The organism is Gardnerella vaginalis (genome assembly GCF_001546455.1).
Taxonomy (GTDB): domain Bacteria; phylum Actinomycetota; class Actinomycetes; order Actinomycetales; family Bifidobacteriaceae; genus Bifidobacterium; species Bifidobacterium vaginale_B.
In genome coordinates this window covers 1-57,671 of the sequence record NZ_KQ956805.1, presented here as the reverse complement: position 1 = coordinate 57,671, position 57,671 = coordinate 1, and the positions used below count along the sequence as shown (strand labels likewise).

Below are 57,671 nucleotides of genomic sequence, written 5' to 3'. Positions count from 1 at the left end.
GATTTTTTTATTTTATTTCCCTTAAAATATTCTTCTATAATATAATTCAGTTCCTTTTTTGTTCCTCTATATTCTAATCCAAGAGACTTACAAACTTTTGATAACTCCTCTCGATACCAATAATATTTGTTGAATTCTTCAAATGATTTTATATCTTTAAATTCAGGTCTACTTTCTAACATACACTTTCCCTCAATTCTCTTTTTTTCTATTCGTTTGTCATCAATACTAGAGCCTCCGCCGCAGCTTTCACATTAAACGAGTAAACACTAGGTATGTCTTATCGACATGTTCGTATGCAGAAACATATCCATGAACCTTTTAACAATTATCTCTGCCTATCGTTAAAAGGTTTCAAGCAAATAAACTTAGAGTTCTCACACTCCTAGATATTTAATATATATTTGACACGGATTCCACTCATCCCATAAAGTTGGAAAACATTCCAATTCTTTATATCCCATCGCGATATAAAAATGATTTGTAATATCATATTCTTTGTAGTGTCCCATCTGAACAGTTTTTACCTGTGAGTATGTGTAACCCATCTTCCTTGCCATAGCTTCGTATGCTTTGTTAAGTACCGAGCCAACTCCCATTCTATGGAATTTCTTTTTTATACCCATCACAAAAATCTCTGCACAATCCTTGCTGGTTGCGTTTAACACAATAAACCCAACAAGTTTATCATTAATATAACAAGCAAGAAAAAGCTTTTCCTGTGAATCTTGAATATATTCTTCTGTACTTTCTGGCATTCCAAACCATTCTTGAAGATCATACAATACTTCTCTAGATACAGATTCCTTTTCTAGTTTATTCTCAATTTCTTTTACTTTTATATTCAATCCAGTCCTCCACAAACTCTAATTTATTCTTGTCATCAATACTAGAGCCTCCGCCGTCGAATCTTTCCAATCGAAGCTTCCTATTCGGTCGCTTCTCTTGGAGATTCTTGACATGAGACCTACCTCTGCTTCGCATCGATTAGCTTTGCTAATCGCGCGATAGCAGGGTTAGAGTTTCAACGTTGATTGACATTCCCCACTTCACAGGGTGGGTGCAAAAGGAGTGTTCAGTAAGGGATTAAAAGAAAACCAACTGAAAGCCTTTAAGCGGGAACATAAGAAATAAAACGACCATACAAGAGTAGAGATACTCTGTGTGGCCGTTTTCTTATACTCAGATACCGAAATAGTATTTGAGATTTTTAGAACAAACCTTGTATTTGAGCTTGTATTAACACTGCAGTAACGCTGGCACCTGTATTAATTAAAAAGTCTTTTAGTCCAACCAATGCTGATTTTAAAATATGCGGTTTCTTCTCTTCTTCAATTTTTAATTTGATGTCAGCTAATAATTCTGTTGCGGTTTCTATATCCTCTTTTGATAAATCAGATTCACTAATACTTTTTTCAACGGCATCAACTACATCCTTAACTTTATCATAGGAAAATGTAACTGTATTCTCACTTCCAGACACTATCTGTACATTATCGGATGGCGAATTGATCACACTTGTATTCCCGTAATAATTATTCACGGTTTGCGGCATGTTCACTGCGGATTCTTTTTCAGTCTCAGAGAAAACCATATTTTCCCCTACAATACCTTCCGATTCTAATTTCAATGTCCATTCTAAAATAGTATTTTTGACTTTTTCTTCAATGTCTTTAACTGCAGTTGTAGGTACATGTAATGCATAATCCATTGGAAGTAGCGAATCAGCCATTTTATCAAACAATGCAAGTTGTTCGCCTGAAAAATCTAAAGTTAATACATTTCCTGAGGACTGACATAAAGAAATGATTTCAGAAATTGAATTTACTAACTTTCTTTCACAAATCTTTTTTTCGTATTCATTATCCTGTATTGAGGTTGGAATCCAACCGCGATAAGGATTGAAAGTTTTTAAACTTCCACGAACCTTTCTATACTCAGGGCAAGATTCTGGGTCAGGATAACCATTTAATTCGTGTTGAATCCATTGATCAAAATCAGCAAGCTTTAATTTTGATGCAATCAAATGTGCTTTGCGTAATATATTAACAACATCGCAATTTGATGACACAATTTCATTCTGTAATTCTAAAACAATACTTCCCATGTTATTCACCATCCTTCTTTCTACCATATAGGGCACTATTCTCAGCAAACATCATAGTTCTTCACATAGAAGCAATAAGGAAAAGGAATAATCTAACTTTCTGAAGTTGTTTCAGAATGCTCCTCAAAATTTTCTACCTGCTCCATCACCTTTGTGAACACTTCAGGACTATACTGTGGCGGATAGCCGTTCTTAACCAAACAAATCTTTATCTTCAATTTTAACTGATTACGCACATTCTGATTGTTGAGCCAGTCCACAAATGAAGACTCGGTATCTATTATTTCCTTAACTTTTTTAGCAAGTGTCTTGCATTTATCGTTTATCACAACACCGTTAACTTCTTTGTCAATGCCATATTCAAACTTATACTGGTCACGAAGAGCAATCAAAATATCATAGAATGCCTTTTCTTCAAAGGTTAATCCTATTTTACGGAAACTCTCACGATTTTCGTTCATCTGACGAAGTATCACTAAAGCTTGTTCAGTTGCAGCCTTAATAATATCTTCTGAGGCAGCTTCCTGTGTTGCCCCGGCTTCTTCAGCAGTAAGGTGCTTACGTCTTTCATGGTACTCATCAATAGTCTTTTCAATCATTTCTTGGAAAGATTTCGCTGCTAATTGGTTAACCCTGCCATATTCCTTTATTTGCTTACGGAGCATTTTGATAAGTAATTCTAACTTTGTAGCAGGCATTTCTACATCTGATAATTTTTCAAAGTATTCAGGAGAGAAGATATCTTCTTCCTCGCCACTTTCAAGAACACTTTCTACCTTATTGTATTTTAATGCCTCTTCAACCATCTTTGATACCACAAGATTCATAGTTTCAGCATCAACATCGCTGGTTCCACTCATTTTACGAACGAAGCCTGCTATAGCCATAAAGCACTGTGCAAGCGCAGATTCTTCTTCGCCCAGATTTCCAGAAGGTTGGCAAATATCAAAAGCACTTCTCATTCTCTTAACAGACTTTAAGAAATATGTCTTAAATGAGACCTGATTAGTTTTTCCGTTTCCTTCTGTCTGCAAGACCTGTGCTGATGTAAAGACATACTCAGCCGCTTTGGAAAGTAATTTATATCTTTCAACAGGGTCACATTTCGTATTAAGGAATGGAGCTAAGTCATAATCTGTAAACAGTGCTTTAAGTATTTCAATCTCCTCCCTGAATGCAGAGGTAGCCTGCTCAACGTCATCCGATGTGGGAGCAACTGATGTATCACCACCGTAAACCTTCATGGCCTCACGCATATTATCGCGAATGCCAATATAGTCGATAACCATACCATATTCTTTGCCGGGATATTTTCTGTTTACACGACTGATAGTTTGAATCAGCAAGTGCTTCTTCAAAGGCTTATCGTTATATAAATATGTAAGTGACGGAACATCAAATCCCGTAATCCACATATCAACTACGATAACAATATGGAAATTAGACTTTTCCTGTTTAAAGGCTGCATCCAGTTCTTCGCAACGTTTATCATTTTTAACTCCACCAAGATAGTTATACATCTCAGCTTCATCATTACTTCCAACACTCGATACCATAGCCATAAATGGCATAGGCTTTAATTCTTTAAGTTCTTCATCTGTTGCAGTAACTCCGTCAGGAGTTTTCTTTTCTTCAAACCATTCCGGATATTTATCCTTGAATTTCAAAAGAAGTGAATATGCAATTTTTCTGCTAGAGCAGACAATCATTGCTTTCTGAATTCTATCTGGGTCACTATCACAAGATGAAATATAATGGTCATGAATATCTATAGCAAGCCTCTCCAAGCGAGAAGGCTCGCCAAGGATAACTTCCATAGAACTCATTGCACGTTTACTGGCTTCAATATCATCATACGTTGCACCATCATCGGCACACTTTTTATAGTAATTTTCAATTTCTTTAGCTTTGGTCTTATCAAGTAACACCTTGGCAATACGAGGATGATACTTAATAGAAACAGTTAGTCCATCTGCGACCGCCTGATCCATAGTGTATCTATCAATTTCCTGACCAAAGGCCTGATATGTTTCGGCAATAGGAGTTCCTGTGAAACCTACAAACGTAGCATGTTGAGGCGGTAAGTTTGCTAGTCAAGGAGTAAAACGACGAAGATTAGCATTTACTTCCGCCCATGCGATAGCTGTCCGTGATTGACAAGTGCTAGCACGCAGACAGAACGGAGATAGCGAACCGCTGAGTGTGTCGCTCTGCTCGTAAAAGCTTAGAAACCTTTGAACGAAAGGGATAATGAAAGCCTTGATTGCAAGGCTTTTTGCTTTATGGTGGGTAAGTATCAGAGTGAGAAAATTTTTGGAATGAGTAGAAGTGATAGCTAGAAATTATCAGTTTCTATTTCCATTTACCCTGTGGGTACGTGTTTGTTTCCATTGACAAGGAGTTTGTGGGAATAGAAATGTACCCACCTTGTTTGAATCAAGTGAAGTGTAGTTGAAGGAAATCTGTTGAAAGCAATACTTCATTTTACCGAATAAGTAATAATTTAGGCAACTTCAAATCGATTAAAAAAAAACTATTTTAAAGGTTAAGAGTAGACAAAAATTGTCCACTCTTTTTTGCAAACTCAATTTATCAATAAATGAAATGAGGGAATGTAAAATGAAATATTTTGAGGTTGAGTTAGAAAATCCTGATGAATTTTTAAAACTACAAACAGAAGATTTTGTGAAAGCTAATCGCTTGCTACTAAGGAAGATAATCCAGAGCGTTACAGTCTATGAAGAAAACTTCGTCATATCCTTTAAATCTGGCATCGAATTGGAAGTATGAGTCTCATTCCATAACTTTTATATTGAACATATCATCTTGTTGTGTTATACTATAAATTGATATAAACAAAGATGTAGGAGGAACCGAAACTATGACAGCCTCAATGCGTTTAAGATAAGCTGGCAATAAAAAAAGCAGAATCTATACCCGATGATAGGCTTTTTTGTTGTGCTTATTTATACGATATTGAGCATTCATTAGTTACGGTGAGGATATTGGTTATTTAACTATACCTTTATTTAACTATGTCTTTAATATGAATGTTTCCAAATTGTATGTATGCAGACCAAAAGCCACATTGTGGGGTTTGGCCTGCATTTTTTATTGCCTAGAATGCTATTCAAAATAGAAATTCAAGCAAAATAATATGCAGGAGATAATATAAATGGAAAAATACAACAATTGGAAACGAAAATTTTATGCAATATGGGCAGGGCAAGCAGTATCATTAATCACTAGTGCCATCCTGCAAATGGCGATTATTTTTTACCTTACAGAAAAAACAGGATCTGCGATGGTCTTGTCTATGGCTTCATTAGTAGGTTTTTTACCCTATGCGATTTTGGGACCTGCCATTGGTGTGCTAGTGGATCGTCATGATAGGAAGAAGATAATGATTGGTGCCGATTTAATTATCGCAGCAGCTGGTGCAGTGCTTGCTATTGTTGCATTCTGTATGGAGCTACCTGTCTGGATGATTATGATAGTATTGTTTATCCGTAGCATTGGAACAGCTTTTCATACCCCAGCACTCAATGCGGTTACACCACTTTTAGTACCAGAAGAACAGCTAACGAAATGCGCAGGCTATAGTCAGTCTTTGCAGTCTATAAGCTATATTGTTAGTCCGGCAGTTGCAGCACTCTTATACTCCGTTTGGGATTTAAATGCTATTATTGCCATCGACGTATTGGGTGCTGTGATTGCATCTATTACGGTAGCAATTGTACGTATACCTAAGCTGGGTAATCAAGTGCAAAGTTTAGAACCAAATTTCATAAGGGAGATGAAAGAAGGAGTTGTGGTTCTGAGACAAAACAAAGGATTGTTTGCCTTATTACTCTTAGGAACACTATATACTTTTGTTTATATGCCAATCAATGCACTATTTCCTTTAATAAGCATGGAACACTTTAATGGAACGCCTGTGCATATTTCTATTACGGAAATTTCCTTTGCATTTGGGATGCTAGCAGGAGGCTTATTATTAGGAAGATTAGGGGGCTTCGAAAAGCATGTATTACTAATAACAAGTTCATTTTTTATAATGGGGACCAGTTTAGCCGTTTCGGGAATACTTCCTCCAAATGGATTTGTAATATTCGTAGTTTGCTGTGCAATAATGGGGCTTTCGGTGCCATTTTATAGCGGTGTGCAAACAGCTCTTTTTCAGGAGAAAATTAAGCCTGAATATTTAGGACGTGTATTTTCTTTGATCGGAAGTATCATGTCACTTGCTATGCCAATTGGGTTAATTCTTTCTGGATTCTTTGCTGATAAAATCGGTGTAAATCATTGGTTTTTACTATCAGGTATTTTAATTATTGGCATTGCTATAGTTTGCCAAATGATAACTGAGGTTAGAAAATTAGATTTAAAATAAACAATATTGGAGGAATATTTATGTATCTTATTTTCATGTAACTCTTCCTGCTAAAATCGCAGGGTTTTCCCTGCATACAAGCAAATGAAAGCATGCGATTATAGACAGGAGGAAATGTTATGGAATTAATATTAAAAGCAAAAGACATTCGTGTGGAATTCAAAGGACGCGATGTTTTAGATATAAATGAATTAGAAGTATATGATTATGACCGTATTGGTTTAGTAGGAGCAAATGGTGCTGGAAAAAGCACTTTACTCAGGGTACTTTTAGGAGAATTAACTCCCCCAGGATGTAAAATGAATCGTCTGGGTGAACTTGCCTATATTCCCCAGTTGGACGAAGTAACTCTGCAGGAGGAAAAAGATTTTGCACTTGTAGGCAAGCTAGGTGTTGAGCAATTAAATATACAGACTATGAGCGGTGGTGAAGAAACAAGGCTTAAAATAGCACAGGCCTTATCGGCACAGGTTCATGGTATTTTAGCGGATGAACCTACGAGCCATTTAGACCGTGAAGGAATTGATTTTCTAATAGGACAGCTAAAATATTTTACAGGTGCACTGTTAGTTATTAGCCATGACCGCTATTTTCTTGATGAAATAGTAGATAAAATATGGGAACTGAAAGATGGCAAAATCACTGAGTATTGGGGAAACTATTCTGATTATCTTCGTCAGAAAGAGGAAGAACGTAAGAGCCAAGCTGCAGAATACGAACAATTTATTGCGGAACGTGCCCGATTGGAAAGGGCTGCGGAGGAAAAGCGAAAACAGGCTCGTAAAATAGAACAGAAGGCAAAAGGTTCTTCAAAGAAAAAAAGTACTGAAGACGGAGGGCGTTTAGCTCATCAAAAATCAATAGGAAGTAAGGAAAAAAAGATGTATAATGCTGCTAAAACCCTAGAGCACAGGATTGCGGCCTTAGGAAAAGTAGAAGCTCCGGAAGGCATTCGCAGAATTCGTTTCAGGCAAAGTAAAGCATTGGAGCTCCATAATCCATACCCTATAGTCGGTGCAGAAATTAATAAAGTATTTGGGGATAAGGCTCTGTTTGAAAATGCATCTTTTCAAATTCCGTTAGGAGCAAAAGTGGCGTTAACTGGTGGTAATGGAATCGGAAAAACAACTTTAATCCAAATGATCTTAAACCATGAAGAAGGAATTTCTATTTCGCCTAAGGCAAAAATAGGTTACTTTGCACAGAATGGTTACAAGTACAACAGTAATCAGAATGTTATGGAGTTTATGCAGAAGGATTGTGACTACAATATATCAGAAATTCGTTCAGTGCTAGCATCTATGGGGTTCAAACAGAACGATATTGGAAAAAGTTTATCTGTTTTAAGCGGTGGAGAAATTATAAAATTGTTGCTTGCTAAAATGCTCATGGGTAGATATAACATCCTAATAATGGATGAACCCAGTAACTTCCTTGACATACCAAGTTTAGAGGCTTTGGAAATACTAATGAAGGAGTACACCGGAACTATCGTGTTTATCACCCACGATAAACGATTACTCGAAAATGTAGCAGATGTAGTTTATGAAATTAGAGATAAGAAAATAAATCTGAAACATTAAATTTAAGGTAGTCGCTGGTCAGTATAGTCTGTTCTGGTTGGCGACTCCATTGTTAAAGAGTATAAAGACTTTAGATTTTATGAATATTAAAAATAGGAACAGTCAATTGAACTGCTCCTATTTTTCTGCTAAATATATTGTAGTTTTCTTATATGTATAATGATAGATTAGCGGATTCTCATCTACGGTACTTACTTCAAATATGAAGAAGTGATCGCGGTTACCTGCATATTTGTTTTCTAACGCTTTTAGTGCGAGTAGGTTATCTCCATGTATGAGCATGTTTTCTGTATTAGGATCATTTTTGCAGTTTGATTTTTCTTTATCCTCAACTAGAATCCTAGGCTCTATTTTGATTTCTTTATCCTTACCAAGCCACGTAAGTTCCAGTTTTTGATTATTAGCCATTACTTTTCATCCTCCGCTATAAATTCCAAAATATCGTTGGGCGTGCAGTGTAAAGCTGTGCAGATACCTTCCACTTTTTCCAGTGATATATATTGCCCAGTGCGTAGTTTCGTAATAATGTTGGCGGAAATATTGCTCATTCTCATTAAGTCCTGATTGGAAATATCTTCTTCAATCATGCGATGTAATAGTTTTTTATAACTAACAGCCATAATTCCCTCCTTATTTTAATAGTTAAATATTATCACGATTCTGTGAGTATATCAACGATATAAAGAGCTAGCCACTCCGGAATATAGCAGATTAAAAAAGTCTCCTTTGCTATTCATTCAAGGCAAATGCCTAATGAATGCTTAGGAGATTTTTATTGTCAAAAATTTTTTCTAAAACCGTCAGATTACACCCTCTTTCATGGCTACCAAGTAGAAGACCAAAAAAACTTTTTAAGACAGGTTAAAAAGTCGGCTTTTTCTTTTGCCTGTGATGTAGAAGGGATAAGCCTTCTAGAAAAGGAGGATCAAATATGGATCTAGAGAAACTGCCAAAAGCACTAAAGAACAAGAATATCTTTTGTTCATGGAAGTACGAGCAGCAAGAAAACGGTAGGCTCACTAAGCCGCCTTATAACCCCATAACGGGAAAGAAAGCAGCTACAGACAACTTAAGCGATTTCACCTCGCTTGATGATGCCATGAAAGTAAAAGACCAATACGACGGAATTGGTATAAAGCTTGTTGATAACCTCTTAGGCATCGATTTAGACCACTGCATCGATAATGGCATCATTAAAGACTGGGCAAAAGAGATTATTGCCCATTTCAAGCACGCTTATATCGAATACAGCCCAAGTAAGCATGGCTTTCATATCTTGCTTCTGTTTAACGGCGCATACGATAAAAAGTCTTATTACATCAAGCATGGGGATATTGAGGTTTACAGCGCTCTAGCTACGAATCGCTATCTAACAGTTACGGGCGACGTGTATCAGGAAGGCGAGCTTTTAGAAGACGATGAAGCCATCATGTGGCTTTTAGACACGTACATGAAGCGAAACATAAACACTCATGAAAAAGAAAATAACGCGTGTACAAGGTCATATTTAAGCGATACATCTGTTATTGAAAAAGCTGGCAACGCCATAAATGGAGCTAAATTTACAGCACTTTGGCATGGTGACATTTCGGCTTACCCTTCTCATAGCGAAGCAGATGCCGCGCTTGTGTCTATTCTTGCCTTTTACTGTGGCGGTAACAAGGAGCAAATAGACCGACTTTTTCGTAAGTCTGCTTTATTCCGTCCTAAGTGGGATGAACACCGTGGCGCGGATACTTATGGCAACACAACCATTCAGAAAGCTGTTTCTAAATGTCATACCTTCTATGAGCCTTTCCATAATGCAAGTGCTGAGGAAGACTTTGATGATCTCTTATCTAAATTACAGGAACTAAAGCCTGATGAAAATATACGATATCGCAACGGTGATTTAGGTAATGGCAGATTGTTTGCTGATATTTTCCAAAACATTCTGCACTATGTACCGGAGCGCAAAATGTGGTTCATCTTCGATGGTGTACGTTGGACTTGCGATATTGGAACGCTTAAAACGATGGAACTATGCAAGGATTTAGCTCTTTCTCTTATACGTTATGCTGGTGTCATTAAAGACGAGAGAACCCGTTCCATGCTTGTTGAGTATTGGAACAAATGGAGCAGCCGTCGTAACCGTGAGATTTATATCAAGGAAGCTCAAAGCGTTTACCCCATTTCGATGGAAGCGTTCGATAAGAACATTTATCTATTTAACTGCCAAAACGGAACTTTAGACCTTCAGCACGGTGTATTTCGCAAGCACTTAGCAACAGATCTTATTACCAAAGTATCACCTGTGTTTTATGACCCGAAGGCAAGAAGTGAACGTTTTCGCCAGTTTGTCGATGAAATTATGAGCGGAGATTGTGAGAAAGCCTTGTATCTTCAAAAGTCATTAGGCTATGCGTTAAGCGGTGATACACGCTATGAGTGCATGTTCTTTCTTTTTGGAGAAAGCACAAGAAACGGTAAAGGCACACTCATGGAAAGCGTTCTGTCTGTGATGGGCGATTACGGAAAAGCGGTACGCGCGGAAACCATTGCTCTAAAGAAGAACCCTAATAGCTCACAGCCGACCGAGGATGTAGCACGCCTTGCCGGTGTTCGCTTTGCCAATATATCTGAGCCGAGCCGAGGACTATTCCTTAATTCAGCCCAAGTTAAATACATGACGGGAAGTGATACCTTAAACGCTCGATTCCTGCATGAGAACAGTTTTGACTTTAAACCACAGTTCAAACTGTACGTGAACACCAATTATCTGCCCGTCATCAGCGATATGACAGTGTTTAGTAGCGACCGCATGCAGATTATTCCCTTTAACAGGCATTTTGAAGCGTGGGAACAGGATAAAACCTTAAAGGCGGAGTTTTCTAAAAAAGAGGTGCAAAGTGCCATTTTAAACTGGCTTCTTGAAGGCTTTACCCACCTCCGAGATGAAGGCTTTAAGCCGCCTAATAGCGTTCTTGATGCCATTTTTAGTTATGCCAACGACAGTGACAAGATGGCACAGTTTGCTGAAGATGTACTCGTTAAAGACCAGAGCTCTGAGATTCGAACGGCAGTTGTATACGACCACTACAAGAAGTGGTGCATTGATAACGGCTGTTTTTCTGAGAACAGCAGAAACTTCAATCAGGAATTAAGAAAATTTGCCGAGGTTGTAAGAAAGCGTCCCAAGACAGGCGGAGAAAAAACCACGCTTCTTAAAGGCTACAGGCTTAAAAGTGAGTTTAGCGATTTTTTAAGTGGCAACTAGTGGCAGTTAATAACCTATATCCCCATATAACCCTATAAGGCAATAACGAAATTTAACTGCCACATCATGCCACGTTTAAGGAGGTGGTGCCTATGATTGCGTAATTCGTATCGCAAACCTGTGTTGAACATGAAGAAGAAATACTATCATGCACAAATCAAAATACTGAAATGATTTCAGCTTTTTGACAACATTGAAGAAAGAAAACCTGCCTAGGTACTGTGCTGTTAGAAATTTATTCGCATACTACTTTCTGAACCTAACCCCCTAGGGGGGTCAAATCTCTAAAGAGTACCCCTTCGGGAACGGGCGCAGGGTCTTGCGTGCAAAAACAGCGAATTCAAAAGGGTAAATGGGCAAAATCAAGCAAATTACTGCAGCAATTGCAGAAAACAGTAATGAAAGGAACTAACGATTATGATTAACAGAGATATTGAAAAAGAAATGAAACTAGCAAGTCAGGACTACCACAGCACGTTTTGGAACGTATTGCGCAATGCAAATGGTAATGCGAATAATATTGAAAGAAAACTGCGCCACCATTATACGGATGCCTATGATTTGCCGACTTCTTCTCTAGCAAAACTCGAAGCAAAGCTTGCAAACAAAAGTAATCTTAGAAAACTGTGTACAGTGGTAAAAGCACACTCGCAAGCAAGTAAATTGTTCATCTATGAAGCCTCACCGTTCACCAAATGGATGAAAGATTATGACACAAGCATCATGACGTATATGCCTATTAAAGATGGCTTTAAGCGTATTGATGTAACGGAGTATACCCTAGTTAACCTCATTCGTTTGGGTACGGATTTTGCAGCTGACCTTGACTTTGATATCGAAGAGTTCATAACAAGCGAACTGACGAAGCAGTTCACATTGAATGAGTCGGAAGCTTTTATAAATGGTGATGGGATAACTAAGCCGACAGGAATTTTATCAGATACATCAGGTGCTGAGGTTGCTGTGCAAGCAAAAGAGATTTCCGCAGATGTCATCAAACGTTTATTCTTCTCGCTAGATAGTAAGTATCGAGAAAATGGCACGTGGCTTATGAATGATGAAACTGCTCTTTATCTTCAAACCTTAAAGGACACTACCGGATCATACATCCTACCTGATTTTGATGGCAACTTAATGGGCAGACCTGTGGTCATTGACAATGCCATGCCTTCTTCTCAAAAGGGAGCGAAAGTTATCGCTTTTGGTGATTTTTCCAACTATTGGATTATCGAACGCCATAACCCAACCATCAAGGTTCTAAACGAAATATTTTCTCTTATGGACCAGATAGGTTACCTCTCTTTTGAGTATTTGGATGGAAAACTGGTACATCCTGAAGCAATTAAAGTATTGCAACTTTCTTAAACAAAGAGGTCAAAATGCATGGATGAACAAATTAGGGATACACCGGTAAAAACCGAAGTGTTAAGAATCGGAAATACTGAATTTACGGTTCACTCTCTTGAAAGCAAGAGTGCTCAGAAAGGTGTCAAAGACCTAATCAAGCACCTTATTTTAAGCAATTTAAACCATGTAATAGAAGCTAAATAACTTGATAAATTCTGAGTTATACGGGAATATATACTGACCGCTTGAAGGCTGTCGGAAAGGAGGAAAACAGATGAATAAACTAAATAGACAGCCTTCTTATACTCTAGATAATGTAGGCAAGATAACGGCACTTTACTGCCGTTTATCCAAAGACGATGAATTACAAGGTGACAGCAATTCCATCATCAATCAAAAGAGCATGCTGAAAAAGTATGCCGAGGACAATCATTTCAACAATCTTATGTTCTTTGTAGACGATGGCTACTCGGGTACTAATTTCCAGCGACCTGATTGGCTTAAATTAACTGCTCTCATTGACGAAGGAAAGATTGGAACCATTATCGTCAAGGACATGTCACGCTTGGGTAGAGATTATCTGCAAGTTGGTATGTATACAGAGATGGTATTCCCTAACGCTGATATTCGCTTTATTGCAATAAATAACGGCGTAGATAGCAATAATCAGTCAGACAACGACATGACACCTTTCATCAACATCTTCAATGAGTTTTATGCTAAAGACACAAGCAGAAAAATAAAAGCTGTGTTTAAAGCAAAAGGACAAAGTGGGAAGCCGCTCTGCATCAATCCTCCTTACGGATATCTTAAGGATCCTGAAGATAAAAATCATTGGATTGTAGATGAAGAAGCTGCCAGTGTAGTGCGTGAAATCTTTAGACTCTGCGTTAATGGGTATGGGCCTAGCCAGATTGCCAATGAGCTAATCAAAAGGAATATTCCAACACCTTCTGAGCATTTTTTCTCTCTTGGTATTAAAATTCCTTCCGCGAAATCGGAGATTAAGGGAGTCTGGAATCAAAAAACTATCTCTAATATGCTTGAAAAGCAAGAATATCTTGGGCATACGGTCAATTTCAAAACAAGAAAGAAATCGTACAAGTGCAAGAAAACATTATTGAATCCCAAAGAAGACTGGCTAATTTTCAAAAACACACACGAAGCAATTATTGACCAGGAAACTTTTGACATAGTTCAACGTATAAGAGATGGTAGACGAGTGCGTGCCAATCTTGGAGAAATGCCAGTGTTATCAGGAATGCTATTTTGTGCGGATTGTGGTAACAAGCTTTATCAGGTTCGAGGAAAAGATTGGAGCCATGATAAAGAATACTTTGTCTGTGCTACCTATCGTAAGCAAAAAGGCAAATGCTCATCACATCAAATTAGAAATATTCAGATCGAAGCAATACTGCTTCACGAGCTTAGAACTATTACTTCATTTGCCAAACAGCACGAAGAAGAGTTCGTGGGACTTGTGATGAAGAAAAGCGAGAAAGAACTAACCCAAAAGTTAAAGTCCTCTAATAGGGAACTCGAGCAAGCAAAAGCAAGAATTAGCAAACTTGACACAATTGTTCAGCATCTCTATGAAGACAACTTAGACGGTAAAATTTCTGATGAACGATTTAAGAGCATGTCTGAGTCCTACGACAAGGAACAAGCTGAACTGAAAAGCAAGATTGAATCCCTTGAAGCCTTTATTTCTAAAGCGCAAGAGGAATGTCTCAACGTAGATTCTTTCTTGAAATTAGTACGACAATACACAGATATACAAGAACTTAATGCAGAGATCATTCGAACCTTTGTAGATAAGATTTATGTTGAAAAATCTGAAAAGGTAGCAGGTACAAGAACCAAGAAACAAACCATATGGATACAGTGGAATTACATAGGTGCAGTTGATATTCCACTCCATAAGTAAAATCGGCGTAGCCGGTAGTAATACCGATTACGCCGATAATTTTTTTAGGAATTAAATCCCTAAGTGAACGCCCCTAAGTGTGTGCACTTTTTAACGTTAACATCCTGTGCACTCGACCCTAAAGCGTCGATATCTTCCCTCATACAGCAAAATCACACTCAAAAACCACAAGAACCCAGCTTAAAGCCGCCACGCATTAAACCTTTTAACGATAGACCTCGCTAAGCCTTGCTACACAAAGGCAAATTTGCACCCACCTAATCAGCCTTTGACATCAATACGACAGTCTCGACGTGATGAGTGTTGGGATATATATCGAACGCGCGCAAAGACTGAACGCTGTAACCAAGCTCCTTAAACGTGCCAACATCGCGAGCAAGACTAGTCGGATCGCAAGCAACATACACAACGCTTCTAGCACCAGACTTCGCAATCTGCTTACAAACTTGAGCTTTAGCACCAGCGCGCGGAGGATCTAACACAACAACATCAGGATGCGCAAATCGACGAACAATCTTAGATGACTTACTCGCCTTAAACACCTGCGATTCAAGCGTTTGCGCAACATCGCCTTGCAAAGCTTCAACAACATCCCTGCTAAGACCTGCGCGCCCAATGTTTCGCCTTGCATTCTTTACAGCAATTGGCGCACCCTCAATGCTAAGCACTCGAGCTGGTTCAGCAGAACCAATTGAATCTGCAGCACCATTAGAATCCCCGCCAACATTAGCCAAAGTCGCAAGCGGAATCGTAAACAAACCCGAACCAGAATACAAATCCCACAAAACCGTATTCTTGCTACGCCCACCAAGCGCAGAACGAACTAATCCCAAAACGTAGTTCACCAAATGCTCTGGAGCTGCGCGGTGAATCTGCCAAAAACCGCGCGCGTCAACATCGTAGTCAAAAGTACGCATACGCGATGAATCGCCAGCAGCCGCAACACGCACGCGCTCGCGCAATAAATCCGAGCCTGCAACCAACTCATCATTTACTATAAGCGCATAATTTTCGCCAATCGCACTAAGAAGCGCAGCCTTGTCATTAAAATCTAAACCATCAACTCGAGGCTCTGGAACAGCAAGACGAATTTGCGCATTTGGCGAGAAAGAACGATTCCACAAGTCCAAAGAATCCGCAACAGCCAAAACCGCGCGCGACGCAAGCGGCATAGTATCAATCGCAATGCGGTCATGCGACTCGCGCTTACGCATAGACAATCGCCCTTCATCATCCGCAACCAACTCCATGCGCGTACGCCAATTAAATCCGTTAAGCTCCTCGTCCCCTGGAATGCGCTCAACACTAACATCGCTTTCCGCAATATCCATGTGTGCTAAACGTTGGAATTGATTGGCAATCACGGAAGCCTTCCAACGAATCTGACCAGGCAAAGAAACGTGAATTAAATCCGCTCCTCCAACTCCGCCGCCCTGAGACAAGGGACCCGCGAGCTTCCAGCGAGGCTCCACACGATCCGCGCTAGGCTCCAAAACTTCTACAACTTCGCCAGTAAAAAAGTGCGCTTTTGCACGCATCGGCTCATCCATACGCACAACAACCAGCTCACCAGGGAGCGCAAATCGCACGAACACAACGCGTCCTTCGAGATGACCTACGCATCTTCCTTGATCCGCATATCGCTCGATTCGCATCGTCACTTGCATAGACTACCCCTTAGTTTTGCGTTTTGTTAAGCTGATTTTCTTCGCGATTTTTATGATGAAGACGCATAAACGGCGTTGCAATAATCAAATAAGAAACCCAAATTGCCAGCGCCCAGAACGGCAATCCCATAAGCAATCGAACAGTGCCAAGCCACACAACGTGATTCGTCAAATATAATGGCACTTGCAAAACGAGCCTCAGCGCAAAAACGCCAATCCACAATCCAGTAACATACATATACGCACGCTTAAGTGGCTTATAATCAAGCCATTCGTGAAGCCACGCGCCAAAATTTTCCGTAGGCATTTTGCGAATCGACTCAATCACAAGCCCGAGCGCTGGCACGCGAGCAATCAGCGAAATCGCAAGAAGCACACCATACACAGCGTTTGTAATAAAGCCCATCATATAGTAGTCGCGCGCTTGATGACTCGTCCACACCCAAATAAGGCAGATTCCAACGGAAACAAGCCCACTAATTGCTCCCATAATTGACTGGCGCTGAATAAGGCGCACTACAACTTGCAAAACTGCAAGAACAGCCGACGCAATAACCGTTGTTTGCACATTTCGTGTTACAACAAAGCAAATAACAAACAGCAAGCCTGGCAGCATGGATTCGATTACTCCTCGAACTCCGCCAAGGGAGTCAATCACGGAAAACGCTTTTTCTTCGGATCCAATTGAAGCCAAAGAAGCTAATCCCGAGCGTTTTTTGCCGCGCACATTTTTTTCCAAGACAATATCCTTTGCTGCCTGACTTTACCGTCGAACTTTACTATATGACTTTTGCTAACGACTTTTGCTATTTGATTTTACTAACGAACTTCGGAGAACATTGGGCCGCGAGTTAGTGTAGTCTTTACTTCCACCTGCTGATCGGCACCAAGCGGACCCTTTGGACGGCCTGGAATTTCGCCAGAATCGCCATCGCCATTGCCATTGCCATCGCCAGAATCTCTAGGAACCGAAACGTCATGCATTGGAATCATATCTCGAGGAGCTAATGGTTCGCCCCCGCGATCTACAACAATGTCGCTAAACCACTTGTTAAGCAAAACGGTTTCATCGCTAGCCTTTTTTGCATCTGCAGCAGCGTTTCCAGCAGCAGCGTTTCCAGCAGAATCTGCAGCAGCTACACCAGAAAATACTCCGCGAAGCATCCAACGCGTACCGTCTACTCCAACAATTCGCGTATCCACAGTTTTATCTTCAACTTTAACTGGCAGTATAAGCTCTTTGCCAAAAACGCCATTCACTTCCCTGGCATTAGAATTTCCCTTAAGCAAATCCGCGCGAACTTCGCTCCAGATTCCTTCTGTTTTAGGAGCTGCAAACGCCTCAACTTCAACGCTAGAAGACTTATACGTAACAGTTACGCCAAGAACTTGCCCGGATTCACGCTGCTTTTTTACACGCAGCTCCATTCCCTGCAAATACGGAATGCGAATAGCACCAAAATCAATATACGCACTTAAATCAGGAACTTTTTCGTCTGCAATATCCCACGGGCCTCTAAGGTTTCCTCGGCCTAAATAAGTATCTGCGTTATATCCACCTTCAACAAGCTCGTTTAAGGCTGAATTTTGGGATTGCAAATCCGCAAGATTTTCAGCATTTTTATCTGCATCTTTAGACTTGCGCTTTGACTTAAACCATCCCATGATTCCTCTTTTCTAATGGCCAACGCCACTTTTACTCAACTTCACCAGACTACCACAAGCAAAGCAAAATCACACATTGTATCTTATGCTTAGCGCAGCGTGATCAGACCAACGCGAATCGTAGCTTGGCGCGCGGTCAATCACAAATCCGCAAGCAGTTTCTGCAAGCTCTGGAGTTGCAAATTGGTAGTCTAAACGCCATCCAACATTGTTATCAAAAGCCTTGCCGCGCTGACTCCACCACGTGTATGGCCCTTGAATATTGCCAGCAAGCATTCGCATAACGTCTACAAACTCGTATTCGTTAATCCAGCGATCTATATACGCGCGCTCTTCTGGCAAAAATCCAGCACTTTTTTCATTCGCCTTAGCGTTTTTAATGTCAAGAAGCGTGTGCGCAATATTAAAATCGCCACACAAAATCGCCTGATTTCCGCCACTTGCAGCAATATCTCTAAGCTCGCCCAATCGCGTAAGCATAGTATCTAGAAAGCGGAATTTTTGATGCATTTTCTGCGGATCGTCAACATTTCCAGCGTGAACATACACGCACGCAACCGTAATATCATACCCCAAAGGCGTATGAACATCGGTTTCTACCCAGCGCCCAGAATCCACGTCTTCGGTTAAACCAGGCAAACCATAACGCTGATTTATAACTGGCAAAGACGTTACAAGCGCCACTCCAGCACGACCTTTAACCTTGCAAATTTGGTTTGTAACGCAAAATGGCCCATTATTCTGCTGCGATTCGCCACTTTTAGATGCATATAAATCCTCAATTTTACTCATAATCGGATCAATCGCATCTTGCGGAGCACGAACCTCTTGCATACACCACACATCTGGCGCGTGATTTTGCACCCAATCAAGCATTCCCTTGCGTTCGGCGGCGCGAATACCGTTTAAGTTTGAAGTTGTAATCGTAATCATAAAATTCACCCTAATCGAATATGCGTATTACAAAATGGCAGATATTAAATTGCAGATATCAAATGGCAGATATTTTAAGCTTTGCACGCCATTTTGCTGCAGATTTTCCACTACCTTGACGCAACAGAAAGCATCCAATTTGCACGATTTTCCGCTTCTTCGTTAGAAACACAAACCATAAGCACGGTATCATCGCCAGCAACCGAACCTAAAATTCCCTTTAATGGCTGCCTATCAATAACACTCGCAACATATTGAGCAGCGCCCGAAGGAGTGTGAATCACAACAATATTATTAGCAAATCCAACTTCTGTAATAAGACCAGAAAGAGTTCTTGCAACTTGCTGATCAATCCTAACTGTGTCCATTGCGTGACGGTTGCCAGTGCCATCTCCCAAGACGTACGCAATTCTGCCATCTGTAAGACGAATTTTAACAGCATTTATCTCGTCTAAATCGCGACTTAGAGTTGCTTGAGTAACATCAAAACCATTACGAGCCAAAACAGAAGCAAGCTGCGATTGAGAAGTAATAACCTCGCTTAAAAGCGCCTGCTCAATCGCGTTTAATCGCGCAGCCTTAGTTGCAGGACGCTGTTTGCCAGCAGAGTCATTATCATCAAAATTCCCAAAATTCTTCTTTGCATGAACCATAGCTGACAAACCTTTCTAAAAAAACTATTCCAATCTAATATACATGTATATATGCATAACTTTCCGTATATTTACCAAGATTGGCCAATATTTACTAATATTTATTGATCTTTATTAATATTTGCATATTGGATATAACGAATATACTGAATAAAAATCACAGTAAAATCACAATAAAATCACAATAAAAAATGCGGCCAAACAACTAAAGAATAGTTATTCAGCCGCATTAATTAAAAGCTAATTCACGATTTTACACGCGCAAAGTTGCATGCAAATCTTTAGCAGCTTTTGTAATTGCATCTCGAACCGCTTCCATTTCTTCTCCAGAAAGCGTACGGTCTGCAGCTCTAAACGTTACAGAATAAGCAAGAGAGCGCAAACCATCTGAAAGCTGCTCGCCTTCATAAACATCAAACAGCTCAATCGACTCAAGCAAATCGCCAGAAGCCTTAACAATAGCTTTCTCTAAATCGCCAGCAGTCAAAGAAGAAGGAGCAACAAACGCAAAGTCCTGCTTAACTGGAGGGAATGTAGAAACAGGCTTTGCTTGAACAGGCTTAACTTGCATTGCATCAAACAATGCACTCAAATCAAGCTCGAATGCTGCAGAATGCTTTGGCAAATCCAAGTTCTCATTAACGCTAGGGTGAAGCTCGCCAACAATGCCAATTTCCACATCGTCGCCGCCATCAACAGCAACAAACACTTTGGCAGTACGTCCTGGATGCCAAGATGCTGGAGCATTGTTTGCACTAAGCTGACGAATCTTAAAATCAACGCCAATGCGCTTTCCTAAACGCTGAACAGCTTCTAGAGCATCGCTGTAATCAACGTCTCGATGCGCACCAAGCCAGCCAGTTTCTTCTGCTTTACCAGTAAAAAGCGCCGCAACATGCAAAGGCTGCTTAGGCAAACCCGCATCCAAAGCTGCAAGCTGAGCGTCCGTAGGACGAACCGAGCCAGGCAAAGCAGGAATTGCAGGAGCATTAGGATCTGCAAAATACACGTGGCCAAGCTCATAAAGCGAAACATTGCTCAAGCCGCGGCGAATATTCCTGCGAACCGTTCCAGCCAAAGTGGTAAGAACATTCCTACGAAGCCAAGGGCGATCGCCAGCCAAAGGATTTGCGATTTTTACACTGACTTTAGAAATCGAATCAACGTCCTGGCGGAAAGCTTTAAAATCTTCCTCACCAACAAACGGGTAGCTCAAAGATTCAACCAAGCCCATTTCTGCAAGCTCGTAAGCAATAGCTCTACGAGTTGCTTGCTCCTGCGTTAAACCAGTTTTGCCAGTAACAGGAACAGCTGGAACCTTAACAGGAATCTCATCGTAGCCAACCAAGCGCGCAATTTCTTCAACCAAATCGCATGGCTCATTTAAGTCTGGACGCCAAGTTGGAGGCAAAACAGAGAAAGAACCATTTCCGCCGCCAGCAACCGAGCAACCAATATCCGTAAGAATATCGCTAATGCGGTTTAAATCAATGCTTAAACCAGAAACACGTTCTACTTCGCTAGCCTTAAACACAATAACGTTTCTATCAACCGTATTATTTACGTCTGTAGGCGTATTAGAAGGCTCTCCAGAACCAAACTCGCTAAGCATTGTAACAGCCATTTGCGCAGCTGCAGGCTGAAGTTGAGTATCTACTCCGCGCTCAAAGCGGCGAGATGCCTCGGTTGGAAGCTTGTGTCTACGAGCTGTACGCGCAATAGAAACGGGATCGAAGTGTGCAGCTTCAACAAGAATATTCTTTGTTTCGCTCGTCACTTCTCCATACATTCCGCCCATTACACCAGCAAGGCCAAGAACACGAGAACCGTGATTTCCCTTTGGAGAATCGCAAATAAGCAAGTCTTCAACGTTAAGCTCTCTATCTTTGCCATCTAAAGTTGTTAAATGCTCTCCAGCTTTAGCGCGGCGAACAACAATAGGACCTTCAATCTTGTCTAAATCATAGGCGTGAAGAGGCTGACCTAAGTCGAGCATTACATAATTTGTAACGTCTACTGCAAGAGATATTCCACGCATTCCAGCGCGAGTCAAACGCCTACGCATCCAATTAGGGCTTGCGGATTGTGGATTAAAGTTGCGCACTACACGCGCGTAGTATCGATCGCATCCAACAACGCCATGAATAGGGTTTGTATCTTCAATGCTAACTTCAATATCTGTAGACGCGTTTTCAACAGAAACCTGGCTGACCTTATTGTTAAGTTCCACTACAGGATCCATGTATGCAGCACCAGTTGAATGGTGATATTCGCGCGCAACACCCCTGTAAGAGAACGCGTAACCGCGATCAGGAGTGATGTTAATCTCTAGCAAAGGCTTGTTTAAGTGAAGAAGCGACATTGCGTCATCTCCAGGCTTTAATGCCTCGTATTCTGCTTTAGAGAATCCATATTCGCGTAGCAAAATAATGCCATCGTGACTATCTCCCAACCCAAGCTCGCGCTCAGAAGCGCACATTCCGTTAGAAATGTGGCCGTAAGTTTTGCGAGGCTCAATCTTAAAATCGCCAGGCAAAACTGCGCCAGGAAGAGTTACAACAACCTTTTCTCCAGCAGCCATATTTGGAGCGCCGCAAATAATACCACGAGGAACCTTATTGCCATTTTCGTCTACCTCGTTGTATTTATCTCCAACGTCAACATGGCACCAGTTAATAACCTTGCCATTTTTTTGTGGCTCTGGAGTAGCATCAACAACGTAGCCTACAACAATAGGACCTGTAACTTGAGAATCATGAATCTCTTCTTCTTCCAAGCCAACGCGTACTAAATCTTTAGCAAGCTGAGTATAAGTCAAGTCTTCTGGCACTTCAACATGATCTTTAAGCCAGTCAATATCTACCATTGGCATGAGTTACTCTCCCATCACAAACTGTTCTGCGAAGCGCTTATCGCCTTCAACCAAATCGTGCATATCGTTAATATCGTGACGAAGCAGCAAAGTGCGCTCCAAACCAACACCGAAAGCAAATCCCGTATAAACATCTGGATCTAAGCCTGCAGACTTAAGAACGTTCGGGTTAACCATTCCGCAACCGCCCCATTCAATCCAACCTGGGCCACCCTTTTTATCTGGGAACCAAAGATCCAACTCCGCACTAGGTTCCGTAAATGGGAAGTAGCTTGGGCGCAAACGGCTTTTTGCATCTGGACCAAACATTGCAACAGCAAGACGATCAAGCACACCCTTTAAATCTGCCATACTCAAGTGCTTATCTACAGCCAAAGCTTCGCACTGATGGAATACTGGCGTATGCGTGGCATCAAGCTCATCCGTGCGGAACACGCGGCCTGGGGATGCAATATACAGAGGAACGCCTCGCTCAATTAACGCGCGAACCTGATCGGAAGAAGTCTGCGTGCGCAAAACCATGTTGGATCCCACAAATCCTGCAGCATCCTTCGCCTGATTTCCTTGCACGTAGAAAGTGTCTTGCATTTGGCGAGCAGGATGATCTGGACCAAAGTTCAATGCATCAAAGTCAAACCACTCAGTTTCCACCTCTGGACCTGCAGAAATCTGCCAACCCATAGACACAAAAAAGTCCTCAAAGTCTTCGATAATACGCGCAATCGGATGGCGAGCGCCAAGCGGCTTACGATTTATTGGCAAAGTCATATCAACTGTTTCTTTTTGAAGCATATTTGCTTCTTCAACAGCCTTGATACGCTCTTGCGCAGCCGCAAACTCTCTACCAAAATCAGCACGCAAAGCAGACATTACTTTGCCAGCTTCTTTCTTTTCTTCTACTGGAAGACTTCCAATAGCTTTGCTAGCAAGCGTCATTGCAGACTGGGCGCCAGCATACTTAGTTTTTGCCGCTTTTAAATCTTCCATTGTTTTAGCGGCTTGAACACAAGCAATGCCCTCTTTTACTACCTTTGTAATTGCCTTTGCATCGAACGGCTGACTCTTTGCCACAGCACCCTTCCTATCCGTGTATGCGTACTTTTGTAGAGCATTCAAAAACGTCTCAAATCCCCATTTTTCGCTCATGACTAGACATAGCCAAGCCCATTAGCATTACTGCTGCGCTGGTTGCTAAGTTCATTGATTCCGCTTTTCCGTAGATTGGTATTACCGATATTTCGTCTACTTTATTTAATACTTCTTGCGGCAATCCTCTGGCTTCGTTTCCAAATAATATTGCGACATTAGAGGAAACATTATCGGCGATATTAGACGCGACATTAGACGCATTATTAAACGAATCTAAAACACGCGCAAACGACTTTGGCTTTTTATTTTCCGTGCCGTAAATATCTGCAGCAATCACTTTAATTTTTGCATTTTTTGCCCAATCAAACCATTCGTTTTCGCTCATTTTTACTACTGGCAAGTGGAATAACGATCCTGCACTAGATCGAACAAGCTTTGAGTTAAATCTACTTACGCAATCGTCAACAAAAACAACAGCATTGCATCCAGCTACGTCTGCAACGCGAATAATCGCACCAGCGTTGCCCGGGTCTCTTACTTGCCAACATGATGCAATTAATATGTTTTTGTTTTTGCAAGATTTAGTATCATCGCTGCTCTCTAGCCCAGCTTTATCAGCTTCACTAATCTTATTGAATTCTTTACTAAATTCTTCGTCTAAAACCTTAGAATCGCAAAGCGCAACAATCCCCTGGCAATCCGTGCTGATTTTGCGCATAACTTCTGCTGTTGCAGGATGAACATAGCAATTATTTTTTAATGATTCGTCAACGATTTTAGCGATTACTTCTATAGGGCCACCATTACTCGTGACACCACTATAACTACGATTACTGCCACTATTAACAGCATCTTGCAAAACATAAATGTCTAAAATCGACTTACTCGCGTACCTTACAGCTTCCCTAACGCTTTGCGGGCCTTCAACTAAAAAGCGTCCATCCCCTCGCGATTTTGCGCGACTTATTGCACAAATGCGCTTAACGCGATCGCTATGCGCGTTGTCTATTAATTCTTTTAACGGCATAATATCACTCTACTTTACATGTATTTACAACACGCGTAACTGTTGCAATACAAAACTACTCAAAAGCTACTCAACAAAACTACTCGTGATGCTCCGACGAACTTTGAGTAGTATATCCCTCTGGCTCCAACTGGAACGTTGTATGCGAAACAGAAACTGGAAAATGCTCACGCAAACAATCTTGAAGCTGGCTTAAAATATCTGCACACTGCCCCATCGTCAAATCGCGCTCAACAACAACATGCGCCATAAAAATAGGCATTCCTGTAGAAACAGTGCTTGCATGCAAATCGTGAACAGCAAGAACGTGCGGAACGTGTTCAAGATGGTCACGAACTTTTTCTATATCCAAGCCCTCTGGCGTTTGCTCAAGCAAAACTTTTACAGCATTTTTAAGCAAATGCAAAGCGCGTGGAATCATCAAAATTGCTATAATTCCACCAGCTACAGCGTCGAAACCGCTCCAATTTGTAGCTATCATAACTAATGCAGAAACAACTACTGCTACAGAGCCTAAAGCATCGTTCATAACCTCCAAGAACGCTGCTCGCATATTCATATTGTCTTTAGATTGAGAAACAAGAATTATAAGCGAAGCAATATTTGCAAGAAGACCTAGAATACCAAAGAAAAGCAGCTGACTTACACTGTGAATTTCATTATGACTTGCGCCAAAAAGACGCATCCCCGACTCCACAATCGCATAAACGCCTACAAAAAGAAGCACAAGAGCGCCAGCTGCAGCAGTAATCACTTCTAGCCTTGCCCACCCCCAAGTGCGCTTTGCATTAGGCTTTTTGCGCATTAAAATCGCAGTAACCGTAGATGCAGCTAAAACGGAAATATCCGTTAGCATATGACCAGCATCAATTAGCAAAGAAATCGAATTAGTTAAAATAGATCCGATTACTTCTGCCAAAAACACAATTGACGTTAAAGCCAAAGTGATAGTTAGCTTATGCTGATGCGCATCACTTGCTTTAATAGCATCTTGCAAAGAAGCGGCATTAGTTCCAGAAGTACTTAAATCATTCTTCTCTAAGATTTCACTGGAAGAGTTTGACAAATGATGATTATTCACACAAATCTCCTATGTTCATACAAATAAGTATCTCGATATCGTTTCTCAATATCATTCCCAATATGCCTTATACGCAATGAACCCCAGCCTAAGCTAGGGTTCACGCATAAACATCTAAAGATTAATTATCTAAAAACTTATTCTATTATTACTATTCGTCAATTAACACGCCGAGATGATGGGAAGTTGATTCGGCAATCAAATCATCTTTAAAATCGCCATTATCCGCCGCGTCAATTATTTTCATAGCAGCATCAACAATATCTGGCTGCAAAGCATTAATCCAATGAATACGCGAATCTCTTCCAAACCAACCCATTTGTTTTCTAGCAAGACGTTTAGTTTTCTGAGCAATATCAGCAAATGCTTCGTCTTCGCTACAAACCCCATCTAAATAGTCCATTATTTGCTTGTATCCCAAAGCCCTTATAGCAGTAACACCAAGCTTTGAGCGAATCTCTTTAACTTCGTTTACAAAACCCTGCTCGCGCATCATTTTTGTGCGAAGATCCACTCGTGCATCCAAATCTTCTCTACTTAAGTCCAATCCGATTTGCACGCAATCAATCAAATACTTGTATTTTGGCAAAGTTGCAGAATACGGCTTACCTGTTAGCTCAATAACTTCTAGCGCGCGAATTGTTCGGCGCGAATTTCTTGGATCCATATTTTTAGCAGCCACTGGATCTAGCCTTTGTAATTCTTCAAAAAGCGCCATTGCTCCTTGCGATTTTTCGCGTTCTTCCAAAGATTTGCGAACATCAGGATTTGTGCCAGGAAAAGTTATATCATCTACAGCAGCGCGAGCATATAGACCAGATCCTCCAACAAGAATCGGGCGAATACCTTTTTCTTGCAAATCTCGTATGCATTGGCGCGCAAGCGTTTGAAACTTTGCAACGCTCATAGATTCTTGAGGATCAATAATGTCTATTAAATGGTGCTTAATCTCGCTTTGCTCTTCTTTAGTGGCTTTTGCTGTACCAATATCCATATAACGGTACATTTGATATGCGTCTGCGTTAATAATTTCCGCTTTTACACCACGTTCAGCAAATTTCTTTGCAATCGCAATACCAAGACTCGTTTTGCCAGATGCTGTTGGTCCTACAATCGAAATCACTTTCGGCGGTTTGCACACAATGCGCTCCTACGTAGCAAATTTAAGCTAATAAAATTTAAGCTAATAAAAATAAACTTACTTCTTCTTAGCTTTTTTAGACTTTTCCGCAAGCAATCTAAGAGTGTCTGCAGCAGCTTCTTCTGGAGCTTGAGTGTGATGCTCTTCGTCTCCTGGCAAAGGATTGGCGTAACCAAGATTCACGTTAAGCAAACGCTCCGCCTGAGTCTCGTCAATCTTTTCCGAAAGCGCAATCTCCGATATAAGAATGCTGCGAGCGCGAGCAAGCATACGCTTTTCTCCTGCAGAAAGCCCATGTTCGTCAACATCTCGCTGCGACAAATCGCGAACAACTTCCGCAATCTTATTAACATCGCCCGTGGCAATTTTTTCCACATTAAGCTTGTATCTTCTAGACCAATTCATCTCTTTTTCGATGATTGGAGTGCGTAGAATCTCAAAAACTTTAGCAACTTCTTTGGCGCCAACAATGTCTCGAACGCCAACCTTTTTAACATTATCTACTGGAACGTTAATCTCTAAACCATCTGAAGACAATACAACTAAGCGCAAATACTGCCTAGTAACACCCTTAACAGTACGTTCACTAATTTCCTCGACTCTAGCCGCACCATGACGAGGATAGACGACCATATCGCCGACTTGATAACCCACAGAACCCTCCGTATGCACAGAAAAACTCATTTCAGTCTCCCATAAGGCAAAGACTTGAGCACTATTAAATTATTTTTTTGACTTATTAGTAAAACTTTGCTCAAAACACACAAGACATACGCAAATAATGTTGTATGATAGACAACATGAGTACAGTATCTAACATCAATGAAGATGCAATCGCAGTTGCCGTTCGTCAAGACGTGCTTGCTGCGGTGAGCAACGCAGAATACTACAATCCACACGAGGTCCTTGGTGGACATCTCGGAACTGGCAAAGGCGCTGGTACTGCCACGGTTCGCGTTTTGCGACCAATGGCCAAGAAGGTAACCATTCTCACTAAGAGCGGCGAATACGAAGCTCAGCACGAATACAATGGCATTTTTGTTGCCACTATTCCTGCAACTAAGCATGCTAAAAGCAAGGAATGGTCTGTTCCTAGCTACCGCATTCGTACCGTAGAAGTAGACGGAACCGAGTCTGTAGACGATGACCCATATCGTTACCTGCCGCAAATTGGCGACATGGACATGTATTTGTTCGGTGAAGGTAGGCACGAAAGACTTTGGGAAGCGTTAGGCGCTCATGTTAAAAGCATCACTGATTCTTGGGGTATTGTAAGCCCAGAAACAGGAAAGATGGTTAAAAAGGTTACTGGAACATCCTTTACTGTGTGGGCTCCAAACGCTCGCGCTGTAAGAGTTGTTGGCAACTTTAACTATTGGAATGGCCGCCGCCACGCAATGCGATCCCTTGGCTCTAGCGGAATTTGGGAGCTTTTCATTCCAGGAGTAGGCGCAGGTGAGGTTTACAAGTTTGAGATTATGACTCAAGCTGGAAACTGGATTATGAAGGCGGATCCAATGGAGCGCTCTCACGAAGTCCCACCTAACACAGGCTCTGTTGTTGTTGACTCCGACTTTAAGTGGCACGATAGTGAATGGCTTGAGCAGCGCGCAAAGACTAATGCACATGATGGCCCTGTTAGCATCTACGAAGTTCAGGCAAATAGCTGGAATCGTGATTACGAGAATTATCGCGAGCTTGCAGATCACTTGGTTGATTACGTTCAGCAAGAAGGCTTTACTCACGTTGAGTTTATGCCTCTTACCCAATACCCATTCTCGGGATCTTGGGGATATCAGGTTACTGGTTATTATGCTGTTGATTCCAGGCTTGGAAGCCCAGATGACTTTAAGTACTTGGTAAACAAGCTACACAAGGCTGGCATTGGTGTGATTATGGATTGGGTTCCAGCACACTTCCCTAAGGATGACTTTGCTTTGGGTAGATTTGACGGCACTGCACTTTACGAAGACCCAGATCCACTCCGCGGAGAGCACCCAGATTGGGGAACGTACATATTTAACTTTGGCAGACACGAGGTTCGCAACTTCTTGGTTGCTAACGCGTGCTTCTGGCTTAGCGAATATCACGTTGACGCTTTGCGAGTAGATGCTGTTTCTTCTATGCTCTACCTGGATTACAGCCGTGAAGCTGGCCAATGGCGTCCAAACATGTATGGCGGACGCGAAAACCTTGAAGCTATTGACTTTATTAAGGAAGCAAACGCTACTGCATACAAGAATAATCCTGGAATTATGATGATTGCAGAAGAGTCCACTGCATACCAAGGCGTTACTGCTCCTACAGACATGGGTGGCTTAGGCTTTGGCTTAAAGTGGAACATGGGCTGGATGCACGACACGTTGCAATACCTTAAAGAAGAGCCAATTAATCGTCGTTGGCATCACAACGAAATCACATTCTCTATGGTTTACGCGTATTCCGAGCATTACGTGTTGCCTCTAAGCCACGACGAAGTTGTGTACGGCAAGGGTTCTCTTCTTGGAAAGATGCCTGGAGACGAGTGGCAACAATTTGCTGGCCTTCGAGCTCTCTTGGCATATCAGTGGTCTCACCCAGGCAAGAATCTTCTGTTTATGGGCGGAGAAATCGGCCAGTCTTGCGAGTGGAACTTCAACAATTCGCTTAATTGGCACGAGCTTCAATGGCCATTCCATCAAGGTGTACAAAAGCTGGTTGCAGATCTTAACGCTTTGTATAAGAGCTCTCGAGCATTCTGGAGCCAAGACTTTACGCCAGATGGATTCCAGTGGCTTACTAGCGACGATTCCGATCACAACACCTTAAGCTACATGAGAATTGGCGATAATGGCGAAGAAATCGTTGTTGTTGTTAACTTCTCGGGTCAAGCTTGGCAAGACTACCAGGTGGCATTGCCTAAGGGCGGAAAGTGGCAAGAGATTCTTACTACCGACGACGCTAAGTATTGCGGCTCCGATATTCACAACGGCACATTTACTGCAGCCGCCGAAGAATATCATTCCAGGCCGTATTCTGCAAGGATTACTGTTCCAGCACTTGGAGCCGTATTCCTTAAGCCAGTAGATTAAGGTAATAATTAAATAGTTAAAGCTAAAAGAAATCTAAACTAGGTTAAAATGTTGGACACTCCATCAGAAACAAGTGCTCCTCGAACAATTCTTGTTGTAGAAGATGAGCCAGATTTAGCTACCGCTATAGCACAACGCATTGTTGCTAGAGGATGGAAAGCTAGAGTTGTTTCTGACGGAGTGTCTGCCGTTAAAGCAGCATTAAGCTTAAAACCAGACCTTATAATCATGGATATTATGCTGCCGCTTATGGATGGCATAGAAGCAACTCGAAGAATAGTATCTAAATGCCCTATTCCTGTTCTTATGCTTACAGCAAGAGACGCAGAAGCAGATAAGCTGGCGGGATTAAGCGCAGGAGCAGACGACTACGTTACAAAGCCATTCTCCCCTAGAGAGCTTATTGCAAGATGTGCTGCACTTTTGCGCAGAGTAGAACGCGCAACTTTAATAGCCAAACGAGAACAGTACAGTAATTTGTTTAAGTTTGGAAACCTTGTTATTGACCCAAAGCAAAGACTTGTTACGATTGGCGAAAAGGCGATTCATTTTACGCCTACCGAATTTTCTTTACTTACAACTTTTGCAAATCACCCTCACGAAGTGTTAAAAAGAGAGACACTTTTAGAAAAAGTTTGGGATTGGCCAGACGCTTCGGGAACAAGAACAGTTGATTCCCACGTTAAATCTTTAAGGCGCAAGATTGGATCTTCTTGGATTCGCACAATACATGGAGTGGGTTACGCTTTTGAACCGCCTAAAGAAGATTATGAGCAATAGATTATGAGCAATAATTTGATTGGCAAAGATAGTAAAAATAAACAGAATAATCACGATTCACTACTTCACACTAAAAGCGCCATTGGATTTTTTACATCATTAAAAGGCGAATTATCTGCGATTATTGTTTTTGCAACCGCTATAGCGTTTGTTATGGCGTGGTTTTTACTAAAAGTTGGATTAAGCGGTTGGATTGCAATGCCGCTAACTCTTGCGGTTGCATTGGGAATAACATACGCATTTTCTAGAGGATTAACTTCGCCACTTAGACAAATGCGTGATGCTGCCGAAGCAATGGCAGATGGCGACTATTCCGTACGCGTTCAAATTGAAAACAGAAAAGACGAGGTTGGAAAACTCACTCTTGCCTTTAACGAAATGGCAGAAGAACTTGAGCATGCAGACAACATGCGCCGAGATCTTATAGCAAACGTTAGCCACGAGCTTAGAACGCCTGTTAGCGCTTTGCAAGCAATGGTGGAAAACCTTGCAGACGGCGTTGTGGACCCAACTCCATCCAACATGGAAGCGATTGTAAACCAAACGCATAAATTGGCGGATTTAATCACTTTTCTTCTTGACTTATCTAGAGTAGAAGCAGGCGCAGAAAGCCTTGTTATTACCAGCTTTGACTTTAAAGACTTTATTAACAACATTGTAGAAACAGTAAAAATCGCAGATGCAGGCCACGATCACAGCATAAGTCTTAATATTGAAAACAACATTATGCTTGTTGGAGACAAAAATCGTCTTTCTCAATTGTTTACAAATGTAATATCTAATGCAATCAAACATTCTGCAGACAACACTAAGATTCTTATAAGCGCTAAGTCAAATTACGAAAAAAATATTTTAGTTTGCAATGTTATTAATTTTGGAACACAAATACCTAAAGAAAATCGTGCAGATATTTTCCGCAGATTTGTTAAAGGCAGCCAAGGAATAGGCACTGAATCTGGCGGAACTGGGTTAGGACTTTCGATTGCAAGATGGGCCGCGCTACTTCATCACGGAAACGTTAGAGTTGTAGACGATAAACGCGGAGTTAATTTTGAAATAACATTGCCATTAACATACAGCAAATAGCACGTAATCGCAGAGCGGATTAGCGTAAAACGCGGCTCAAAACGTTAAAAATCTAAGAGTATAAAACGCTTTCTTTAGACCACACTCCAGCCAGCGCAAAACATGCAAATACAGCAACACCGCTTTTATTTAACTCTTTAACACAATTTTTTAACGTAGACCCCGTAGTAATAATGTCATCTATAATAATCACTTTGCATCCACTTTTAATGCCCTTTACATTTACCGATAAGCCTTTAGATGTGCGCAAAGATCTGGCTCTACTCCCCCTTGCTTGAACAGATTTAACCTTTATGCTGGTCATTTTAATTGCTTTAACAAAAGTGGCATCAATGCCATGCTCTTTAAGACTTTTAACAACATTTTTAGCAATTGAATCCATTTGACTTCTGCCACGCCTTCTTTTGGAGGCAAAAGACGAAGGAACGGGAATAATGGCCACTTTGCCAGAGCTTCCAATAACACTAATAATCAAGCGAAAAAGCAAGCTAGAAAAGGGCTTATCTAAAAGCTGATTTCCGTGGTCTTTCCATTGCAAAATGCATCTTCTTACCGACCACCCGTATGTTGCGCAAGAATAAATATTTTTGCAAAACACTCCGCTAAACGGATCCATATGCCACTCGCTAAACTTTGCTTTACATTCGCTACACAACACGCAATCCGCCATTGAACAGCCAGCGCAGCAAATTGGAAAAGCAAGATTAAGAATAGTTTTAAACACGTCTAGCCAAGAAACGTTGAAAATAAGCCGATTTTGCTTATTGGCACTAAGATTTTTGTAAAGCATAAAAAGACAATAGCAATGCTAAAAATAAATGACAATAAAATTAGAGCAATGTGGTTAAAGGCTTTTTACTTAAGACTTTACTTAAGACTTTCCAACAGCCTAGAGCACAATTCAAAGGTATTACTAGGATTTTTTACGCAGACTGCAAGCGCACCTGTTAAAGAAGTTGGGTAATCGTTTCCGCCCTTGTACATGCGGTCTCCAACAAAAGCAACCGAGTCTAGGCAAATGCCGCAAATCTTGCAAAGAGACTTAAGAGCATAGGCCTTATTATTGCCCTTGCAAACAACATCAACGCTTGTTTCGCCGCCAGCCCGCACAGAAAAATCAGGTAAATCTTTAGAAATCTGTTCAGCCAACTCTTCCTTTAGCTTGCCACTAGGATCCCAACTCTTTTTACACTCAATTGGCGCAAGCTGACCTAGTGCAGAAAAAGTGATTTGAGTACCACGATTTTCTATTTGACTGCCCCAAAGATCTTTATCTCCATTGCTTTTTAGCAATCCCATTTTTTTAGCACAATCGCTAATAACCTGAATAATGCGATTTGCGTCTTGGCTAGAAATAGTATGCGAATACAAGCATTTTAATTCGCCGTCAACAATGCGATAATAGCTTGTTCCGTTAGTTGGCATAATGTGAAAATTATCTAAATTCGTAGCAGCAGGCAAAACGCTTAAAACTTGGCTTTTGACTAATCGCAAGTCTCCGCCCGTAATTAAAGCAACAGGAATTTTATTGATTAAATCTCCAAAAACCTTGCACATTGGGCTAGTCATAGGTTTTTTAGAACATGCAAGAGTGTTGTCTAAGTCAAAACCAATAAGCGAACACAAAGCAAGGCGCTCGCAAAGACCCTGCTCATTGTACTCATGAATATTTGGCTCCAACACTTTCCTCCTGTACAAACCATGCAATTCAAGTATTCCATATTATTAACATATTTACTACACCGTTTTGCGCACGCGCATTAAACAAATGCCCTAGCATACAAATAAAGTTAAGTGTATGACGTGCTTAATATGGGAACAAAAAAGATACAGAAACCGACACGGACGCGGCATGCGAGCGCCAATGTTTGGCACACGCCTTCCTAGATACAGGACGGCTAGTGGAATGTTTGACTCAATGGTGGCGGGTCAAATTAGAAGGCTTAATAGCGCTTGGTCCAATCTTATAAAAGATGTTCAATTTGCTGTAGAAGACGTTCCTCCAAGCCAGCCAGTGCTTTGGGAAAATAACAAAAGAATAATGTCTCAAGCTTTTCCTTCTTCTAAGGGAATGCCAAAAAGAATAGTTTTATACAGACTTCCGCTATGCACGCACGTTACTAGCAGAGCCGAGCTTCAATACGCGATTAGAGATGAAATAGTTCAACGTTTAGCAGAACTGTATGGCAGAAGACCAGAAGAAATCGACCCAGATTGGGGATTATAAATAACAGACTAAAAGCCCTAAGTCTACTTTACAATCGAAGGATTTGAGCGGACTTTAACGCTTATGCTGTTAGGGTCAAGCGATTTAGAAGAAATCCACGCCACTCCTGCAAAACCAGCGTCATTTACTGCTTTTGACTGAACTCTAGACGCAAACGAAACGCCAGACTTAGATTTAATAGTAAACATAACCGCTTTAGGATCAACATCTTTTGCTAAAACTGTTGCAACAGAATATGGCTTAACACTAATAGACTTAGAAGCGACTTTTAAGCCAGAAGAATCGTAAGCATTAAGCGTTACATTGGCATTGCTAACCAGTCCATTTGCAATATAAAGCGATGTTTCGTCTGCAGAAAATGCAGACACAAGCGCACTATTTGTAATAGAGTGAACAGCATTAACAAAAGCAACATCACTCTGGCCATCTTTACCATTTCTTTCAACCGAAGCCATAGCAAAAATAGGAACGTTGCTCTGCGCAAAAATGGCGCCAACACCCTTAGGAACTTCTGCTAAATCAACAACCTGAATCTGTCTTGCATTAAAATCAACTTCTTTAATGCTCTTTTTTCCAGACTCATCTAGCCAATACAAGTTGGCTTTTCCGCTTTTAGTAGACCAAATATAAGCTTTGGCTTGATCGCCCTCACTAATGCCTGGCAAAACAGGCTCTAAAGATGCGGATTCTTCTGGCGAAATAATATCCACGCCTTTAGAAACAAGACCAGATGAACGAATAAACTTAACGAACGACGAAACTGGAGCCTGTTCGCTTAAAACTTGAATGTAAAGACCATCGGACTTTGCAGCAGCTGCGGAAATGTTAAAATATGCGTCGCTGTGCGCTGGAACAGTAAAGGTGCTTCCTGTAGAAAGATTTAGCCCAGCGCCAGACTTATTAGTTGACCATGCTTTAACGCTTACAACCGTAGGCTTAGACGAAAGATTAACAGAATTTAATCTTACAGAGATTCCTTCGGATATTTTTGGAATAATAAAGCTTTGACGCATTGAAGGAGACACACAAGAAGTGGCAGATACGCCCTTTAAATCTCCGCTAGTGGCCCAAGAAGCAGCTGAAGCTGCGGAACCAGTGCCAGACTGCGCGTTTAAAAGACTACTTTCCAAAACTTTAGCATCTTTGTCTACATCGCTTTGCGCGAAATAAGCCCCATCGCTATTTTCGCTAGAATCATAAGTAGAAGGATTATTAAAAGATTTGTTGACTAAATCTTTAGAATCTCCAGCATATTTTACGCCGTTAAAAGTGGACTTATAAACGCTACCAAAAGACGCATATCTGGCTATTGACTTTAAATCACCTTCGGATTCTTGAAACTCGCTATCTCCATAATTTGCTGAATCTGGTAAAGCTATTCTGCTAGGGCAAACTGTTTGCAAGTTTGTAGAGCTAACGCGCTTTTCTACGCTTCCAACAGGAGAAATAGGGTCATCTGTTAGCTGCTTTAGCGGGCATACGAAAGAGGCAACAATTGCACAAGAAACAAGTATTGCCGCACTCAAAATAGATAAAGACCACAGTTTGAATCTTCTAAAACGAACAGAAGCGCTAATTGACGCAGCATCTTGTGCATGACGATGACTATTTTTAGAATTCGTATTTGACTTCATTAATCTACCTGCCATTTATCCGTCTAATCAATCATAGCTTCTAACTACTAATCCTACTAATCCTAATCATCCACGTTCTATTACGTTATTGCTGTTAAAACGAGGCAAAGCAACAAGGCAATACAATAGCAGCACTAATACAAAAATAACAATCCACGGCAGCCTCCAAGAAAGCGGGCGCGAATGGCTATAAATCGACGTTTTAGAAGCAGATGAATCTGCTAGAGAATCGAATCTACAGTAGGTTCCATGATTAGATGAAACAACGAGTTGTGTGCCTGCAGAAGCGTTAACATTGGCAATCAGCTTTTCGGTTGCATCTTTATTTGCAGCGCCTTCTGTGTAAATCATTGAATTGGTGGCAGCCAAATTATCTTTAGCTTTAGAATCATTAACAATGTAAATTCCGCCAATACCAAGCTGCTTTAAGGTTTCAATCGACTCATCGCTTGCATGAGAAAGAAGCTTAGAAGCTGCATAATAAAGCGTATTTGTACTAGGAGAATACCCGTATAAAACATCTCTAACTTGCAAAGATGGAGATAAATCAACCAAATCACCGCGAGACGTACGCATAATCGAGACATTAAGTTCGCGACTATTTACAGCCTTAATGGCAAGAACGCGATTAGCTTCGTTTTTATTTAAGTAATCCGAAACAACCATTGGCAGGCCATTATCGCTTGCGTAAACAGAGGTTACTGGCCCGCTAATAATTGCAAATAATCCAAGCAAAGCAGCAACAGCGAAGATGCCAAAAGCTAAAATTCCTCTTGCAAGATGAATGAGCTTTTTCATCATTATCTTAGCAGAACGCCTCATAGCCGCACGCTTAGAAGCACGCGTAGTGTAATCGTCTGGATTATTATCTTGATTAATGGAATTAGACCTTCTTAAAGGCTCAAACCTACGAACGGCTTTTCCTGCCACCATGCACATGCAAGTAAGAACGCCAAGCGCGCTCAAGCATACGCCTGGAAGAACGCTTGCAGCAATAGGACCGTCAAAATCCGAAGCAATAACAACACGGCAAGCAGCCAAAGAAAGCGCCATTCCGCTAACAATTACAACCCACATCATTCTTGAAGCTCTTAAAGCAAACGGAAGAGCAAGAGCACACAAAGCCATTAATACAGCTAAGGCTGCGAACACAATCATGATTATTCCGCGAAGTTGCAAAATAAACATTGACCCCGAAGAAAAATGATTCAAATCAATGTTAAACGCTCTAAGCAAAACGTCTATATAGCTGCTAACTCTAGGAGCGCCATTTATTTTTTGAGAAGGCAAAGCCATACTGGCAAAAATTTGACGCCACATTCCAGTTTCAAAATAGCGCACAACGCTACCCAATGTTGGCAAAAGAACCAAAATAGATGGAATAGGCATTAGCGCAAGCATAAAGCGATGCGAACGAACCATAATAATTGCTGCAACAAAAATAACAAACATTGGCAGCAAAAGCTGAGGGCTTGCAGCAAGCGGAACCATAAAGCACAAAGATGCGCAAGCTGCGCTTTGCACTGATGCAACTGGAACAACAGGATCTTCTGTAACATACATTCCCACGGCGTGGAAAGCAAAGGCAAATGCTGCTGGCAAAAATACCATTGTTAGAATCATTGGCAAATCGCCTCTAGCAAAAACGCCAAATGACATTGCAATCATTGTCCAGCAAAGGCCTGAGCATACTCGCACAATGTCTGATCTAGTAAACACGCCTGCAAGCGCCCAAAAACTCAACAGCATGGCTGGAGCTGCAAGGAAGAATATGGCGTTTATTGCAGCTACAGTATTTCCGCCAAACACAATGGAAGCTAGCATCCAAATCATAAGAAGCGGAGACGGTGGGAGTGCAGACGCAAAACCATCGTCTGGAATATATGCTCCAATCGCAGATTTAAAAAGACTTGGAAAATCGGCGCCAGTAGAAAGAAGCTGACTTGAATAAAGCGAAGACCCAGAAAGAATCTTATTAATCGGCGCTCCGTAAAGAAGCATGACGGTTACAAAAACAAGTAGTGAAGCGCAAATCGCAGCACTCCATCTAAGCAAAACTCTTCTATGCAAGTGTTTTCTTGCAAGCGGACTTAAAATAACACCCTTTTTTTGAGTTTTAAAAGCAACAGTCTTGTCTTTCCAACGCGTAATCTGGCTGCGACTTGCTATAAGAGAAGTGAGTCGTTTTAACGAAACTTTTGAAACTCTAGACACTCGTCTTCTTGCAAAAACAGCGCGAGGCAGCTGAGCTAACGCAATCCAAGGAAGCATAAGACGCATAAACGCAACATACGGCTGCTTAGCAAACAAAGACTGAAGCGCGCAAATTAAAGACATTGGAACACTTAAAAGCCAGATAAGCGGCCACATAATAACGCTAACATCTGTATACAGGTATCTTTGCTTTGCCATAATCGAATAAGCAAGACCGTAGCAAACTGTAGTTTTTTCGGCATCACGCTCTTCGCCACTCCTAGTGCGAAGCCCATCAAAACGCGCTCTTCTATGCGCGATTATGGCTTTTGGAACAACAACAACTCGCCCACCGCTTAAAATAACTCGCCTACAAAAATCGTTAGATTCTTCAAAAGTGGTAAGCCAAGGCTGCGTTCCACGCATTGTTTGCCAAGTGCTAAGCGAAACTAAAGCACCTGCAAGAGAAACAGAATAAACGTCTCCCCTAAAATCGTACTGCTCCTGATCTGGCTCACCTTCTACGCTAAGCGAATGCACTTTATGCTTCCATGCATACATGCCAACGTTATGAAGAATCTTTCCTTGCCAATCAACCTGCTTTGCTCCAAGAACACAAGCTGTTGGAGTGTTTCGCCAAGTCTCCCTTAGGGCTTCAAGACATTTGCTGTTAGCAGGTTTTGAATCATCATGTAAAAGCCACAACGACTTAACACCCTGCAACGGTAGCAATTTTTTTAAAGACTTTTCTACAGCGTCTCCAAATGATTTTGCAGACTTAATAGGAAGAATAACAACTTTTATTTGTTTATATTCTTTATAAGATTCAACGTTATTGCCACTATACGCATTGTCATACGCATTACTAAACAGCTGACTGCCGTTGGAAAAATCTGCATTAGAAATTAATCCAGTTAATTGAGTTGGTTCGATTTGAACGCTAAAAGTCTTTACTAACTCTTTTTTAACGCGACTAGCGCAATCAGCTATAACAATAGTTCCAGGAAGCACACTTTGATTTATAACCGCATGCAAAGTTTCTTCATAAAACCGCGTATCTTGCTCAACGCTCATTATTGAGGCAATAGAATAATCAACCTCGCGAGGCTTTGTTCTACTTAAAGCAGAGAATACTTGTAAAGCATCGTTTTCAAAGGTGCTAGTTTCAGCGGTTATTGAATCCATACACAATAGTTTACGCAAGGGGTGTGTATTATGCATGTTTAAAAATCTCAATAGAATGCATTATAATGGTGGTTTATATGTGTATTTACGAAAGAAGGAAGCATGGCAGCCTCTCGGTATAATCAAGACCGTCGGTACCAAACTAACTATTGGGACTCTTCCGCACCGCACCATACTCTCAATAGTCAGATGCTAAATACCTCTCGTAAAATCATTTGCATGGCAATTGTTGCCGTTCTAGTCTTTTTAACTACAATAATCGCAGCCATATGGCTTGATTTTTCTTCAACTATTAGTTCGCGCGTTATAACCACTATTGCAAAAGATAGCAAACAAGCTAAAGCAATAGACCCTAATGCTGGCAAAACCATTAACATTCTTGTTCTTGGCCAAGATACTCGAGAAGGTAAAAACCGATCTTTCCAAGGTGGCGGCGAAGACGAAAACCATCAGTCAGATACTGCAATGGTTGTTCAAATCAGCGCAGATAGGTCTTATATAAATATTGTTTCAATTCCTAGAGATTCAATGGTTAAGGCTGCAGCATGCGATACTTCTAATGGCAGAATTCCTGCTAGACGTAAAGTTATGTTTAACTCGATTTTTGCTCTTGGCTATGCTAAAGGCGGAGATTTAGCTAGCGCAGCATCTTGCACGCTTGCAACAGTAAACGAGATTACTGGATTAAACATAACTGATTTTATTGTTGCAGATTTTAGTGGCTTAAGCGACATGATTAACGCGATTGGCGGAGTAACCCTGTGTATTCCTGTTAACACTAGGGATTACTACACTGGCGTTAATCTAAAGCGCGGACTTCAGCACCTAGACGGTGTTCAAGCGACGCAATACGCAAGAATGAGGCACGATAGTGCAAGCGACGGAAGCGATATTATGCGAACAACTCGCCAGCAATATCTTCTTAAGCAGCTTATTCATCAAGCGCTATCTAAGAACTTACTAACGCAGTCAGCTCAGCTGTATCAGCTTGCAAAGTCAGCTCTAAAATCGCTTAATATGAGTCAAGGTCTTGCAAACCCTACAACATTAGTTGCTTTGGCTGCAAGTCTTCATAATCTAAAGCCTTCGCACATTTACGCTCAAACAATACCAGTTACAACCGATCCTTACGATGCAAATCGTGTTATTTTAGACGATAGCTCTCAAGATGTTTGGGATTTAATGCAAGAAGATAAGCCATTAACTAAAAATCTAGGCGAAAAACCAAATAAAGGTAAAAAGTCTTCAAAAAAGAACGCGAAGAATGGCAAAAAGAGCGATTCTAAAGAAAACTCCGATTCGTCTAGCGCGGACTCTGCAGATTCTACAAACTCTACAGCCTCTGGTGAAAATAGTCTTAACTCCTCTAATTCCTCTGCAGATCCAAACGCAGTTAAAATTGGTCGCGTAGACGCAAAAACTGGATTAGCAAAAGATAGCTTGGGCAGGCTTATTGACCCGAATAGCGGCGGAATTGTTAACCCAGAAGACGGAACAATAAGAAACCCAGAAACTGGTCACTACATGGGAATTGCAGATAAGTATCTAAACAATACAATATGCGCAGTTCCAAAAGGAAAATAATACACTTGGCAAAAGCAACGTTGTTACAACGTTTATAACCACGTTGCTTTATAATGCCATTGATAGTTTTAGCAATAACTAATGCATACAAACAGACGCTAGCAAGATTGCAAACGCGTGGCTTAGGGAGGATAAATGAGCCAGCAACGTCCAGAAGACGCTTTGGGAAATCAAAATATTCCACCTAGCTTTGCTCCGTCTAACAAGCGCAATAAAAGTGCAAATTCCAATTCCCTACCAAGCTTTCCGCCTAGAAAAGCGCACAAAAACAGTGAGCTAGAAAACGAAGCAAATAGCACGCCAAAAATCGAAGAAAACAAAGCTAGCAATAATCAAAGAGTTCAACTCGCTCCATCTTTTGAGCCAAGGCCTCGAAGAAGTAGCCAAAGCGCTAATCAAAATGAAGTTAAACCAATGGCAAATAATCCAGCTGTTGGAGCGGTTACTTTTAGAAAAAAGCATCGCGTATTAAAGTATTTATCTCTAACTTTAGTAATAATTCTTATTCTTGCTGGCGCAATAGGCGTTTTATCTTGGAACTGGGTAGATTCTCAGATTAAGCGCAGCAATTGGCTAACAGACACTCCAGATACTCAAGAAACAACTTGGCTAATTTTAGGATCGGATCAGCGAGAAGGCGAAGAAGCAAAAGAAATAACTGGCTTTAGAACAGACACGATTCTTGTTTTAACAAAGCCAGTAAATGGGCATAGTTCCCTAATATCCATTCCAAGAGACTCGCTTGTTTCTATAAACGGCCAGCAAATGAAGATTAACACGGTTGCGCAAGATCTTGGAAATAGAGCGCTAACAAAAACCGTTGAAAAGATTACGGGTCACAAAATAGACCACGTTGCAGAAATAAAATTTGCAGGGCTTAGAAACGTTGTAAACTCACTGGGAACAATAGATTTATGCTACGATCGCACAGTTAGCGACGCTTACAGCGGACTTAATTGGACTGCAGGATGCCACAGCGTAGACGGAAATGTTGCATTGGCATTTTCTAGAATGAGGTATGCAGATCCGCAATCCGACTTTGGAAGAGCAGCAAGACAGCGAATGGTAATTAGCGCAATAATGAAAAAAGCTTTATCAAGTAGCACACTTACAAACTTTTCAACTGTAAAAGGTTTTGCAAAAGCCTCACTCGATTCTACAATATTAGACGAAAACTCAAATCCTGGAACACTATTAAACATGGGTCTTGCTTTTAAAGAAGCAACAGGAAAAGACGGAGTAACGGGCACTGTTTATTGGACAAACCCAGATTATTGGGTGTATTCAGTTGGCTCATCGGTTTTGCTAGACGATGCTAAAAACATTGACTTATTCAATCAATTATCTGCTGGAACGCATGCGCCTGGGAGCGTTGGAACGCTAGCAGAACAGTAGACTAGATTTAGCCAATCAAGCCCCTTCGGTCGATTTAGCCAATCAAGCCAAGCCAATTTAGCCTTTAACCACATTGCTAAATTTTTCTTGCGTATTTTGTAATGGCCATGCACTATTGCGTTATGGAATACGAAAATAATGAAAACAACACTAAAAACCTAAATTCAAAACCAATGTTTTGGATGCAAATAACAGCAAACGTCGTTCCTATTTTGGCCAATATCGCACTTGCTATAATGGCATTTTTGCAAAAAAGCTGGATGATGCTTGCAATGGTTGTTCCTAGCATAATGATGTATATTGCATGTTTAATACCGCAGATTGTTCAATATAACTCAAACAAAAACAACAAAAATTGCGTAAAAAATAAAAAGAATCAAAGTATTCAACTTGGCAAAACAACAGTTGCTTCTCATATTCAAGGCATTCCAGGAACTCTTGTTCCAATCAACCTAGAAGCAATGCTAATTAACAACGCAAATCAAATTTACTCTGCAAGCAATTCTAAGAGTATGCATAATCATGTTCCTCCTTGGAAAAACGTTGTATACGCTTGGCTAGTGTCTTCTAAAAACCCTTTTAAATCATATAAAAACCTAGTAGCTCCAATCGGAATAAGCAGCAACGGATACTTTTGCATAGATCTTGTTAAAAATGGCCCTCACGCTCTTGTAGCTGGAACAACTGGTGCTGGAAAATCTGTTTTACTAACATCATGGTGCTTGGCGCTAGCCTTTAAATACTCACCAAAGTTACTGCAATTTGTGTTTATGGATTTTAAAGGCGGGGCAACATTCGATTCTCTTGCCACTCTGCCACACAGCGTTGGAAACGTTGGCGACTTAAATCTTAAACACGCAGCAAGAGCATTGCGCGGATTAGAGATGGAATTAGACAGGCGAGAAAGATTGGTGGCAAATCAAGGCTGCCACGATATTAGTCAAGTAAAGCCAAGCGAGCCTGCAATGGTAATTGTTATAGACGAATTCCACGCTCTTAAAAATCAGCTCCCCGACTACATAAATCGACTAATACGCATAGCTTCGGTTGGAAGGTCTTTAGGAATGCATCTTATAGCGTGTACACAAAACCCAATGGGGCAAGTAAACACAGATATGAAAGCAAATATGTCTATAAACATTTGCTTAAGAGTTAGAGATGCCATGCAATCACACGAACTACTCGGCTCACAAGCCGCCGCAAGCATAAACCCAAATAATCCTGGAGCTGCATACTGCAATACGGGAGACGGAATAGTGGCGTTACAATGCTCGCAAAGTCAAAATAAAAATTCACTGATTGAGGCAATAAAGCTAGCTGGAAAATTCTATTGCTATAAAGCACCTAAACAATTGTTTAGCGCTCCCCTTCCAAGATACTTAAATAATTCAACGCTTAATAGATACTGCAAAAACACAGAAAATAGAGAATCTGGACTTCTAATCGGCTTAAAAGACGACGGGATTAACCTAAGCGAAGCAATTTTGCCAACAAATCTTGGAAACATAGCGATTATTGGCGCAAGCAAACGCGGAAAAACTAATCTTATAAATGTAATTAAAAATGCGATTAAACTACAAAATCAAGATTCAAAGAACCTTTATATTAACGACGATGCCGACTTGCTTTTAGAACCTTTTAGAAGCGATGAAAAGTCGCAAGAATTACAATGCAAGTTAAAAGATTCTAAAACAACAGTTGTATTTTGCGCCCAAAACGCAAGACACATACGTATACCAGAGCAGGCGCCAGTAAGAATAATCTTTCCAACAGGCGATTGTGCAACGGACTCTATGCTTGGAATACCTGCCGACTTGTTAAAAACACTAAGCGTAGAAGATTATCAAACTCCAGGAAGATGCATAATGATTATTCCTGGAAGCGCTAATTTGCTGCAAATCTTGAGTTTTACATAAAAATATGATTTAAATCACTCAAAAAGATTAAAAAATTTTTGTAAAAGTCTTGAAAAAAAGTTATATTCATGCTTTCCTTGAGTGCGGATAGTTTTTATGTAAAATCTAACAACTTTGATTAGTAAGTGTAAACGCGTTTAAAAAAGAGGTTATTTACTTATGAGTAGCGCATTCGACTGGCGTTCCAAAGCAGCTTGCCGAGATAAGGATCCTGAGCTATTTTTCCCAGTGGGAAACAACAGTGCATCCAGTCAGCAAGTTGAAGAAGCCAAAGCGGTGTGCCGAACTTGTAACGTTGCAGACAATTGCTTAAGATGCGCTCTAGAAACAAGCCAAGATTATGGCGTTTGGGGCGGCCTTAGTGAAGACGAAAGGCGCTCGCTAAAGCGTAGAGCAATGCGAGCGCGCAGAAATCAAAACGCCGAATTTTAAGTAGATAGACTACTCTACTCCAGGCACGCGCAGCTTAATATCTAGCAGAACGCGAGTTCCACCCTCTCTGCGCGATTCCCACTTAACAGTGCCTCCAAAGTCGTTAGTAACAAAGGTATTGATTAGCTGAGTGCCTAATCCAGAGCCAGAAGATTTTGCCATTCCATGCAAGGATTCGCTTTCGATTCCGCCACCATTATCTTCTACAACAATACTAAGATTGTCTCCACCGCGGCCAACGGAAATCTTAATATGACCCTCACTCATGCCTTCAAAACCATGCTCCACCGCATTAGTAACAAGCTCGGTTAAAACAAGCGAAAGAGGCGTGGCATCTTGAGCCGCAAGTTTGCCAAATTTACCACAAAAATCAACTGTAATATTTTGATTCTGCGAAGCAAGCTCAATAGACATTTTAAGTAAACTAGAAATCACTTTATCAAAGTCAACAACCTCGTCCGCTGTTTGACTTAAGCCTTCGTGAACAAGAGCAATAGTCTGAACGCGCCGCTGAGCCTCTTCTAGCTCTTTACGAACCTCTTGAGACTTAGTTTTTCTAGCTTGCAAACGAAGCAATGCGGAAACAGCTTGAAGATTATTCTTAACGCGATGATGAATCTCGGAAATAGTAGCGTTCTTAGTTTGAAGCTCTTTTTCCCTTCTAAGAACCTCCGTAACATCTCGGCAAAGAACAACCGCACCAGTTCGATCGTTTGGTCCATATAACGGCAGCGAGCGCATAGACACAACGGAATTGTTTACTTCTAGCTCACAATCAACGTCTGCTTTACCGCTTAAAACCAAAGGCAAGCTCTCGGGAACAACATCGTTTGTGCGAAGAAGCCGCGCTCCAAATTCGCACAAAAACTCGCCTTGCATAGTGTCTAATCCACCAAGTCTGCGGAAGCAGCTGATTGCGTTTGGAGAAGCGTAACGCACAACACCGCTTTCTTCTAATACAATAAAACCATCGGCAACTCGAGCATTGTGGCGCTGATTTAGCATTGAATCGTGGTACGGAAACTGCTCGCGCGCAATCATGTCGAACAAAGTTTTGCCAGCATTAATGCTTTCCGTCTCGTACCTACCGTTTGATTCTCTTGTTGCAAGATTTGTTTCCCTAAGAACCAAGCCAAGCGTTTTGCCATTGTGACGAACAGGAGCATAAACGTTGCAAACAGTAGCTCTACCAACAGTTCTTAAAACAGAAGAGTGGAAGCTTGTTTCTTTGCTCATTGCCGCTTCTAGCTCTTTGTGCATTGATTCATCTAACTTTACGCCGAGTAAATCTTCGGTTCTAAGCGTTATTGCTGTAGATGGACGGCATTGTTCTGCTACAACGTAATCGCCATTGCCATTTTGAATAACCAAGAGCAAGTCTGCAAAACTTAAATCTGCTATAACCTGCCAGTCTGCTACAAGATGATGAAGCCATTCGCGATCCGACTCGTCAAAATCTGGACGCGTTGCAAGAATATGAGAAAAATCAGCCATGATTTAATAATATAAACACGCAAATATAAACACGCGAAGATTCTAAAGTTTCGCAAGTACCTATAAAACAAAGGTGCAGAAGTTTATCTCCTGCACCTTTATCTATTGCACCTTTATTGCACTAATACAAATCTTGCACTAGTCCAATCCAAGTTCCAGATTTCCACCAGGAATTGCATCGAGAAGATCTCGAGTGTACTCCTTTTGCGGATGATCAAACACTTCGTCGGTTGTAGCGTGCTCAACAAGCTTTCCGTGTTGCATAACAACAACCTCGTCTGCAATCTGACGAACCACAGCCAAATCGTGAGTGATGAACAAGTAGCTTAATCCGCGCTCCGCTTGCAAATCGTTAAGCAAATGCAAAACCTGATCTTGAACAAGCACGTCTAGCGCAGAAACCGCTTCATCGCAAACGATTACATCTGGATCCAATGCCATTGCACGCGCAATCGCAATGCGCTGACGCTGGCCACCAGAAAGCTCGTTCGGGAATCGAGTCATAACAGAAGCAGGCATGCGAACCATGTCCAAAAGCTCGCGCACGCGGTTCTGACGGCTCTTTTTACTTCCAATCTTATGAATACGCAAAGGCTCTTCAATCGAACGATAAATCGAATACATTGGGTCTAGCGAACCGTAAGGATTTTGGAACACTGGCTGCACATGGCGGCGGAAGTCAAGCAAATCCGCGCCCTTTAAGTCGGCAATATTCTTGCCTTCGTAGGTAACAGTTCCGCTTGTAGGCTTAAGCAACCTTAAAACCATGTTTGCAACAGTAGACTTACCAGAACCAGATTCGCCCACGATTGCCAACGTTGTTCCGCGCTTAATAGAGAACGAAACATCATCAACAGCCTTAAACAGCTCCTTCTTACGCGGAAGCTTAAACTCGCGAGTTAAGTGATCTACCGTAATAATATGCTCGCTCTTTTCAAGAGTTTGCTCACCCACTACGTGATGCTCAAGCAAATTATCCGCGTTGCCACCATGCTCCTTAACGGAGATGATTCGCTGAGAAGCCAAGCTTGGAGCAGCTGCAACTAATCGCTTAGTATAAGGATGCTGCGGGTGCTGCAAAACGTCCAAAGATGGACCAGATTCAACAACACGACCCTTATACATAACAACAACGTGCTGTGCGCGAGCCGCAGCCAAACCTAAATCGTGAGTAATAAACAGAACGGAAGTTCCAAGAGAATCGGTAAGCGTGTGCAAATGGTCGAGAATACGTTTTTGCACAGTAACGTCGAGTGCGGAAGTTGGCTCATCTGCAATCAGCAAATCTGGTCGGCAAGCCAAACCAATGGCGATTAACGCGCGCTGACGCATGCCTCCAGAAAACTCATGTGGGAACTGACGTGCGCGAGTTGCAGCATCTGGTAAACCAGCTTCATCCAGCAAGCCAGCAATGCGGTCTTCAACGCTTGCACCAACAACATACTTCTTGGCGATTTCCCAAGCTTTGTCGTCGTTTACGCCATACTTGATTAAATCGTCTGCAACGCGCCAACGAGTTTCGGAGCCTGGAACCCACTCTTTTTTGTAGTATTCCATGGCTTCATTAAACTTTTCGGCATTTGTTTGCTCACTAAGACCAACCTGTGCCAAAGCCTGCTTTGCTTCTTCCAACAATGCACCCAATTCCTTAGAACCAAGGAATGTTTCGTCATCATTGCTTTTTACTTCTACAGCGTCTCCAGCCAAAGCTTCTGCCAAAGCGGAACGCTTCTCGTGATCAACATCAACTCCATTTGCCTTCAAAGCCTCTTTAACCTGCGTGCCAATTCTCCACACAGGGTTCAAGTTGCTCATAGGGTCTTGCGGAACCAATCCCATTGCGCTTCCACGCAAAGCTGCAAACTCTTTTGGCTTTAGATTGCTTATTTCTTGGCCTTTTAGCTTAATAGAACCGCCCGTAACGTGGCCTGTTCCTGGAAGCAAACCCAAAACCGCCATTGCCGAAGTGGACTTTCCAGAACCAGATTCGCCCACGATTGCAACCCACTGACCTGGGTAAACGTTAAAGCTAGCATCTCTAACAGCATGTACAGCTTTTTTAGAATCCGTTGTAAAGTCAACCTGAAGATTTTTGACTTCCAGCAAAGGACCCTGCTCGCGTTGCATTGCAAAGGTATCTACATTTTTACGTATTGCTGTGTTCATAATCACTATTCCTCCACGCTAACTTACGCCTTGCGGCTCTTTGGATCCAACGCATCTTTTACAGCGTCGCCCATCATAATAAAGGCGAGAACAGTAATAGCGAGCGCAATAGACGGATAGAACAAGACTTCTGGATTTGTAGTAAGAACATTTCTAGCAGTAGAAATATCTACACCCCAGCTAACGGTTGTAGTTGGCAAACCAATACCCAAGAAGCTAAGTGTTGCTTCCAACACAATGTAAGAACCGAGAGAAGTTGTGCCTACAACAATGATTGGAGCCAACGAGTTTGGAATAATATGGCGGAACAGATTTCGCATTGGCGTAGAGCCTAAGGCCGTGGATGCCGTGTTAAATTCCAGATTCTTGGATTCCATTACGGCACTTCTTGCGATTCGAGCAACGCCTACCCATCCAAAAAGAACCATAACAAACACGATTTTCCAAATCGACTTAGACGTACGGAACATTTGCAAAACTACGATTGCACCCAAAAGCATTGGCAAAGCTAAGAAGATATCGGTGATTCGGCTAAGAACAGCATCAACCCATCCACCAAAGAATCCAGCTAAAGCGCCAATTAGCGATCCAACTAACACCACTAAGGCGGTTGCAAGCAAGCCAACGCTTAGAGATGTGCGGGTTCCGTATACAACTCGAGCATAAATATCGCAGCCCTGCATGTCGAATCCAAATGGATGCGCTGCAGAAGCTGGCTCAAGAGAGTTCTCCAAAACACAATAATTAGGATTGTGCTTTGTAAGCACGCCTGGGAAAAGCGCAACGAAAATAATTGCAATAATCAAAACTGCAGAAACAATAAACAGTGGGTTTCTGCGCAAAGATCGCCAAGCGTCTGCCCACATGCTTGTAGCTGGAGCGGACTCGTCTACGGAATCAACTTCTTGAAGAGGTGTATCGTCAAGAGGTGCAACGTATCGTTCCTGGCCTGGCAGAGTATTGTAATTTGCGTTATTTGTAGTCAAATTATTTTCCATCAAATTATCTTCCATAATGTCTGCTCTCCTTACGCGTAGCGAATGCGCGGATCTAGAGCCGCGTACAACATGTCAACAAGAAGATTGCTGACTACAAATATCAACATAAGAAGCGTAACTATAGAAACAACAAGGTTTCCTTCTCCCTTTAGAATTCCCTGATAGGTAAGGAAGCCAACGCCATGAATGTTAAAGATTGTTTCCGAAATCATAGCGCCGCCCATAAGCGCGCCCAAATCCTGACCCAAGAAGGTAACAACAGGAATAAGTGAATTTCGCAAAATGTGTCGAACAATAACGGAGCCTTCTTTTAAGCCCTTTGCTCGAGCCGTACGAACATAATCAAGTGCAATATTCGAAGAGATTTCCGACCTTGTAAGTCGAATAATATAGGCCATTGAAACAGACCCAAGAACTATTGCAGGAAGAAGAAGATCGTAGAACCCTGGGTCATTGCTTGCAGTAACAGGCATGATTTGCCACTTAACACCAAACACGTATTGGCCAATAAAGCCAGTAACAAATGTTGGCACAGAAATAAGAAGAAGCGATACAACAAGAATTACACTGTCGTACCACTTTCCTTTCTTTAAGCCAGAGATTATGCCAAAAGCCACGCCGAACAAAGCTTCAAAAGCAAATGCCATTAACGCAAGCTTAATGGTTACTGGGAATGCGCGGCCAATCTCGTCAATAACAGGCTGGCCAGCAAAAGTATGACCAAAATCAAGAGTGAGCGCATTCTTTAAGAACAACAAATACTGAATAATAAATGGCTTATCCAAGTTATACTCGGCACGAATTTGCGCTTCTACCGCATGATTAATTGGTTTATCTCCAAACATTGCCTTAACTGGATCTCCAGGCAAAGCAAACACCAAAGCGTACACCAACAATGTTGTGCCGAGAACCACAGGAATCATCTGCAGAACACGGCGCAGAACATATTTACCCATTGGTTTCTCCTTATATACTTACTTAAAAATTCGCAAAGCACATACCCAACTTTTGTGCGATTGCATACTATTTATCCAACCTAAGTAAAAACACAAAGTGCTGCCTCGAACAGCGGATAGAATTTTGTAATTTTATTCGCCATTCGAAGGCAGCAGCACGTTTTTACATGCTATTCAATTATGATTTATTTTTTACTATAGCTACTTGATCTTCGATCTTAGATCTTTACTTGTGGAGCTTGTAGTAAAGTGGCATGTTCTGCCAATCCATTACAAAGCCCTTCAAGGTTGGAACCATAACAGCCTTAGCGTTCGAGTAGAACAGTGGGATGTATGGAAGATCCTCAAGAAGAATCTCGTTAGCCTGCTGATAAAGCTTAGTTGCCTCAGCTGGCTGAGAAGAAGAAGCCTTCTTAAGCAAATCATCAAACTTAGGATTCTTGTAATCAGCTTCGTTGGAGCCATTTCCATCTGCAGCAACGGAAGCAAATTCCTGAGTCAAGTAGTTTTCTGGGCTTGGATAATCTGGCATCCAGCCTGCACGCCATGCACCCTTAATCTGACGGTTGGAGCATGCGTTACGGAACTCTTGGAATGTTGGAACTGGAGTGGTTTCAGCATTGATGCCAAGATTGTTCTTCAACGAATTCACAACTGCGTCAAACACAGACTTAGCGTTGCCATCAGCGTTGTAAGTAAAGGTAAGAGGACCATCATACTTAGAGATCTTATCTGCCTTTGCCCAAAGCTCCTTAGCCTTTGCGGCATTAAACTTAAGGTGTTCGTGACCCTTAAGATCTGCCTTGTAGCCTGGAGTCAAAGGAGAAGTGAACTCGTTTGCAGGAGATGCCGTGCTGTTAAGAACCTTCTTGATGATGGTTTCGCGGTCGATTGCCATAGAAACAGCCTGACGACGCAAGCGGCCTTCTTCGGTGGTTACATCGAAGTGTGGCAATTTTGCAGGAATACCGAACTGCTGGATTACGGAACCTGGACGGTTGTAAGCAGTAACAGTCTTATCCTTTTGGAAGGTCTTAGTTTCGGTATCTGGAATGTTATCGGTCATATCAAGATTGCCAGACTGAACATCGCGGTAAGCAGCGGTGCCATCGGTGTAAATCTTAAAGGTAACGCCATCATTCTGAGCCTTACGTGGGCCATCATAATCTGGGTTCTTTACAACTTCAATCTGCTTGTTGTGATCCCAAGACTTAAACAGGTATGGGCCAGAAGAAACAGGCTTTTCGCCATAAGCCTTTGGATTCTTGTAGAAGGATTCTGGAAGTGGAGCGAATGCAAGGTAACCAACCTTAATAGCAAACACGGAATCTGGCTGGTTCAAATCAACGGTAAAGGTGTACTTATCTACAACCTTTAAACCAGAAAGCTGCTCGTCGCCCTTAGTGTCCTTCTTCTGCAAGTCTTCGTAACCCTTAATGGTCTGGAAGAAGGAAGCGCACTTCTGAGCATTCTTAGCGTTTGCTACAAAGCTCCAAGCCTTGGTGAAGCTTTCTGCGGTGATTGGGGTGCCATCGCTAAACTTCTTGTCTTTTTTAAGCTTAACAGTGTACTGAGTTGCATCCGCGTTTGGAGTTACGCTTTCGGCATCCTCGTTTACCGTGTTGCCCTTTTCATCAAAAGTGACCAACGTGGAGTTGACCAATACAGCAGGACGAGCGCCAGCATTTTCGTTAATGTTTCCTGGAACAAGCTCGTTCTGAGGCTCGGAGTCGTTTACGGTAATAATAACCTTACCACCATTTGTTTGAGCGGTCTTCGAGGCAGAAGAACCGCATCCACCGAGCAGCATAGCAACCGAGCACGCAGCTGCGGCAAAAAGTAATGCCTTATTCTTCATATGTTTTCTCCTAACGTTGGGTATGGCAGGATTCAATTAATTATCACGAAAAAGTCTCATTACAAGCTTTGCAGGCTTTACAGGCTACAGGCTTACAGGCTTAATAAATAAAATCCACCTAGTATTTATTGCCAGATGGATTCTTTGCAAAGCCAATAAGGAGGCCTCTTCGTTGATTAAAATTCAATCATACGGATTTTATTAAACAACGCAAGCTTAAAGTCTAAATGTAAAATTTACTGTTATTTTGCCTATAAATCATAAAAATAACTATTATTATAGAAAATTATTGGATTAAATCGTATTTTATATGATATTTTACCAAGTCTTTTACATCTGTAGTTATATTACAAAAATGTAAATTTGCATGCTGAATATGTAACGAATATGTTAAACACTGCAAGATATGCATCAAGATATTCAAATATTAATCAAATAAAAAGTGGTGTAAAATCGCACCCAAAATCACGATTTTACACCACTTAATAAATTAAGTCAAATTGCTAGCAGATTAAATCACTTGGCGTTATTTGCCTGATGATCAAGAGCAGCCGCCACTAATCCAGCAAACAAAGGATGAGGCTTAGTTGGGCGAGACTTAAACTCTGGATGAGCCTGAGTTGCCACATAGAATGGATGAACACTCTTAGGAAGCTCCACAAACTCAGTCAAATTACCATCTGGGCTTTGGCCACTAATACGCAAACCGGCTTCGCGCAAGCGATCCTTATAAGCCACGTTCACTTCGTAACGGTGACGATGACGCTCAGTAACATGCGTAGAGCCGTAAAGCTCAGCAACGATAGAGCCTTCTTCAAGCGTTGCAGGGTAAGAGCCGAGTCGCATTGTGTGACCCATATCTCCCTTGCCAGCCACAATATCTTTTTGCTCTTCCATAGTTGCGATTACTGGATCTCCACAATCCTTTTCGAACTCTGTGGAATTTGCATCTTCAAGTCCAAGCACGTGACGAGCGTACTCAATAACCATAGATTGCAAGCCAAGGCAAAGACCAAGAGTTGGCAGGCCATGTTCGCGAGCGTAACGGAGCGCGCCAATCTTGCCTTCAATGCCGCGAATACCAAATCCGCCTGGAATAACCATGCCGTCCATTTGGTCCAGAGCTGCAGCAGCACCTTCTTGAGTTTCGCACTTATCGGCAGCAACCCAACGCACGTTTACCTTAGCCCAGTTTGCAAAACCGCCAGCCTTAATGGCCTCCGTAACGGAAAGATATGCATCTGGCAAATCAATATACTTGCCAACAATTGCAATGTTTAGCTCATGCTTTGGATGATGTACGCGCTCAAGCAAATCTTCCCACTCGTTCCAATCAACATCATGGAATGGAAGCTCAAGTTCGCGCACAACATAAGCGTCCAAGCCCTCGTTAAACAAAATCTTTGGAACATCGTAAATGCTTGGAGCATCCACGCAATTTACAACACCTTCGGCATCAACATCGCACATAAGCGAAATCTTGTCTTTAATGCCCTGATTAAGAGGACGATCCGAACGCAAAACAAGCGCGTCTGGAGAAATGCCAAGAGACCTAAGCATCATCACAGAATGCTGAGTTGGCTTAGTTTTCAATTCGTGCGCGGCTGCAATGTATGGAACAAGCGAAACGTGTACAAACATGCAGTTTTCTGGGCCTAAATCGCGACGAACCTCGCGAGCTGCCTCCAAAAATGGCTGAGACTCAATGTCTCCAACAGTACCGCCGATTTCCGTAATGATTACGTCTACATCGTCGCTAGCCTGCGCACGCATACGCGATTTAATTTCGCCAGTAATGTGTGGAATAACCTGCACGCACTGACCCAAATACTCGCCAGCGCGCTCTTTTCTAAGCACGGATTGATAAATCTGGCCAGTTGTAACATTAGCTTTTTGGCTAAGAAAAACATCGAGGAATCGCTCGTAGTGACCAATGTCAAGATCTGTTTCTGCGCCATCTTCTGTAACGTAAACCTCACCATGTTGGAATGGGTTCATTGTACCTGGGTCAACATTGATGTAAGGATCAAGTTTTTGTTGCAAAACGTGAAGACCGCGGCTACGCAAAAGCCTGCCTAAAGACGATGCAGTAAGACCTTTTCCGAGGGACGAAACAACGCCACCAGTAACAAAAATATGCTTTGTAATATGCTCCTGAGAGTTACCATGTTTTCTTCTAACCATGGAACTCCATAGTATCTTTTAGCCTCGACTCGAGTGTTGTATTAAAAGCAAATCAAAAAGTTATATTAAGTGTGCAACAGCCTCAATCGCAAGCTTGTAGCCATATAGACCCATGCCAGTAATCGTACCAGTTGCAACAGGGCTAATCACGCTTATTTTGCGGAAAGAGTCACGCGCAGAAGGATTAGAAATATGCACCTCCATTAGCGGCACTCCAGCGTCCAACACCATGTGAGCCGCATCCGCTAGCGCATAGCTGTAGTGCGTAAAAGCAGCAGGATTCATAACAACAGGAGTATGCGTGTCGGCAGCTTCGTGCATCCAATGAACCATCTGCGCTTCATCGTCGCTCTGGCGCACTTCTACTTGCAAGTTAAGCTCTGCAGCCCACTTCTTGCAAAGCGCGCACAGAGTTTCAAAATCTTGGCTGCCATAAACGTCTGGCTGGCGAACGCCTAATCGCCCCAAATTCGGGCCATTTACTACCAAAACCTTACGCATATTTATCACGTTTTCTTTATTTTCTTTTGCTTGATTTGCTTGATTTTCTTGATTTTCTACATCTACCATTTTCTAACCTCGAATCTTATTAAACGCTTCGCGAATCGCCTCCAGCGGCGGATTATCCAAGTGAATCGGGTTTCCAATCCCGTCTAAAACAACAAATCGCAAGGTGTTGCCTCTGGCTTTTTTATCTTTATGCATTAAGTCAAGAACCTTATTAAAAGCATCGTCATTGCTGCCGCCACCATTCCAAAGCGTTGGAAGACCAAGCGAAGAAAGCAAATCTTTGTGATACTCAACATCTTGAATATTAAGATACCCCAATATTTGCGCAAGATGCGCTGCAAAAACCATTCCAACAGCAACCGCATTTCCGTGACGCCAAGAAAAATGCTCGATTTGCTCAATCGCGTGCCCAAGAGTGTGCCCGTAGTTTAAAAACTCGCGCAAACCTTGCTCTTTTAAGTCGTTAGAAACGTGGTATGCCTTAACACGCACGCTTTTTTCTATTAAATCGCAAACCAAATTGTTTAAATCCGAATCGCTTAAAATAGAAGGGCCATCAATCGCGCGCAACTTGCTAGCATTTTGTGGATTTTCCAAAATTTTTAAGATACTAGAATCGCCAATAAACCCTGATTTTACAACCTCTCCTAAGCCTTCAACAAAAATACTGTTAGGCAATGTAGAAAACGCGCAAGTATCGGCCAAAACACCAGCAGGAGTGTAAAAACTACCAACCAGATTCTTGCCAGCCGCAGTATTTACGCCAGTTTTTCCGCCTGTAGAAGCGTCTACCATAGCAAGAAGCGAAGTTGGGCAATTTACGTAGCGAATTCCGCGCATCCAAGTGGAGGCAACAAATCCAGCTAAATCTGTGGCCGCTCCCCCGCCCAAGCCAACAATCGCGTCCGAACGCGTAAACCCTGCGTTTGCAAGGCGCGACCAAACAAAATCCGCAACCTTAACGGTTTTGCCAGCCTCGGCGTCTGGAATAAGAATGTCAAAAACATTATAGCCAGCCGCGCGCAAAATGGTTCTTGCTTTATCGCTATGCCTTTGCACTGGCTGAGTGTGAATCAAAGCCACGCGAACAGGCTCTTTTCCAAGCATTTGTGGCAAAAGGCTCATAGCGCCAGCGCCAATATGAACATCGTAGTCTTCAACATCTTCGCCACTTACATGCACAATTCGTTGCATAATCATATCTTTCAGCTTTCTTGCGGCAGGTTTTGGCGTTAATCCGTAAACGCGAGCGTGCAAATTAGCCACTTTGCAAAACACTGGGTCTCTTTTAACGAACAAATCCAGCCATTGTTTTGCGCCGTCTTTGCCGCTTAGCATAGGGCGATTTGAATTCCAGCTTGCGCGCTCAATTGCATCGTTTGGATCCACTTGCAAGTAAACAACACGGCCGCCGAGTTTTGTATATTTTTTTAAGACTTCTTGCGTTTGTGGGCGCATTGGGGCGCCACCGCCGAGGGCGATTATTGGGGCGGATTGATTAGAATTTGAAAAAATAGCATCCCTAACAATTTGAGCTTCAATATCTCTAAAAGCCCCCTCGCCAAAATCCTTAAAATATTGGCTAATCGGCATATTGATTTCTTGCTCAATTAATTCGTCCGTGTCTATAAATGGAGCGTTTAAAATATGCGCTAATTCTTTGCCAACACGCGTTTTTCCAGCTGCAGGCATGCCGATTATAACGGCTAATGGGATTTGAGATTGCGAGGCGCCGTGCGATACGTTATGCGAGGCGCTATGCGAAGCATAACTCGATACGTTTTTTAAGGAATCCAGCAGTGAATCAAGCAAGGAATCTTCTTCGCTCATCTCATATGCTCTTTCCAAGATTGAACGTAATTCTTAGCATTTCTAGCGGTTTCTTCTAGCGAATCTCCGCCAAACTTTTCTAACGCATACTTTGCAAGCGTTAACCGAACCATTGCCTCTGCAACTACGGAAGCGGCTGGAACGGCCGTAAAATCGGAGCGCTGATTAATCGCCTGCGCTGGCTGGCCAGTAAGCACATCTACCGTTTGCAATGCGCGAGGAATAGATGGAATTGGCTTCATTGCAGCGCGCACGCGAATCGTCTCCCCATTTGACATTCCGCCTTCAATGCCTCCTGCACGATTGCTAAGACGGGTGATTTTTCCATTCTCCCCCGTTACCATTTCATCGTGAGCAGCCGACCCAGGGCGATTTGCCTCTTCGAAACCGTCTCCAATTTCCACGCCTTTAATGGCTTGGATTCCCATAAGAGCCGCCGCCAAAGCTGCGTCCAATCTGCGATCCGACTCTACGTATGTGCCAACTCCAGCAGGCATGCCGTATGCCAAAACCTCTACAACACCGCCAAGCGTATCTGCATTAGCCTTTGCTTCATCGATTCTAGCCATCATTCGCGCTTCGGCATCTTTATCTAGCGTACGAACAGGCGAAGCGTCCAACGCCTCAACATCATCTGGTGTTGGCAGGGCTAAACTTTTATTGGCATATTCGCCGCCAATTCCTATAACGTGCGCAACTGTGCGCACACCCAATGCCTGCTGCAAAAACGCGGCCGCCACAGCACCCAACGCCACGCGAGAAGCCGTTTCCCTAGCACTCGAACGCTCCAAAACCTCGCGCGCGTCGCTAAAACCATACTTACGCATGCCCGTTAAGTCCGCGTGCCCAGGGCGAGGCCTAGAAAGCGGGGCGTTGCGTCCTTCTTTTGGCAAATCGTGGTCTAATGGGTCTGCGCTCATCACTTCCACCCACTTTGGCCACTCGCTATTTGCGATTTCGATTGCAATTGGAGATCCAAGAGTAACCCCGTGGCGAACGCCCGTTAGCAAACGCACCTTGTCTTGCTCAAACTTCATTCGCGCTCCGCGACCGTAGCCAAGTCGCCTGCGTGCAAGAGCAGAAACAATATCTGCACTTGTAATCTTTACACCCGCAGGCACGCCTTCAATCATTGCCACCAGCGCTTCTCCGTGCGACTCCCCTGCCGTCTGCCATCTAAGCATGCCTTCTCCAATCGCGTTGTGCGTTATATTTGTACGTTATATTTATTGATATACGTCCTGCACTCAATACTGTACTTTATTTTAAATCAATACTCGATTCTAAATTCTTTATTCTACTAACCACCAAGTATTGCCCATAATCCCAAACCAACTGCAAAAGCCTTTAACCACATTGAGTGAAATTTGTTGCAATGCTTTCCTATTTAGTGTTGCGAGAGGGCTGGCTAATTCTTGTCTCACAACGCTC

44 protein-coding genes and 1 pseudogene (1 of these 45 running past the window's edge) are annotated in these 57,671 nt (G+C 41.9%); 14 read left to right on the top strand and 31 right to left on the bottom strand.

Going from position 1 to position 57,671, the window contains the following annotated elements:
* From HMPREF3216_RS00685 to HMPREF3216_RS06645, 5 genes and pseudogenes are all read right to left on the bottom strand, one after another.
* Positions 1-182 carry the 5' portion of an SAP domain-containing protein gene (locus tag HMPREF3216_RS00685; protein ID WP_004574894.1) on the bottom strand. The gene continues 436 nt to the left of window position 1, outside the view, so 182 of the gene's 618 nt are visible here — the first part of the coding sequence; it begins with the start codon at positions 180-182; the stop codon falls past the left edge of the window.
* Positions 183-377: 195 nt separating this feature from the next.
* Positions 378-848, bottom strand: coding sequence for a GNAT family N-acetyltransferase (locus tag HMPREF3216_RS00680; RefSeq protein WP_060786487.1), 471 nt, complete (start codon positions 846-848; stop codon positions 378-380).
* Positions 849-1,210: 362 nt separating this feature from the next.
* The gene (locus HMPREF3216_RS00675) at positions 1,211-2,107 is read right to left on the bottom strand and encodes an AbiTii domain-containing protein (RefSeq protein ID WP_004122116.1); all 897 of its coding nucleotides are present in this window, start codon (positions 2,105-2,107) and stop codon (positions 1,211-1,213) included.
* Positions 2,108-2,199: 92 nt separating this feature from the next.
* Complete coding sequence (locus HMPREF3216_RS06650) at positions 2,200-3,627, bottom strand: type I restriction enzyme endonuclease domain-containing protein (RefSeq protein WP_338030053.1); 1,428 nt, start codon at positions 3,625-3,627, stop codon at positions 2,200-2,202.
* Positions 3,628-3,999: 372 nt separating this feature from the next.
* A pseudogene (locus HMPREF3216_RS06645) lies at positions 4,000-4,170 on the bottom strand (hypothetical protein); the annotation flags it as partial.
* A 556-nt stretch (positions 4,171-4,726) separates the two neighbouring features.
* On the opposite strand from HMPREF3216_RS06645, the gene HMPREF3216_RS00665 reads away from it, so the two are divergent.
* The 3 genes from HMPREF3216_RS00665 (at position 4,727) to msr(D) (ending at position 8,083) form a co-directional block, all read left to right on the top strand.
* Positions 4,727-4,897: a hypothetical protein gene (locus HMPREF3216_RS00665; RefSeq protein WP_000873143.1), complete on the top strand. Its 171-nt coding sequence runs from the start codon at positions 4,727-4,729 to the stop codon at positions 4,895-4,897.
* Between the two features lie 385 nt (positions 4,898-5,282).
* A complete protein-coding gene (mef(A), locus tag HMPREF3216_RS00660; RefSeq protein WP_000417519.1) occupies positions 5,283-6,500 on the top strand; it encodes a macrolide efflux MFS transporter Mef(A) in 1,218 nt (405 codons plus the stop codon).
* A 119-nt stretch (positions 6,501-6,619) separates the two neighbouring features.
* Entirely contained in the window at positions 6,620-8,083 is a 1,464-nt protein-coding gene (msr(D), locus tag HMPREF3216_RS00655; RefSeq protein WP_000420313.1) for an ABC-F type ribosomal protection protein Msr(D), read from the top strand.
* 117 nt (positions 8,084-8,200) lie between these two features.
* Here msr(D) and HMPREF3216_RS00650 read toward each other — a convergent pair whose 3' ends face one another.
* Together HMPREF3216_RS00650 and HMPREF3216_RS00645 are read right to left on the bottom strand one after the other, a co-directional pair.
* On the bottom strand, positions 8,201-8,491 hold the full coding sequence (locus HMPREF3216_RS00650; protein WP_004121959.1) for a DUF5960 family protein: 291 nt from the start codon (positions 8,489-8,491) through the stop codon (positions 8,201-8,203).
* A complete protein-coding gene (locus tag HMPREF3216_RS00645) occupies positions 8,491-8,703 on the bottom strand; it encodes a helix-turn-helix domain-containing protein (RefSeq protein WP_004121956.1) in 213 nt (70 codons plus the stop codon). The genes HMPREF3216_RS00650 and HMPREF3216_RS00645 overlap by 1 nt, the downstream gene beginning before the upstream one ends.
* A gap of 311 nt (positions 8,704-9,014) precedes the next feature.
* Between HMPREF3216_RS00645 and HMPREF3216_RS00635 the strand changes: the two genes are divergently transcribed.
* The 3 genes from HMPREF3216_RS00635 (at position 9,015) to HMPREF3216_RS00625 (ending at position 14,613) form a co-directional block, all read left to right on the top strand.
* Complete coding sequence (locus HMPREF3216_RS00635) at positions 9,015-11,339, top strand: phage/plasmid primase, P4 family (RefSeq protein ID WP_060786486.1); 2,325 nt, start codon at positions 9,015-9,017, stop codon at positions 11,337-11,339.
* A 417-nt stretch (positions 11,340-11,756) separates the two neighbouring features.
* On the top strand, positions 11,757-12,704 hold the full coding sequence (locus tag HMPREF3216_RS00630; RefSeq protein ID WP_060786485.1) for a phage major capsid protein: 948 nt from the start codon (positions 11,757-11,759) through the stop codon (positions 12,702-12,704).
* A 256-nt stretch (positions 12,705-12,960) separates the two neighbouring features.
* Positions 12,961-14,613, top strand: a complete 1,653-nt coding sequence (locus HMPREF3216_RS00625; RefSeq protein ID WP_050567888.1) for a recombinase family protein — start codon at positions 12,961-12,963, stop codon at positions 14,611-14,613.
* A 257-nt stretch (positions 14,614-14,870) separates the two neighbouring features.
* Here the strand turns inward: HMPREF3216_RS00625 and HMPREF3216_RS00620 are convergent, their stop codons facing one another.
* The 11 genes from HMPREF3216_RS00620 to HMPREF3216_RS00570 form a co-directional block, all read right to left on the bottom strand.
* Positions 14,871-16,280 carry a class I SAM-dependent RNA methyltransferase gene (locus HMPREF3216_RS00620; protein WP_060786484.1) on the bottom strand — a complete coding sequence of 470 codons (1,410 nt, stop codon included), beginning with the start codon at positions 16,278-16,280 and terminating at the stop codon, positions 14,871-14,873.
* A gap of 10 nt (positions 16,281-16,290) precedes the next feature.
* Positions 16,291-17,019 (bottom strand): DUF3159 domain-containing protein, encoded by a 729-nt coding sequence (locus tag HMPREF3216_RS00615; protein WP_060786483.1) that lies wholly within the window; start codon positions 17,017-17,019, stop codon positions 16,291-16,293.
* Between the two features lie 80 nt (positions 17,020-17,099).
* On the bottom strand, positions 17,100-17,945 hold the full coding sequence (locus HMPREF3216_RS00610) for a DUF3710 domain-containing protein (RefSeq protein WP_060786482.1): 846 nt from the start codon (positions 17,943-17,945) through the stop codon (positions 17,100-17,102).
* A gap of 69 nt (positions 17,946-18,014) precedes the next feature.
* Positions 18,015-18,878, bottom strand: a complete 864-nt coding sequence (locus HMPREF3216_RS00605) for an exodeoxyribonuclease III (RefSeq protein WP_060786481.1) — start codon at positions 18,876-18,878, stop codon at positions 18,015-18,017.
* A gap of 110 nt (positions 18,879-18,988) precedes the next feature.
* A complete protein-coding gene (locus HMPREF3216_RS00600) occupies positions 18,989-19,531 on the bottom strand; it encodes an arginine repressor (RefSeq protein WP_016636269.1) in 543 nt (180 codons plus the stop codon).
* A gap of 253 nt (positions 19,532-19,784) precedes the next feature.
* Positions 19,785-22,403 carry a phenylalanine--tRNA ligase subunit beta gene (gene pheT, locus HMPREF3216_RS00595; RefSeq protein WP_081090875.1) on the bottom strand — a complete coding sequence of 873 codons (2,619 nt, stop codon included), beginning with the start codon at positions 22,401-22,403 and terminating at the stop codon, positions 19,785-19,787.
* Between the two features lie 3 nt (positions 22,404-22,406).
* Entirely contained in the window at positions 22,407-23,474 is a 1,068-nt protein-coding gene (pheS, locus tag HMPREF3216_RS00590) for a phenylalanine--tRNA ligase subunit alpha (protein WP_081090881.1), read from the bottom strand.
* A gap of 52 nt (positions 23,475-23,526) precedes the next feature.
* Positions 23,527-24,519, bottom strand: coding sequence for a TrmH family RNA methyltransferase (locus HMPREF3216_RS00585; protein ID WP_060786480.1), 993 nt, complete (start codon positions 24,517-24,519; stop codon positions 23,527-23,529).
* Positions 24,520-24,598: 79 nt separating this feature from the next.
* The gene (locus tag HMPREF3216_RS00580; protein WP_016834654.1) at positions 24,599-25,600 is read right to left on the bottom strand and encodes a cation diffusion facilitator family transporter; all 1,002 of its coding nucleotides are present in this window, start codon (positions 25,598-25,600) and stop codon (positions 24,599-24,601) included.
* Positions 25,601-25,751: 151 nt separating this feature from the next.
* On the bottom strand, positions 25,752-26,741 hold the full coding sequence (gene miaA, locus HMPREF3216_RS00575) for a tRNA (adenosine(37)-N6)-dimethylallyltransferase MiaA (protein WP_060786479.1): 990 nt from the start codon (positions 26,739-26,741) through the stop codon (positions 25,752-25,754).
* A 57-nt stretch (positions 26,742-26,798) separates the two neighbouring features.
* Complete coding sequence (locus HMPREF3216_RS00570) at positions 26,799-27,395, bottom strand: CarD family transcriptional regulator (RefSeq protein ID WP_196485409.1); 597 nt, start codon at positions 27,393-27,395, stop codon at positions 26,799-26,801.
* A gap of 146 nt (positions 27,396-27,541) precedes the next feature.
* Between HMPREF3216_RS00570 and glgB the strand changes: the two genes are divergently transcribed.
* Genes glgB through HMPREF3216_RS00555 form a run of 3 tightly spaced genes read left to right on the top strand, consistent with a single transcriptional unit; the run spans position 27,542 to position 31,678 of the window.
* A complete protein-coding gene (glgB, locus tag HMPREF3216_RS00565; protein WP_060786504.1) occupies positions 27,542-29,812 on the top strand; it encodes a 1,4-alpha-glucan branching protein GlgB in 2,271 nt (756 codons plus the stop codon).
* Positions 29,813-29,860: 48 nt separating this feature from the next.
* Positions 29,861-30,592, top strand: a complete 732-nt coding sequence (locus HMPREF3216_RS00560) for a response regulator transcription factor (protein WP_060786477.1) — start codon at positions 29,861-29,863, stop codon at positions 30,590-30,592.
* A 3-nt stretch (positions 30,593-30,595) separates the two neighbouring features.
* The gene (locus HMPREF3216_RS00555; protein WP_060786476.1) at positions 30,596-31,678 is read left to right on the top strand and encodes a sensor histidine kinase; all 1,083 of its coding nucleotides are present in this window, start codon (positions 30,596-30,598) and stop codon (positions 31,676-31,678) included.
* 52 nt (positions 31,679-31,730) lie between these two features.
* Here the strand turns inward: HMPREF3216_RS00555 and HMPREF3216_RS00550 are convergent, their stop codons facing one another.
* Positions 31,731-32,468: a ComF family protein gene (locus HMPREF3216_RS00550; RefSeq protein ID WP_060786475.1), complete on the bottom strand. Its 738-nt coding sequence runs from the start codon at positions 32,466-32,468 to the stop codon at positions 31,731-31,733.
* 77 nt (positions 32,469-32,545) lie between these two features.
* Positions 32,546-33,361: an HAD-IIB family hydrolase gene (locus HMPREF3216_RS00545; RefSeq protein ID WP_060786474.1), complete on the bottom strand. Its 816-nt coding sequence runs from the start codon at positions 33,359-33,361 to the stop codon at positions 32,546-32,548.
* A gap of 115 nt (positions 33,362-33,476) precedes the next feature.
* Here HMPREF3216_RS00545 and HMPREF3216_RS00540 point away from each other — a divergent pair, with 115 nt between their 5' ends.
* The gene (locus HMPREF3216_RS00540; RefSeq protein ID WP_060786473.1) at positions 33,477-33,905 is read left to right on the top strand and encodes a metallopeptidase family protein; all 429 of its coding nucleotides are present in this window, start codon (positions 33,477-33,479) and stop codon (positions 33,903-33,905) included.
* Positions 33,906-33,928: 23 nt separating this feature from the next.
* Here the strand turns inward: HMPREF3216_RS00540 and HMPREF3216_RS00535 are convergent, their stop codons facing one another.
* Both HMPREF3216_RS00535 and HMPREF3216_RS00530 read right to left on the bottom strand, forming a co-directional pair.
* Positions 33,929-35,539, bottom strand: a complete 1,611-nt coding sequence (locus HMPREF3216_RS00535) for a DUF5719 family protein (protein ID WP_060786472.1) — start codon at positions 35,537-35,539, stop codon at positions 33,929-33,931.
* 66 nt (positions 35,540-35,605) lie between these two features.
* Positions 35,606-38,917 carry a glycosyltransferase family 2 protein gene (locus HMPREF3216_RS00530; RefSeq protein ID WP_060786471.1) on the bottom strand — a complete coding sequence of 1,104 codons (3,312 nt, stop codon included), beginning with the start codon at positions 38,915-38,917 and terminating at the stop codon, positions 35,606-35,608.
* Positions 38,918-39,019: 102 nt separating this feature from the next.
* Here HMPREF3216_RS00530 and HMPREF3216_RS00525 point away from each other — a divergent pair, with 102 nt between their 5' ends.
* From HMPREF3216_RS00525 to HMPREF3216_RS00510, 4 genes are all read left to right on the top strand, one after another.
* Positions 39,020-40,501, top strand: a complete 1,482-nt coding sequence (locus tag HMPREF3216_RS00525) for an LCP family protein (RefSeq protein WP_060786470.1) — start codon at positions 39,020-39,022, stop codon at positions 40,499-40,501.
* Positions 40,502-40,636: 135 nt separating this feature from the next.
* Complete coding sequence (locus HMPREF3216_RS00520) at positions 40,637-41,896, top strand: LCP family protein (RefSeq protein ID WP_060786469.1); 1,260 nt, start codon at positions 40,637-40,639, stop codon at positions 41,894-41,896.
* 122 nt (positions 41,897-42,018) lie between these two features.
* Entirely contained in the window at positions 42,019-43,812 is a 1,794-nt protein-coding gene (locus HMPREF3216_RS00515) for an FtsK/SpoIIIE domain-containing protein (RefSeq protein ID WP_060786503.1), read from the top strand.
* A 159-nt stretch (positions 43,813-43,971) separates the two neighbouring features.
* On the top strand, positions 43,972-44,244 hold the full coding sequence (locus tag HMPREF3216_RS00510) for a WhiB family transcriptional regulator (RefSeq protein ID WP_060786468.1): 273 nt from the start codon (positions 43,972-43,974) through the stop codon (positions 44,242-44,244).
* 9 nt (positions 44,245-44,253) lie between these two features.
* Here HMPREF3216_RS00510 and HMPREF3216_RS00505 read toward each other — a convergent pair whose 3' ends face one another.
* From HMPREF3216_RS00505 to aroC, 9 genes are all read right to left on the bottom strand, one after another.
* The gene (locus HMPREF3216_RS00505; protein WP_060786467.1) at positions 44,254-45,738 is read right to left on the bottom strand and encodes a sensor histidine kinase; all 1,485 of its coding nucleotides are present in this window, start codon (positions 45,736-45,738) and stop codon (positions 44,254-44,256) included.
* Positions 45,739-45,876: 138 nt separating this feature from the next.
* Positions 45,877-47,904 carry a dipeptide ABC transporter ATP-binding protein gene (locus HMPREF3216_RS00500; protein ID WP_060786466.1) on the bottom strand — a complete coding sequence of 676 codons (2,028 nt, stop codon included), beginning with the start codon at positions 47,902-47,904 and terminating at the stop codon, positions 45,877-45,879.
* 23 nt (positions 47,905-47,927) lie between these two features.
* Positions 47,928-48,917: an ABC transporter permease gene (locus HMPREF3216_RS00495; RefSeq protein ID WP_060786465.1), complete on the bottom strand. Its 990-nt coding sequence runs from the start codon at positions 48,915-48,917 to the stop codon at positions 47,928-47,930.
* 14 nt (positions 48,918-48,931) lie between these two features.
* A complete protein-coding gene (locus HMPREF3216_RS00490) occupies positions 48,932-49,858 on the bottom strand; it encodes an ABC transporter permease (protein WP_060786464.1) in 927 nt (308 codons plus the stop codon).
* A gap of 226 nt (positions 49,859-50,084) precedes the next feature.
* Positions 50,085-51,716, bottom strand: coding sequence for a peptide ABC transporter substrate-binding protein (locus HMPREF3216_RS00485; protein ID WP_060786463.1), 1,632 nt, complete (start codon positions 51,714-51,716; stop codon positions 50,085-50,087).
* A gap of 516 nt (positions 51,717-52,232) precedes the next feature.
* Positions 52,233-53,900 (bottom strand): CTP synthase, encoded by a 1,668-nt coding sequence (locus HMPREF3216_RS00480; RefSeq protein WP_060786462.1) that lies wholly within the window; start codon positions 53,898-53,900, stop codon positions 52,233-52,235.
* 60 nt (positions 53,901-53,960) lie between these two features.
* Entirely contained in the window at positions 53,961-54,401 is a 441-nt protein-coding gene (aroQ, locus tag HMPREF3216_RS00475; RefSeq protein WP_060786502.1) for a type II 3-dehydroquinate dehydratase, read from the bottom strand.
* 72 nt (positions 54,402-54,473) lie between these two features.
* Positions 54,474-56,240: a bifunctional shikimate kinase/3-dehydroquinate synthase gene (locus tag HMPREF3216_RS00470; protein WP_081090872.1), complete on the bottom strand. Its 1,767-nt coding sequence runs from the start codon at positions 56,238-56,240 to the stop codon at positions 54,474-54,476.
* On the bottom strand, positions 56,237-57,424 hold the full coding sequence (gene aroC, locus HMPREF3216_RS00465; protein WP_060786461.1) for a chorismate synthase: 1,188 nt from the start codon (positions 57,422-57,424) through the stop codon (positions 56,237-56,239). Before aroC ends, HMPREF3216_RS00470 begins: the two co-directional genes overlap by 4 nt.
* Positions 57,425-57,671: the final 247 nt, after the last annotated feature.

Coding starts and splice junctions, on each gene's coding strand:
- aroC (WP_060786461.1), bottom strand. CDS start 57,424: ATGCTTAGATGGCAGACGGCAGGGGAGTCGCACGGAGAAGCGCTGGTG.
- aroQ (WP_060786502.1), bottom strand. CDS start 54,401: ATGCGTAAGGTTTTGGTAGTAAATGGCCCGAATTTGGGGCGATTAGGC.
- HMPREF3216_RS00510 (WP_060786468.1), top strand. CDS start 43,972: ATGAGTAGCGCATTCGACTGGCGTTCCAAAGCAGCTTGCCGAGATAAG.
- HMPREF3216_RS00675 (WP_004122116.1), bottom strand. CDS start 2,107: ATGGGAAGTATTGTTTTAGAATTACAGAATGAAATTGTGTCATCAAAT.
- HMPREF3216_RS00620 (WP_060786484.1), bottom strand. CDS start 16,280: ATGCAAGTGACGATGCGAATCGAGCGATATGCGGATCAAGGAAGATGC.
- HMPREF3216_RS00560 (WP_060786477.1), top strand. CDS start 29,861: ATGTTGGACACTCCATCAGAAACAAGTGCTCCTCGAACAATTCTTGTT.
- HMPREF3216_RS00490 (WP_060786464.1), bottom strand. CDS start 49,858: ATGGGTAAATATGTTCTGCGCCGTGTTCTGCAGATGATTCCTGTGGTT.
- HMPREF3216_RS00470 (WP_081090872.1), bottom strand. CDS start 56,240: ATGAGCGAAGAAGATTCCTTGCTTGATTCACTGCTGGATTCCTTAAAA.
- HMPREF3216_RS00635 (WP_060786486.1), top strand. CDS start 9,015: ATGGATCTAGAGAAACTGCCAAAAGCACTAAAGAACAAGAATATCTTT.
- HMPREF3216_RS00500 (WP_060786466.1), bottom strand. CDS start 47,904: ATGAACACAGCAATACGTAAAAATGTAGATACCTTTGCAATGCAACGC.
- glgB (WP_060786504.1), top strand. CDS start 27,542: ATGAGTACAGTATCTAACATCAATGAAGATGCAATCGCAGTTGCCGTT.
- HMPREF3216_RS00650 (WP_004121959.1), bottom strand. CDS start 8,491: ATGGCTAATAATCAAAAACTGGAACTTACGTGGCTTGGTAAGGATAAA.
- HMPREF3216_RS00555 (WP_060786476.1), top strand. CDS start 30,596: ATGAGCAATAATTTGATTGGCAAAGATAGTAAAAATAAACAGAATAAT.
- HMPREF3216_RS00530 (WP_060786471.1), bottom strand. CDS start 38,917: ATGGATTCAATAACCGCTGAAACTAGCACCTTTGAAAACGATGCTTTA.
- HMPREF3216_RS00495 (WP_060786465.1), bottom strand. CDS start 48,917: ATGGAAGATAATTTGATGGAAAATAATTTGACTACAAATAACGCAAAT.
- HMPREF3216_RS00540 (WP_060786473.1), top strand. CDS start 33,477: ATGACGTGCTTAATATGGGAACAAAAAAGATACAGAAACCGACACGGA.
- HMPREF3216_RS00600 (WP_016636269.1), bottom strand. CDS start 19,531: ATGGTTCATGCAAAGAAGAATTTTGGGAATTTTGATGATAATGACTCT.
- HMPREF3216_RS00630 (WP_060786485.1), top strand. CDS start 11,757: ATGATTAACAGAGATATTGAAAAAGAAATGAAACTAGCAAGTCAGGAC.
- HMPREF3216_RS00480 (WP_060786462.1), bottom strand. CDS start 53,900: ATGGTTAGAAGAAAACATGGTAACTCTCAGGAGCATATTACAAAGCAT.
- HMPREF3216_RS00525 (WP_060786470.1), top strand. CDS start 39,020: ATGGCAGCCTCTCGGTATAATCAAGACCGTCGGTACCAAACTAACTAT.
- HMPREF3216_RS00665 (WP_000873143.1), top strand. CDS start 4,727: ATGAAATATTTTGAGGTTGAGTTAGAAAATCCTGATGAATTTTTAAAA.
- HMPREF3216_RS06650 (WP_338030053.1), bottom strand. CDS start 3,627: ATGTATAACTATCTTGGTGGAGTTAAAAATGATAAACGTTGCGAAGAA.
- HMPREF3216_RS00610 (WP_060786482.1), bottom strand. CDS start 17,945: ATGGGATGGTTTAAGTCAAAGCGCAAGTCTAAAGATGCAGATAAAAAT.
- HMPREF3216_RS00535 (WP_060786472.1), bottom strand. CDS start 35,539: ATGAAGTCAAATACGAATTCTAAAAATAGTCATCGTCATGCACAAGAT.
- HMPREF3216_RS00625 (WP_050567888.1), top strand. CDS start 12,961: ATGAATAAACTAAATAGACAGCCTTCTTATACTCTAGATAATGTAGGC.
- HMPREF3216_RS00585 (WP_060786480.1), bottom strand. CDS start 24,519: ATGCCGTTAAAAGAATTAATAGACAACGCGCATAGCGATCGCGTTAAG.
- HMPREF3216_RS00485 (WP_060786463.1), bottom strand. CDS start 51,716: ATGAAGAATAAGGCATTACTTTTTGCCGCAGCTGCGTGCTCGGTTGCT.
- HMPREF3216_RS00550 (WP_060786475.1), bottom strand. CDS start 32,468: ATGCTTTACAAAAATCTTAGTGCCAATAAGCAAAATCGGCTTATTTTC.
- HMPREF3216_RS00645 (WP_004121956.1), bottom strand. CDS start 8,703: ATGGCTGTTAGTTATAAAAAACTATTACATCGCATGATTGAAGAAGAT.
- HMPREF3216_RS00505 (WP_060786467.1), bottom strand. CDS start 45,738: ATGGCTGATTTTTCTCATATTCTTGCAACGCGTCCAGATTTTGACGAG.
- pheT (WP_081090875.1), bottom strand. CDS start 22,403: ATGCCAATGGTAGATATTGACTGGCTTAAAGATCATGTTGAAGTGCCA.
- HMPREF3216_RS00520 (WP_060786469.1), top strand. CDS start 40,637: ATGAGCCAGCAACGTCCAGAAGACGCTTTGGGAAATCAAAATATTCCA.
- HMPREF3216_RS00515 (WP_060786503.1), top strand. CDS start 42,019: ATGGAATACGAAAATAATGAAAACAACACTAAAAACCTAAATTCAAAA.
- HMPREF3216_RS00605 (WP_060786481.1), bottom strand. CDS start 18,878: ATGATTACGATTACAACTTCAAACTTAAACGGTATTCGCGCCGCCGAA.